This window comes from Microbulbifer sp. ABF4_143, from assembly GCF_056160225.1.
The window spans coordinates 1-57671 of sequence record NZ_JBSWWT010000006.1 but is presented as its reverse complement, the minus strand read 5'-3'; the positions used below and the strand labels follow the sequence as shown (position 1 = coordinate 57671).

Annotated in this window: 33 protein-coding genes and 1 tRNA gene (1 of these 34 running past the window's edge); 5 read left to right on the top strand and 29 right to left on the bottom strand. The window is 64.2% G+C overall.

What is annotated here, in order from left to right; genetic code table 11:
- From narI to ACXAF3_RS06245, 4 genes are all read right to left on the bottom strand, one after another.
- Positions 1-297 carry the beginning of a respiratory nitrate reductase subunit gamma gene (narI, locus tag ACXAF3_RS06260; RefSeq protein WP_475111436.1) on the bottom strand. 393 nt of this gene lie to the left of the window's left edge, so 297 of the gene's 690 nt are visible here — the first part of the coding sequence; the start codon lies at positions 295-297; its stop codon lies beyond the left edge, outside the window.
- A gap of 4 nt (positions 298-301) precedes the next feature.
- Positions 302-1036 (bottom strand): nitrate reductase molybdenum cofactor assembly chaperone, encoded by a 735-nt coding sequence (gene narJ / locus ACXAF3_RS06255; protein WP_475111435.1) that lies wholly within the window; start codon positions 1034-1036, stop codon positions 302-304.
- Between the two features lie 116 nt (positions 1037-1152).
- The gene (gene narH, locus ACXAF3_RS06250) at positions 1153-2703 is read right to left on the bottom strand and encodes a nitrate reductase subunit beta (protein ID WP_475111434.1); all 1551 of its coding nucleotides are present in this window, start codon (positions 2701-2703) and stop codon (positions 1153-1155) included.
- Entirely contained in the window at positions 2700-6482 is a 3783-nt protein-coding gene (locus ACXAF3_RS06245) for a nitrate reductase subunit alpha (RefSeq protein ID WP_475111433.1), read from the bottom strand. The genes narH and ACXAF3_RS06245 overlap by 4 nt, the downstream gene beginning before the upstream one ends.
- 318 nt (positions 6483-6800) lie before the next feature.
- Between ACXAF3_RS06245 and ACXAF3_RS06240 the strand changes: the two genes are divergently transcribed.
- The 3 genes from ACXAF3_RS06240 to ACXAF3_RS06230 are packed head-to-tail and all read left to right on the top strand — an operon-like array spanning position 6801 to position 9312.
- Positions 6801-8645 (top strand): histidine kinase, encoded by a 1845-nt coding sequence (locus tag ACXAF3_RS06240; protein WP_475111432.1) that lies wholly within the window; start codon positions 6801-6803, stop codon positions 8643-8645.
- Positions 8646-8650: 5 nt separating this feature from the next.
- Entirely contained in the window at positions 8651-9031 is a 381-nt protein-coding gene (locus ACXAF3_RS06235) for a SirB2 family protein (protein ID WP_475111431.1), read from the top strand.
- 5 nt (positions 9032-9036) lie between these two features.
- Complete coding sequence (locus ACXAF3_RS06230; protein ID WP_475111430.1) at positions 9037-9312, top strand: hypothetical protein; 276 nt, start codon at positions 9037-9039, stop codon at positions 9310-9312.
- Positions 9313-9345: 33 nt separating this feature from the next.
- On the opposite strand, the gene ACXAF3_RS06225 is transcribed toward ACXAF3_RS06230, so the two are convergent.
- The 7 genes from ACXAF3_RS06225 to ACXAF3_RS06195 form a co-directional block, all read right to left on the bottom strand.
- The gene (locus ACXAF3_RS06225) at positions 9346-10932 is read right to left on the bottom strand and encodes a parallel beta-helix domain-containing protein (RefSeq protein WP_475111429.1); all 1587 of its coding nucleotides are present in this window, start codon (positions 10930-10932) and stop codon (positions 9346-9348) included.
- 36 nt (positions 10933-10968) lie between these two features.
- Positions 10969-12174 (bottom strand): cytochrome-c peroxidase, encoded by a 1206-nt coding sequence (locus ACXAF3_RS06220; protein WP_475111428.1) that lies wholly within the window; start codon positions 12172-12174, stop codon positions 10969-10971.
- A 58-nt stretch (positions 12175-12232) separates the two neighbouring features.
- Complete coding sequence (locus tag ACXAF3_RS06215; protein ID WP_475111427.1) at positions 12233-12871, bottom strand: c-type cytochrome; 639 nt, start codon at positions 12869-12871, stop codon at positions 12233-12235.
- A 192-nt stretch (positions 12872-13063) separates the two neighbouring features.
- Complete coding sequence (gene trhP, locus ACXAF3_RS06210; RefSeq protein ID WP_475111426.1) at positions 13064-14368, bottom strand: prephenate-dependent tRNA uridine(34) hydroxylase TrhP; 1305 nt, start codon at positions 14366-14368, stop codon at positions 13064-13066.
- A 41-nt stretch (positions 14369-14409) separates the two neighbouring features.
- On the bottom strand, positions 14410-16380 hold the full coding sequence (locus tag ACXAF3_RS06205; protein ID WP_475111425.1) for a pyridoxal phosphate-dependent decarboxylase family protein: 1971 nt from the start codon (positions 16378-16380) through the stop codon (positions 14410-14412).
- Positions 16381-16384: 4 nt separating this feature from the next.
- Positions 16385-17545, bottom strand: a complete 1161-nt coding sequence (locus ACXAF3_RS06200) for an NnrS family protein (RefSeq protein WP_475111424.1) — start codon at positions 17543-17545, stop codon at positions 16385-16387.
- 188 nt (positions 17546-17733) lie between these two features.
- On the bottom strand, positions 17734-19347 hold the full coding sequence (locus ACXAF3_RS06195) for an MFS transporter (protein WP_475111423.1): 1614 nt from the start codon (positions 19345-19347) through the stop codon (positions 17734-17736).
- A gap of 188 nt (positions 19348-19535) precedes the next feature.
- Here ACXAF3_RS06195 and narL point away from each other — a divergent pair, with 188 nt between their 5' ends.
- Positions 19536-20189: a two-component system response regulator NarL gene (gene narL / locus ACXAF3_RS06190; protein ID WP_475111422.1), complete on the top strand. Its 654-nt coding sequence runs from the start codon at positions 19536-19538 to the stop codon at positions 20187-20189.
- Between the two features lie 33 nt (positions 20190-20222).
- Complete coding sequence (gene moeA / locus ACXAF3_RS06185; RefSeq protein ID WP_475111421.1) at positions 20223-21464, top strand: molybdopterin molybdotransferase MoeA; 1242 nt, start codon at positions 20223-20225, stop codon at positions 21462-21464.
- Between the two features lie 138 nt (positions 21465-21602).
- Here the strand turns inward: moeA and ACXAF3_RS06180 are convergent, their stop codons facing one another.
- The 18 genes from ACXAF3_RS06180 to rlmE form a co-directional block, all read right to left on the bottom strand.
- The gene (locus ACXAF3_RS06180) at positions 21603-26819 is read right to left on the bottom strand and encodes an OmpA family protein (protein WP_475111420.1); all 5217 of its coding nucleotides are present in this window, start codon (positions 26817-26819) and stop codon (positions 21603-21605) included.
- A gap of 74 nt (positions 26820-26893) precedes the next feature.
- The gene (locus tag ACXAF3_RS06175; protein ID WP_475111419.1) at positions 26894-39754 is read right to left on the bottom strand and encodes an isopeptide-forming domain-containing fimbrial protein; all 12861 of its coding nucleotides are present in this window, start codon (positions 39752-39754) and stop codon (positions 26894-26896) included.
- 605 nt (positions 39755-40359) lie between these two features.
- Positions 40360-41736, bottom strand: a complete 1377-nt coding sequence (locus ACXAF3_RS06170) for an AgmX/PglI C-terminal domain-containing protein (protein WP_475111418.1) — start codon at positions 41734-41736, stop codon at positions 40360-40362.
- Positions 41737-41745: 9 nt separating this feature from the next.
- The gene (locus ACXAF3_RS06165) at positions 41746-42282 is read right to left on the bottom strand and encodes an ExbD/TolR family protein (protein ID WP_475111417.1); all 537 of its coding nucleotides are present in this window, start codon (positions 42280-42282) and stop codon (positions 41746-41748) included.
- Complete coding sequence (locus tag ACXAF3_RS06160) at positions 42279-42869, bottom strand: ExbD/TolR family protein (RefSeq protein WP_475111416.1); 591 nt, start codon at positions 42867-42869, stop codon at positions 42279-42281. Before ACXAF3_RS06160 ends, ACXAF3_RS06165 begins: the two co-directional genes overlap by 4 nt.
- Positions 42869-43651, bottom strand: coding sequence for a MotA/TolQ/ExbB proton channel family protein (locus ACXAF3_RS06155; protein WP_475111415.1), 783 nt, complete (start codon positions 43649-43651; stop codon positions 42869-42871). Before ACXAF3_RS06155 ends, ACXAF3_RS06160 begins: the two co-directional genes overlap by 1 nt.
- A 146-nt stretch (positions 43652-43797) precedes the next feature.
- The gene (locus tag ACXAF3_RS06150) at positions 43798-44112 is read right to left on the bottom strand and encodes a hypothetical protein (RefSeq protein WP_475111414.1); all 315 of its coding nucleotides are present in this window, start codon (positions 44110-44112) and stop codon (positions 43798-43800) included.
- Complete coding sequence (locus tag ACXAF3_RS06145; RefSeq protein ID WP_475111413.1) at positions 44109-44702, bottom strand: tetratricopeptide repeat protein; 594 nt, start codon at positions 44700-44702, stop codon at positions 44109-44111. The genes ACXAF3_RS06150 and ACXAF3_RS06145 overlap by 4 nt, the downstream gene beginning before the upstream one ends.
- A 12-nt stretch (positions 44703-44714) precedes the next feature.
- Positions 44715-47786, bottom strand: a complete 3072-nt coding sequence (locus tag ACXAF3_RS06140; protein WP_475111412.1) for a tetratricopeptide repeat protein — start codon at positions 47784-47786, stop codon at positions 44715-44717.
- A gap of 95 nt (positions 47787-47881) precedes the next feature.
- Positions 47882-49933: a tetratricopeptide repeat protein gene (locus ACXAF3_RS06135; RefSeq protein ID WP_475111411.1), complete on the bottom strand. Its 2052-nt coding sequence runs from the start codon at positions 49931-49933 to the stop codon at positions 47882-47884.
- 2 nt (positions 49934-49935) lie between these two features.
- The gene (locus tag ACXAF3_RS06130) at positions 49936-50445 is read right to left on the bottom strand and encodes a hypothetical protein (RefSeq protein ID WP_475111410.1); all 510 of its coding nucleotides are present in this window, start codon (positions 50443-50445) and stop codon (positions 49936-49938) included.
- A 453-nt stretch (positions 50446-50898) separates the two neighbouring features.
- Positions 50899-50984: transfer RNA gene (locus ACXAF3_RS06125), tRNA-Leu, on the bottom strand.
- Between the two features lie 9 nt (positions 50985-50993).
- Complete coding sequence (gene secG, locus ACXAF3_RS06120) at positions 50994-51431, bottom strand: preprotein translocase subunit SecG (RefSeq protein ID WP_475111409.1); 438 nt, start codon at positions 51429-51431, stop codon at positions 50994-50996.
- Between the two features lie 70 nt (positions 51432-51501).
- Positions 51502-52233 (bottom strand): triose-phosphate isomerase, encoded by a 732-nt coding sequence (gene tpiA, locus ACXAF3_RS06115; RefSeq protein WP_475111408.1) that lies wholly within the window; start codon positions 52231-52233, stop codon positions 51502-51504.
- A 101-nt stretch (positions 52234-52334) separates the two neighbouring features.
- Positions 52335-53684, bottom strand: coding sequence for a phosphoglucosamine mutase (gene glmM / locus ACXAF3_RS06110; protein WP_475111407.1), 1350 nt, complete (start codon positions 53682-53684; stop codon positions 52335-52337).
- An 84-nt stretch (positions 53685-53768) separates the two neighbouring features.
- Complete coding sequence (folP, locus tag ACXAF3_RS06105; RefSeq protein WP_475111406.1) at positions 53769-54611, bottom strand: dihydropteroate synthase; 843 nt, start codon at positions 54609-54611, stop codon at positions 53769-53771.
- A 143-nt stretch (positions 54612-54754) separates the two neighbouring features.
- Positions 54755-56656 (bottom strand): ATP-dependent zinc metalloprotease FtsH, encoded by a 1902-nt coding sequence (gene ftsH, locus ACXAF3_RS06100; protein WP_475111569.1) that lies wholly within the window; start codon positions 56654-56656, stop codon positions 54755-54757.
- A 191-nt stretch (positions 56657-56847) separates the two neighbouring features.
- Positions 56848-57468 carry a 23S rRNA (uridine(2552)-2'-O)-methyltransferase RlmE gene (gene rlmE / locus ACXAF3_RS06095; RefSeq protein WP_475111405.1) on the bottom strand — a complete coding sequence of 207 codons (621 nt, stop codon included), beginning with the start codon at positions 57466-57468 and terminating at the stop codon, positions 56848-56850.
- Between the last annotated feature and the right edge of the window lie 203 nt (positions 57469-57671).

Here is a 57671-nt window from a genome sequence, read left to right as displayed (position 1 = left end):
GCCGAAGAAGCCGCCGACGCTCATCGCCATCATCTGCTTGGCCGGCGCGGAGATGCCGATCAGGTGCCAGACCCACTTGGGGGTCAGCAGCCCGACGAAGTGCCCCGCGAGAATGGCCAGCACGCCGATATGGAACAGGTAGCTGCCGATGCGCAGCTGTTTTTTCTCCAGCAGCTGGCTGGAGCCGGTACGCCAGGTGTACTGGTCGCGGTCGTAGCGGATCAGGCTGCCCACCAGAAAAACGGTCAGCGCCACAAACGGATAAATGCCGAACAAAAGCGTATTGATGTAGTTCATTGTCTTACTCCTGTGATGCGCACTGTTGTGGCGCGGCGGCGGCGCCCGGGTTGACCCAGGAAACCGGATCTGCGTCGCGGCGCTGGGATTCGCTCGGCCGCAGCGCGGACTGGCCGCAGCCGCTGTCCGGCGCCGAGCTGAAGGAGACCGCCTCGTCTTCCCAGATCTTGTCCAGCGCCTCCGGCGTATCGTCCGGCTCCTCGCCGGCGACCTGATTCTGCAGCGCCTGCATATCCACCTCGACCCGGGACAGCGACACCAGCACTTCCAGCAGCAGCGCATAGGGGCTGCCCTTTTCCTTCAGGCGCGCGGCCAGCAGCGCCAGCACGTGGGAGATATCCTGCAGCCAGTAGAGCGCGCCCTCGCCCTGGGTGGCGCAGAACTCGAGGTAAGTCGGCAGGTAGTCCGGCAGTTCGCGCTGGCTCAGTTCGAGACCGGCGCTGCGGTAGTGCGCCAGCAGCTCCACCATGGCCTGGCCGCGATCGCGGGACTCGCCGTGTACGTGTTCGAAAATATGCAGGGAGACGGCGCGGCCGCGCTCGAACAGCCCGTCGTATTCCGACTGCCAGTCCAGCGCCGCGCTACACTCGTAGTGCGCGATAAACGCCAGCAGCTTGTCGCGCTCGCCGGCCTCCATGTCCTGGGACTCCGCCACCCAGCGGGTTACCTCCGCCAGGTTCTCCACCAGCTCGTCGGACGGGTAGTCCAGCAGACGCGAAATCACGTTTAAAACTTTCATTGCTTTTCACCTGATGCGAGCGGGTGGCGCCGGCTGTGTTTCTCTCGCCGCGCGCGGGGCCAACCGGCCCCGGACGCCACCCGGAAATTGCTCTGTTATCGACGTCTCTTGCCGGGTTACTCGTCGACCATCTGCGCCGGGATTACCTGGCGCACCGTCTGCTTCTTGCCGCCAAAGATATTGGTGCTGTCGTTGCCGGTGGAGCAGCCGTTGCCGAAGCTGAAGCCGCAGGACGACTTGATGTCGTAGGCGTTTTCCGCGTAGGCCTTGTGGCTGCTCAGCACCACGAAGCGGTCCTCGTAGTTGGCCAGCGCCATATAGCGGTACATCTCCTCGACCTGCTGCACGGTCATGCCGGCCTCCTGCAGCAGCTCGCGGTCCTGGATGCCGTCGACGTGGATACCGCGCATATAGGCGCGCATCACGATCATGCGCTCCAGCGCGCGCGCCACCGGCGCCTCGTCGCCCGCGGTCAGCAGGTTGGCCAGGTACTTGAGCGGAATGCGCAGCGTGGACAGGTCCGGGATCTCGGCGTTGCGGCCCACGGTGACCGTCTCCACCTGGCCGGCCTGCACCGCGTTCTGGATCGGCGACAGCGGCGGCACATACCAGACCATCGGCAGGGTGCGGTATTCCGGGTGCAGCGGCAGGGCCACCTTCCAGTCGATCGCCATCTTGTAGACCGGGGACTGCTGCGCGGCGTCTATCCACGCCTGCGGAATGCCCTCGGCGCGCGCGGCTTCCTGTACCGCCGGATCGCTCGGGTCGAGGAAGATGTCACACTGCGCCTGGTACAGGTCTTTGTCGTTCTCCACCGAAGCCGCCTCTTCGATGCGGTCGGCGTCGTACAGCAGCACGCCCAGGTAGCGGATGCGGCCGACGCAGGTCTCGGAGCAGATGGTGGGCTGGCCGGCCTCGATGCGCGGGTAGCAGAAGATACACTTCTCGGATTTGCCGGTTTTCCAGTTGTAGTAGATCTTCTTGTAGGGGCAGCCGGATACACACATGCGCCAGCCGCGGCACTTGTCCTGGTCGATCAGCACAATGCCGTCTTCCTCGCGCTTGTAGATGGCGCCGCTCGGGCAGGACGCCACACAGGCCGGGTTGAGGCAGTGCTCGCACAGACGCGGCAGGTACATCATGAAGGTGTTTTCGAACTCGCCGTAGATGTCCGCCTGCACCTCTTCGAAGTTTTTGTCCTTCCTGCGCTTTTCAAATTCGGTGCCGAGGATCTCCTCCCAGTTGGGGCCCCAGTCGATCTTCTCCATGCGCTGGCCGGTGATCAGCGAGCGCGGGCGGGCCACCGGCTGGTGCTTCTGCTCCGGCGCCTTGTGCAGTGTCTGGTAGTCGAAGTCGAACGGCTCGTAGTAGTCGTCGATCTCCGGCATGTCCGGGTTGCCGAAAATATTGGCCAGCACCCGGTGCTTGCCGCCGATCCTGGGCTCCAACTTGCCGTTTTTCTTGCGCTTCCAGCCGCCGTTCCACTTGTCCTGGTTTTCCCACTCTTTCGGGTAGCCGACACCGGGCTTGGTCTCGACGTTATTGAACCAGGCGTACTCGACCCCCTCGCGGGAGGTCCAGACGTTTTTACAGGTTACCGAGCAGGTGTGACAGCCGATGCACTTGTCGAGGTTCAACACCATGCCGATCTGGGCTCTTACTTTCATTGCACGGCCTCCTCTTGCGCGGCGGACTCTTTTACGTCTTCGCCGTCCAGCCAATCCACCTTGTTCATCTTTCTCACGATCACGAATTCATCCCGGTTACAGCCCACGGTGCCGTAGTAGTTGAAGCCGTAGGACTGCTGCGCGTAGCCGCCGATCATATGGGTCGGTTTCATCACCGCGCGGGTCACGGAGTTGTGGATACCGCCGCGGGTGCCGGTGGTCTCGGCGCCGGGGGTGTTCACGATGCGCTCCTGGGCGTGATACATCATCGCCATGCCGTCCGGCACGCGCTGGGACACCACGGCGCGGGCGGCGATGGCACCGTTGACGTTGAAGATTTCGATCCAGTCGTTGTCCTCGATACCGGCCAGTTTTGCATCCGCCTCGCTCATCCACACGATGGGACCACCGCGGGACAGGGTCAGCATCAACAGGTTGTCGGAGTAGGTGCTGTGGATGCCCCACTTCTGGTGCGGGGTGATCCAGTTCAGCAGTATTTCTTTGTTGCCGTTGGGCTTCTGGTTCAGCACCGGGCTCACGGTCTTGAGGTTGATCGGCGGCTTGTACACGCACAGGGTCTCGCCGAAATCGCGCATCCATTCGTGGTCCTGGTAGAACTGCTGGCGACCGGTGATGGTGCGCCACGGAATCAGCTCGTGCACGTTGGTGTAGCCGGCGTTGTAGCTGACGTGCTCGTCCTCCAGGCCGGACCAGGTCGGCGAGGAGATGATCTTGCGCGGTTGGGCGACGATATCGTTGAAGCGGATCTTCTCGTCTTCCTTCGGCTTGGCGAGGTGGGTGTGGTCGCGGCCGGTGATCTGGCCGAGCGCCTCCCAGGCCTTCACCGCCACCTGGCCGTTGGTCTCCGGCGCCAGCGACAGGATCATCTCCGCCGCGTCCACCGCCGTTTCGATCCTGGCGCGGCCGTCGCGCTCCGAGCCCTCCTCGCTCCAGGTGCGGTTCAGCTTCTTCAGGAAATCCACCTCGGCTTCGGTGTTCCAGCTGATGCCCTTGCCGCCGTTGCCGAGTTTTTCCAGCAGCGGGCCTATGGAGGTAAAGCGGTTGTAGGTGTTCGGATAATCCCGCACGACCGGGATCATGCTCGGCGCGGTGACGCCCGGTATCAGGTCGCACTCGCCCTTCCACCAGGCCTTGACGCCGAACGGCTGCGCGATTTCGCTGGGCGTGTCGTGGTGGATCGGCAGCGTCACGAGGTCGGTCTCCACCCCCAGGTGGCCGTCGGTCAGTTCGGAAAACTTCTTCGCGATCCCCTTGAAAATATCCCAGTCGCTGCGCGCCTCCCAGGAGGGGTCCACGGCCTTGGTCAGCGGGTGAATAAACGGATGCATATCCGAAGTATTCATATCGTCCTTTTCATACCAGGTCGCGGTCGGCAGCACGATATCGGAGTAGAGGCAGGTGGTGGACATACGGAAGTCCAGGGTCACCAGCAGGTCCACCTTGCCCTCGCTCGGCTCGTCGCGCCAGACGATATCCTCCGGCTTCTTGCCGCCGGACTCGCCCAGGTCTTTGCCCATCAGGCCGTGTTTGGTGCCGAGCAGGTGGCGCAGCATGTATTCGTGGCCCTTGCCGGAGGAGCCCAGCAGGTTGGAGCGCCAGATAAACATATTGCGCGGGTAGTTCTGCGGGTTGTCCGGGTCCTGGTTGGCGAAAAGCAGCTCGCCGCTCTTCAGCTTCTGCACCGCGTATTCTTTCGGATCCATGCCGGCGGCGGCGGCGTCTTTGGTCAGCTGCAGAGGATTCATACCCAGCTGCGGCGCGGATGGCAGCCAGCCCATGCGCTCGGCGCGGCTGTTGTAGTCGATGATGGACGCGCGCCACTTGCTCTTGTCGGCCAGCGGCGATACCACCTCGTCCATCTCCAGTTTTTCGTAGCGCCACTGGTTGGAGTGGTTGTAGAAGAAGGAGGTACCGTTCATATGGCGCGGCGGGCGCTGCCAGTCGAGGGCGAAGGCCAGCGGCGTCCAGCCGGTTTGCGGGCGCAGCTTCTCCTGGCCCACATAGTGCGCCCAGCCACCGCCACTCTGGCCGATACAGCCGCACATCATCAGCATGTTGATCAGGCCGCGGTAATTCATGTCCATGTGGTACCAGTGGTTCAGCGCCGCACCGACGATGACCATTGAGCGACCGCGCGTCTTGTCGGCGGTATTGGCGAACTCGCGCGCAACGCGGATCACGTCCTCGCGGCGGCAGCCGGTGACCTTTTCCTGCCAAGCCGGGGTGTAGGGTTTGTCCTCGTCGTAGCTGTGTGCGCAGTTGGGGTCGTCGAGACCCTGTTCGACGCCGTAGTTGGCGAGCGTCAGGTCGTAGACGCTGGCCACCTTGATGGTCTCGCCGTCCTTGCCGGTGATGTGCTTGATCGGCACCTTGCGCTCGATCACATCGCTGTGGTCCGTGTGCTGGAAGTAGTCGTACTCGTGGGTCTGGCCGCCGAAATAGGGGAAGGCCACCTGCGCTATCTCGTCGGCGCCGTCCTTGAGGCTGAGCTGCAGCTCCAGTTCCTCGCCGGTCCTGCCGTCGCGCTGCTCGATATTCCACTTGCCCCTCCCGTCCTTGGCTGAGGGCTCCCCCCAGCGGTAGCCGATGGAACCCTGCGGGGACACCAGCTGGCCGTCGTGGTTGAGGGCGATGGTCTTCCACTCCGGGTTGTTGTCCTGACCCAGGTTGTCCGCCAGGTCGGAAGCGCGCAGGAAGCGGCCCTGTATCAGGCGGCCGTCGCGCTCCTCCAGCGTGACCAGCATCGGCATATCGGTAGTGGTGCGCACATATTCGGTGAAGTAGGCGCTCGGCTTGTCGACGTGGAACTCCTTCAGGATCACATGGCCGAAGGCCATCGCCAGCGCGGCGTCGGTGCCCTGGCGGGGCGCCAGCCAGGTGTCGCCGAACTTGGAGCACTCGGAGTAATCGGAGGTGATGACACAGGTCTTGGCGCCCTTGTAGCGCACCTCGCTGAGGAAGTGGGCATCCGGTGTGCGGGTCTGGGGCACGTTGGAACCCCACACGATCAGGTAGTTGGAGTTGTACCAGTCGGCGGACTCCGGCACGTCGGTCTGCTCGCCCCAGATCTGCGGCGAGGCCGGCGGCAGGTCGCAGTACCAGTCGTAGAAGCTCAGGCAGTTGCCGCCGATCAGCGACAGGTAGCGGGCGCCGGCGGCGTAGGACACCATGGACATGGCCGGAATCGGCGAGAAGCCGGAGATGCGGTCCGGGCCATAAGTCTTGGCGGTGTAGACGTTGGCCGCCGCGATCAGCTCGTTGACCTCGTCCCATTTGACCCGGACGAAGCCGCCCATACCGCGGCGCTCCTTGTAGGATTTCGCCTTGGCCGGATCCTCGACGATGCTGGCCCAGGCCGCCACCGGATCGGTGTGCTTGAGCCGGGCCTCGCGCCACAGCTTGACCAGACGCTTGCGGATCTTCGGGTACTTGAGGCGGTTGGCGGAGTACATGTACCAGGAGTAGCTGGCGCCGCGGGGGCAGCCGCGCGGCTCGTGGTTGGGCAGGTCCGGGCGGGTGCGCGGGTAGTCGGTCTGCTGCGTCTCCCAGGTGACCAGGCCGTCCTTCACATAGATTTTCCAGCTGCAGGAGCCGGTGCAGTTCACGCCGTGGGTGGAGCGGACTATCTTGTCGAACTGCCAGCGGCGGCGGTAGCCATCTTCCCAACTGCGGTCATCGTCGGTCATCTCCCCGTGCCCGTTGGCAAAGGGTTCTTTGTGTTTCTTGAAGTACTTCAAGCGGTCCAGGAAATGGCTCATGCGTTACTCCCAGGCATCAGAATATGGATCGGGCATTGCGTTGCAGGGAATATAAAAGGGGGGCAAATGGAGATCACCTGACCACAAAGTGGTAGAAGTAGCGCCCTCTACCCCCAAATGGGTAGGGATATGCAGGGATACGGCCGGTAAGGTGCCGGCCAGGGCCCGCAACCACGGGGCCCGCCGCCGGAAAAGCGGTCGCTGGTTGTTTTTTGTGCGACAATAGCGATCTTTGGTGGTACTACCAAATACAGCCGCCGCATGGGGGCATAATCGGCTTCTCAACCGCGCAGGCCCACAACGGAACCGAATCGAAAGATGTTGAACCGAATCCGCCAATCCATCGTCTACCGCATCGGCACCCTGATGCTGCTCACCGTGCTCGTGGCCCTCAGTTCGATGGTCGCCTCCTACGTGATCTCGGACGCGGCCGAGAACGATGCGGCGGCGGTCAACCTGGCCGGCTCGCTGCGCGCGATGAGCTATCGGCTGGCCGCCACGGCGCCGTCCGGCGACCGGCAGTCCACCGCCGATATCGCCGATACCGTGGCCGAGCGTCTGGAACGCCTGATCACCATTTCGGAGTTCGCCATCGCCGATGACGCCCCGGCGGCGGAGCGCTTCCGCGCGGTTCGGGACGACTGGCAAGAGGTGATCCGCCCGCTGGTGGAATCGGTGGCCGACGGCCGGACCGCCCTGACCTCGAAGCAGCTGGCCGCCCGCCTGGAGCCCTTTATCGCCGACGTGGACGCACTGGTGTCCGATTACCAGTCCATCGCCGAGGAAAAGATCAACCTGCTGCGCATGGTGCAACTCGGCTCCATGTTCGCCACCGTGCTGCTGGTCTACCTGTCCCTGTACATACTGCACCGCTCGGTGGAGCAGCCCCTGAAGCAGTTGACCAACCGCTCGGCCAGCATCGCGCTGGGTAATTTCCGCGAGCACCGCCTGGATATCGACAGCGAGGACGAGCTGGGCGTGCTGGCCCGCACCATCAATCATATGAGCGATGTGATCCAGGCGACCCAGAGCGATCTCGAACGCCGCGTCGAACAGAAGACCGCACAGCTGCAGAAAAGCCACGAGGCCCTGGACTTCCAGTACCGGCTGGCGCGGCGGATCAGCGAGGGCCCGCTGCCCGGCGCCGAACTGGAGCAGTGGCTGAACGAGTTCGCCGGCGTCGCCGGCCTCGAAAACATGGACCTGTGCCTGATGACGCCGGAGGGGGAAACCCCCTACGAGCACCTGGTGCTGGGCAGCGGCAACGCCCATTGCGGCAGCGAGGACTGCAACACCTGCGTCAGCAGCTGCGGGGTGACGGAGGAGGAAGACCAGCAGGTGTACCGCTTCCCCCTAGAGGTGGACAAGAGCAATTACGGCGTGCTGGTGTGCAGCCTGCCGAAAGGCCAGGCGCTCGACGACGAGCAGCAGCAGCGCCTGGCCACATTCGCGGACAGTATTACCGCGGCCATCGCGATCAACGAGCGCGTGGCCCAGGACCGGCGCGTGGCGCTGATGGACGAGCGCGCCATCATCGCGCGGGAACTGCACGACTCGCTCGCGCAGTCCCTGTCCTACCTGAAGATCCAGGTCACCAGACTCAATCGCGCGAACCGCAGCGGCAAGGCGGACAGCGGGGAGATCCAGGAAATCATCTCCGAACTGAAGCAGGGCCTGGACGCCTCCTACCGGCAGCTGCGCGAACTGCTCACCACCTTCCGCCTGCAAATCGGCAAGGGCGGCCTGCGCGGCATCCTCGAGCAGTCGATCCTCGCCTATCGCGAACAGCACCCGCAGATCGACGTCCGGCTGGACTATCGCCTCGACGAGGTGCCGCTGACGCCGCAGGAGGAAATCCACCTGCTGCAGCTGGTGCGCGAGGCGACGCAGAACGCCGTCTACCACTCGCAGGGCGACCTGGTGGAAATCACCCTGGCCCAGAACCACCACCTGCTCAATGTCAGCGTACGCGACAATGGTATCGGTATCGGCGACTCGCCGGAAAAGCGCAACCACTTCGGCATGTCGATCATGGAGGAGCGCGCCAGCAATCTGGGCGGCAGCCTGAATATCGGCCAGCGGGATTGCGGCGGTACCGAGGTGCGCTTCGAGTTTATTCCCCAGTACGCCCGGGAGCGTGAAGTCATCTGGCAGGAGGCCTGAGCGGAATGGACTACCTCATACTGAAAAGCGCGCACGTGACCCTCGTCGGCCTCTCGTTTATCGGCTTCGCGCTGCGCACCGGCGGCCTGCTGGCCGGCGCCGGCTGGGCGCGCGGGCGGCTCGCGCGCACACTGCCACACCTGCTCGACAGCGGGCTTTTCGTCTCCGCCCTGCTGCTGCTCGCCCTGCTGCACGGCGCGCCCCTGCAGCAGCCCTGGCTGATCGCAAAACTCTGCGCGCTGCTGGCCTATATTTTCTTCGGCGTGGTCACGCTGCGGCTCGCGCGCAACAATCCGCAGCGCCTGGCTGCCGCACTGGCGGCGGGCCTGTGTTTCGCCTATATGCTCAGCGCCGCGCTGAGCAAATCGCCCTGGCCTTTCGGGTAACCGCCGTGGAGCGCCCGCGCAAACCGGACACCGTCAGCGCGATGCGCGCGCTGATCGAGGAGGTCCGCACCACCCTGCCCTTCTCGCTGCCCGCGGCGGAACTCTGCGCCGGCCCCTGCCGCGGCTGTCCGAAAAAACTGCTGGAGTTTATCGACGGAGAGCTGTACGACTGGACCCAGCGCCTCGACGGAGGCGAGATCCCGACACTGGGCGACGTCAGCGAACTGGGCAAGCGCTGCCGGAAAGTTTACGCGGCGATCGCCAGAAACGGGCTGGTGTAGCCGCCCGGGTGCGGATTCCGGAACCCGCCGCCGTCAGCCTTCCGCGGCCTCCAGTTCCCTGGCCTTCGCCATGTCCTTGTCCATTTTCTCGGCGTTTTCACTGATCACCTTGTGGCGCCGCACCTCCAGCATGTACTTGGCGGCGGCCATGCGCACCTCTTCGGAAAGGTAATTCTGCGGCGGCATCGCCGGGTAGTCTTCGCGCTTCTTGGTCGGATTGGTGATGTAGTCGACGATCCCCTGCGGGTTGTCCATATACAGCGCCTGAATAATCTGGGTCGGCGGTCCGATCATGCGCACATTGTAGGCGTGGCAGCCCGCGCAGATGCCGTAGTAGGCGGCCTTGCCCATATCCGCCGCGGCTATTTCGCGCTTCGGCGCCGGCTCGTCCAGCAGGAAGGTGGAGATATCGGCGGTATCGGTAAAGCCGCAGGTGCCGAAGTCCCCCAGGCCGACGGCCGGGTACTGATCGCGATCGAGGATACAGCTGTTGCGGCTTTCACCCACATTCAGGATATCCACCGGGCCGCTGAACAGTGACAGCGCCTTCAGCGCCTTGATCTCGTCGATCGGGTCGGTGCCGTTGTCGAACATAAAGTTGTCGAGAATCGCCACCTCGTCGGAGCTGGGGTCTGACTCCGGATCGAGGGTCAGGTTCGGCGCATTGTGGTGGTCGGTAATCAGGATGCCGATATTCCGGTTGCCGCTGATGATATTGCCTTCGATCGTGGTCTTGTCGCCGGCCATATTGAGAATGCCGGTACCGGCCGGTACGCCGGCGACGATGGAGCCCTCGGCACCGAAGTTTTCGGTGTTGTTGTTCACGATAAAATTGTTGCGCACGATGGTGTTGACCGTGTCCTTGATCGGCAGGCCCGGGGTGATGAACACCAGCACGCCGCCGGTGTTGTCGTGCACATAGTTATTCTCGACGATGGAGTTGCGGGTGTTTTCGATTTCGATACCGGCAACGCTGTCGAACACCTCGTTGTGGGAAACGTGAATGTTGTCGCACATGCCGACATAGATGGCCGCATCCTCGATACCGCTGAGCACATTGTGGGTGATCAGGCCGTTTTTCCCCAGCTGTGGGAAAATACCGTACACGCCGGTGTCGATGACGTGGTTGTTGCGGATCAGGAAGTTGTTGCCGGCCTGCCCCATGACCGCATTGCCCTTGTAGTGCCGAATGCGGAAATTCTCCACGGTAATGTTGTTGCCGGAGTAAAGGATCGCATCGTTGAGCTTCTTGCCGCCCTCCATCACCGGCCACTCGCCGTCGACAATCACGCCGCTCAACTGGATATCGTCCTTATCGATATACACGGTTTCGGAGTAGGTGCCGGGATAGACCCGGATGACATCCCCCGGCGCGGCCGCGGAGACGGCCTTCTGGATGGACTCGCCATCCCTTACCTCCCAGAGCTTGCCGGAACCGCTGGCGCCCACGGAGCTGTCGAAACGGGCCGGGCCGGCGCCTGTGGAGGCGGCCTCGGCGCCGAAGCGCTCGGCACCGCTGACGATGACATGACTGTTGTCCCGCCCGAGCTGGTTGCCGAGGAAGGCGCCGGCGGCCACCAGGCCCGCAGCCGCGACGGCGGTAAGGAGTTTACTGGCCATATTGAGTCCCTTTTATTGTTTGTCGTTGTGTTTTTGTCAGTTGCCGGCCATGTCGCGCAGGGCCTCCGGCAGAACACCGATCGGCGGCAGGCCCGACGGCACCCGCGGGGGAATCTGCGGCGTAAATCTCTCATCGGTCAGGGTGCCCATGAAATCCACCAGCCGGTCTATTTCCTCGTCGCTCAGATCCGGCTCCCAGATATGCCAGTGCAGGATCATGCGCTGTTTCTCCTCCTCCGGCAGGGCGTGGCCGCGCCCGAGGGTGTAGAACTCGGTCGCATCGCGCAGGTCGTCGAAGGTCCCGGAGTGCATATAGGGCGCCGTTTTCACGATATTGCGCAGCGACGGCACCTTGAAGCCGCCGCGCCAGGTCGGGTTGTCGAAGACGGCCCCGGCGCCCGGATCGAATTCGCGCCCCTGGGGCTCGTTCACGCCGATCACGGCGATCTGCTGGTTGGTGAACAGCGGCGGCGTGTGGCACTCGGCACAGCGCGCGACGAAGGAGCGGAAGATATTCATGCCCTCCTTCTCGTCTTCGGTCAGCGCATCCTGATAGCCGTGCGCGTACTGGTCATAGCGGCTGTTCAGGGATATCAGCGACGATTCGAAGGCGGCGATGGCGGTGTAGATCTGCTCCAGCGTCGGCCGCTCGCCCTCCCCCGGGAAGGCCTCGGCGAACAGGCGCCGGTACTCGGCGCTGGCGCCGATATCGCCCAGCAGCTGGGCGGGGTCGCTGCCCATCTCCACCTCGGAGTAGAGCGGCCCCTGCATCTGCTGCTCGAGGCTGTCCGCGCGCGCATCCCAGAAGAATTTTTTCAGGAAGCCGACATTCCACAGGCTCGGCGCCGCCCGCGCCACTTCCGCGCCGCCGATACCGATGCTGCGCGCGCGCCCGTCGGCAAAGCCCAGTTGCGGGTGGTGGCAGCTGGCGCAGGAGAGGCTGTCGTCACCGGACAGCAGCGGATCAAAAAACAGGTAGCGGCCCAGGTCGATCTGCTGCGGGCTGAAGCCATCGCGGATTTCCGGCAGGGCGGTCTTGAGGCCGCCGACACCCGCGCCGCCGAGGGACTGATAACCGTCGTAGAGGCTGCGCAGCTCGCAGCGGTTGCCCGCGCTCAGCTCGAATCCGGGCGGGCAGTCCGCGGCCAGTTCGATGGGCGCGGGGGAGTCCGCCGCGGCCGCCGCGCCGGTCAGCGCGGCGGCCAGCAGTGCGGCCTTGCGGAGCAGGTGGCTTGGAAACATTGCGTTGTTATTCTTTTTTCGCTGTTGTTGTGTCTCGCCGAACGGCAAATCCGAATGTCTATTCGGACTTACTGTTCAGGAAGGCGGCGACATCCTTGAGCTGCTGCGCATTCAGGGTGGCGGCCATCATTTTCATCTGGAGGCCGTATTTGTCCTGCGGGTGGCTGCCGCGGATGCCTTTCTGGAAATTCTCGAACTGGCGGATCAGGTAGGCATCGCCGACTCCAACCAGGCGCGGCGCGTTCAGCGCGTCGTTGCCCTGGCCGGCGCTGCCGTGACAGGCGCCGCACTTACTCTGGTACTGCTTGTTGCCCTCGACCGGATCGCCGTCCACGGTGGCGGCCGGGGTGACCGGGGGCAGGCTCGCGATATAGGCGGAGACATTGTCCACCGCCGCGTCGTCCGCCAACACCTGCGCCATGGCGCGCATCTGCGCCCCGAACACATCCCCGTCGGCGGCGCCGCGCACACCGCTGCGGAAGTTGTGCAGCTGGCGCGCCAGGTAGGCCGCAGACTGCCCCGCCAGCGCCGGTGCCTGCATGGCCGGATTGCCCTCGGCGGCCGGCCCGTGGCAGGCCGCACAACTGGCGTACAGCTGTTTTCCCGCGCCGCTGTCCGCGGCCTGCAGACCCGCCACCGGCGCGGCGAGCAGCGGGACCAATATCAGGGTTTTCAGTTTTTGTAATGGCTGGAGCATCGATCGTCCCTTCGCTCGGTAGAGTGCCTGCGCGGACCCGCCCTGTCGCCGGATTCCCTCGCGCCACTCCAGTTAGTACATTTGTGCAAATTAAGAAGCCACAAGGTAACAGATAAAAGCGCCGCGAAACAGCGCTGCGGCTGCCCGCGCAGACACCGCTTTCGAAATCCGTCAGGATTCCCGCGGCGGCCGTCAGCCCCTGTGGCGCATCAGCAGGACATAGTCGCGCTCGGCCTCGGCCACGGCCACCGGCAGCGGCAGCCGCACCACATGGCCGGCGCCGGGCGCCGCCGTCAGCGGCTCGCCATTTCGGCCCCGCAGCGCCTCGAGCCGGAACGGGTGGTTGCCGGAGGGGGTGATCAGCTCCAGCCGGTCGCCCAGCTCGAAGCGGTTTTTCACCTCCACGGTCATCCAGCCGCCGTCCACCGCCAGCGCCTCGCCGACAAACTGCTGGGCCGGGTTGGCGGAGGAGCCGCGGTCGTAGTTCTGCAGTTCGCTGGGCACATGGCGGCGATAGAAGCCCTCGGTGTAGCCGCGGCTGGCCAGGTGGTCGAGGCTCGTCATCAAGCCGAAGTCGAACTCGCGCCCGGCGAGAGCGTCGTCGATGGCCCGCCGGTACACCTGGGCGGTGCGCGCCACATAGTAGTGGCTCTTGGTCCGCCCCTCGATCTTGAGCGAGTGAATGCCCATCTGCACCAGGCGCTGCACATGCTGTACCGCGCGCAGATCCTTGGAGTTCATGATGTAGGTGCCGTGCTCATCCTCGTACACGGGTATCAGCTCGCCGGGGCGGCTCGCCTCCTGCAGGAGTACCGGCTCCGGGCTGGCCGCGGCCGCATTCGTCTGTTGCGCCGGGACCAGGTCGCCGGTCTCGGACTCCACCGCCGCGTGGGCGCTGTATTTCCAGCGGCAGGCATTGGTGCAGGCCCCCTGGTTGGAGTCCCGGTGGTTGATGTAGCCCGACAACAGGCAGCGCCCCGAATAGGCCATACACAGGGCGCCGTGCACGAAGACTTCCAGCTCCATCTCCGGGCAGCGCATGCGGATTTCCTCGATCTCGTCGAGGGACAGCTCCCGCGACAGTATCACCCGGGTCAGCCCCTGCCGCTGCCAGAACTTGACCGTGGCCCAGTTGACCGCATTGGCCTGCACCGACAGGTGCACCGGCATATCGGGCCAGGTTTCCCGCACCATCATGATCAGCCCCGGGTCCGACATGATCAGCGCGTCCGGCCCCATTTCGATCACCGGCTGCATATCGCGCAGGTAGCTGCGCAGCTTGTCGTTGTGCGGCGCCACATTGCTGGCGACATAGATTTTCCTGCCGACTCGGTGCGCCTCGTCGATCGCCGCCGCCAGATTTTCCAGCCGGTTGAACTCGTTGTTGCGCACGCGCAGGCTGTAGCGCGGCTGGCCCACGTAGACAGCGTCGGCGCCGTAAGCGAAGGCAAAGCGCATACTCTTCAGGGTTCCGGCCGGGGAAAGCAGTTCAACCATTGTTTACCTCTGTCAATTACCGCATCGCGGGATCTGCCCGCTCAGACCCGCCACTGACCCTCCTGCAGCTCCTGCAACAGGATCTCGCGCAGGAAGGTGCAGTATTTTTCCAGATAGGTCTGGCCGCCGCTGCTGGCCATGACCCACGGATTCATAATCGTGTGGCGCAGCACGAACATGCTCTCTGACTGGTGCTCGGGATCGCTGACGTCGCAGCGGAAGGCGTCAGCGTCGAGACCCAGTTTGTCGGCCAGCCGCCCGGCCGCCGCGTCGTCGAGGTTGCGGCGGAACAGCGACGTAAACGAACCGACGAACTCCTTCGCCTGGATCGGCTTGTCCGGCTCCACCTTCAGGTGGCCGAACACCCGCCGCGTGAAGGCGTTCTGCCGCACCGGGCTGCGGTTGCCGCGCGGGTTGATCGCGATGCAGATCAGATTGGTGTCCGGCTCGAAGGGCAGGACCAGGCTGACCTGCTCGCGGAGCTCTTCGGCCAGTGCCAGCAGCTGGTCGTGCAGATATTCCGCGGCCTGTATCGTGTGGCCCATGACCCGGCCGAAGTGCTCCGCGTCCAGCGGCAGCACCCGGTGGGCGACATAGGCCGCCGCCGCGTTGGCGCCGGGCTTGGAGCCCTCGAGCACATACTGGCCGATATTGCGCAGGTTGAAATCGGACTCCCCGTCCCGCTCGTCGAATACATAGGCCGCCTTCTGCGTCAGCAATTCGGCCACGCCGCGGTTGCGGCACACGAAGCCGCCGGTCCCGTAGGGCAGATAGCCCATCTTGTGGGGATCCACGGTGATCGAATCCACCTCGGATAGCGCGCTAAAGCTGCGGTACACCGATTCCGAGGGGAAGTAGCGGAAGTGTTTACGCACCTCTTCCCGCGGCTTCACCCCGCCCTGCGGGTCGCGGAAGATCGCCGCCAGATAACCGCCCCAGGCCGCGTCGATATGGATGCAGAAGTCGACGCCCTCGCTGCGGCTGCGCTCGCGCGCCGCCACTATCTCGTCGACCGGATCGATGGTGCCGAATTCGGTGGTGCCGAGCACACCGATCACCGCCAGCACCGGGCGCCGCTCGGCGCGCAGCTCTGCCAGCTGCCGCTCCAGCGCCGCCACGTCCATGCGCATGCGCTGGTTCACGGGCACATTGAGCAAACGCTGACTGCCGAAGCCCAATATCTTGACCGCCTTGCTCCAGGAGTAGTGGGCGCTCGCCGGGGCGAGGATGACCGGCGGCTTCAGGTCCGTGCGCTGGAAAAACTCCACCGGGCCGAGCGTCTCTATCCGGTGGCGCTCGATCTCCTCCAGCAGCCGGCGCCTGCTGTCCGCCTGCGCCAGGGCGGCGCCGCGCAGCTGCAGCTGGCGGTCGATGGACAGATTGAACAGCTGCCAGTCACTCGCCGCCGCGATATCGACACCCAGCTCGTCGACCGGCAGCGCCAGCCCCAACTCGCGGCAGGCGCGCGCCAGCGCGATACCGAAAAACTTCACCGCGCGGAAATTCCACAGACTCTCGTAGTTGGCACTGCTGCCGCCGCTGGTCAGGTGGCCCCAGGCACAGGGTGAGCGCGCCTCATCGGTATTGAAGCCGAACATGCGCGCGAACTGGCGCCCCACCTCCAGCTCCATATCGATGGTCACCGTGGCCCCGTCCACCGACACATTGTTGGGGTTGTACAGCGTGGCCACCTGCTGTGCGATCAGCGCGGGCATCAGCGTCTCGGACACCATGTGGCCGACATAGCGCGGATTGAAAAAGGGCACGGATTTTTTCAGGCGCGCGGTGAGCTGGTGCAACTCGAACTGCATACGCGCTATCGCGTCGCGGTACTTGGGCTGGTTCTGCATCTGCGGCGTAATCGGCGGCGTGTCTTCCGGGTGGAAGTTGCGGCGCCAGAACACGTGGTCGCGCATAAATTCGACCACGAACTTTTCCAGCACATCGTTGTTCTCGCCGTAGGCGCCGAGAAAATAGGGGCTGAGGAATTCACCGGTTTTTTGCATTGCCATAGTCTCAACCCGCCTGACCGTCGGCGCGGGGCGCGGCCAGCATGGGCGCGTAGTAGTAGAGATAGAGGCCGTAGCCCAGAAGCCAGCCCAGCACGGCCGCCACATAGGCCGCGCCGGCGGGCGCCCAGAACACCCGCGCCAGCGCCGCCGCGATCAGCGCGACAAACGCCAGCGGCATAATGCCGGGGGCCTTCAGCGTTCGGCCGGTGTGGCCGAGGGTCACGCGGCTGATCATCGCCAGTATCACGCCGCCGATACCGCCGACACCGAATGCGTGCACCGCACCGCCCTCGAGCGCGGGCGCGATACCGCTCCAGGCCAGGAAAGCCATCAGGAAACCGAGTGCGACAAACCAGTAACTCAGATGCAGCGACCAGAGCAGCGGTTCGCGCCAGATCAACGACGGGCGCCAGCGGCTGCAGCGCAGCAGCTGCAGCAGGCCGAGCGCCAGCGCCAGCCAGGCCCAGACCGCTTTCGGCAAATCGAGGCCGACGGCGAACAGCAGTGCCAGCACGGCGGCGTGGCTGCCGAATTCCAATAGCGGGATCTTGTCCCGCTGCGGCAGCTGGTAGCGCCGCGCCGTGAAGAAGGGAATCACCCTGCCACCGAAGACCGTGACCAGGCCGGTCACCAGCAACAGCGCGAGCAGCCCCACGCGGCGCTGCCATTCCGGCAGCAGCCAGTGCACCGCGGCCAGCGCCGCGAAGGTGATCAGCGCGGGGATGACAAACAGGTTGTTCCACTGGCGCACGGCGAGAATGCGCCGGCCGGCGAGCGCGGCCGCGAACAGGAAAAAGCCGCACTCCAGCGCCACCGGCAGCCACAGCGGCACCGCGGAGAAGGCGTAGCCGAGCCGCGCCGCCAGCCACAGTGCGGAGAGCGCGATCAGCGGCCGCCCCGTAGGCGCGCGCAGGCCGGTCCACGTCTGCATCGCGGTGGTGATAAAGCCCACCACCACCGCGCCGGCAAAGCCGAACAGCATCTCGTGCGCGTGCCAGGTCATGCCGCCGCGCAGCGCGGGCAGGGCCAGGCCGCGCAGCTGCGCGAGCCAGATACACAGGGCGATGCAGCTCCACACGGCGGCGCCGAGGAACATCGGGCGAAAAGGCATTCGCCAGAGCGGGAAGAGCGACTGTTCGCGCTCTCGGTCTACAATCTGCAACAAAATTCGACTCCTATTTTTTGCGCCGGCGCCGGCCGAATAGATACGCCTGCCGGTCTGCCGGTCTGCCGGAGGAATTCCGGCAACCGGCATCGATCGCCAGGCGGATTTGCGCCCTCTACGATACAAAAAAGAGGGAGTACTGACTCCCCCTAAACCACAACGCACAATAAACGCACAATAGAAGTTTTTTATGGATTGTAGAATTCGCCGTTTTTGCGCAGGTAGTACCAGTAGTTGACCGCCAGGCACACCGCGTAAAAAATCGCAAAGCTGGCCAGCGCATACTCCGGTGTCGTGGCCTTGATCTGTTCGCCGAACACCTTGGGGATATAGAAGGCGCCGTAGGCGGCCACCGCCGAAGTCCAGCCCAGCACCGGCCCCGCCTGCTCCTTCGGGAACACCATCGCGATGGTGCGGAAGGTGGAACCGTTGCCGATACCGGTGGCGGCGAACAGCACCAGGAACAACAGGAAGAACGGCAGGAAGAACTCCTCCGGAGAGGCGGAGGCGTAGGCCGCCTTCATGTAGTAGGCCACCCCGAGAGCGCTCACGACCATGATCACGGCGCACACCTGGGTCACCAGCGCGCCGCCGATGCGGTCCGCAATCCAGCCACCCACCGGGCGGATCAGGGCGCCGATAAACGGCCCCATCCAGGCGTACATCAGCGCGCTGGGGCCATTCGGGTTGATTGTGTCGTGGGTCATGACGCCGTCCACGACCACGTGGCTGTAGCCGAAGATCACCTTGATCGCGAGCGGGAAGGCGGCGGCGAAACCGATAAAGCTGCCGAAGGTCATGGTGTAGATGACGCTCATCACCCAGGTGTGCTTGTTGCCGAAGATGCGGTACTGTCGGTTCAGGCTCTGCTTGATTTCACCCGGCAGCAGCTTGAGGCCGAACACGGTGGCGGCGATCACCAGCACCAGCACTATCTCCTTCGGCACCCCCCAGCCGGAGCCGTTGGCGGCCTCGGGCAGCAGCAGCCACAAACCGACGACGGCGGTCAGGAATCCGATACCCAGCATCAGGGTCATCTTGACCATCGCCGACAGCGGGCTGCCGACATCCGGGGAGACCTCCTGGGTGCGCAGGTTGTTCATGCCGAACCAGCCGACGAAGACCAGCGGCACCAGGATCAGCAGCCACAGGAAGCCCGCGTTCTGGATCCAGGCCTCGGAGCCCGCCGGCACCTTGCCGATCAGGGAGCCGGAGCTGCTGACCAGCGTCATCGGGTCGCCGCCGACGGCGCCGAAGGCACCGAAGGTCATAAACAGCGGCACCAGGATCTGCATGGTGGTCACACCGAAGTTGCCCAGCCCCGCGTTCAGCCCCAGGGCCAGCCCCTGCTTCTCTTTCGGGAAGAAGAAGCTGATATTGGACATGGAGCTGGCGAAGTTGCCGCCGCCGATACCGGACAGCAGCGCCAGCAGCTGAAACACCCACAGCGGCGTTTCCTTGCTCTGCAGCGCTATACCGGTGCCCAGGGCCGGAATCATCAGCAGCGCGGTCGTGAACACTATGGTGTTGCGGCCGCCGAACAGGCGGATAAAGAAGCTGCTGGGGATGCGCAGCGTCGCGCCGGTGAGTCCGGAGATGGCCATCAGCGTAAACAGATCCGCCTTCGCGAACGGGAAGCCGAGATTCAGCATCTGTACGGTGATGATGCCCCAGTAGAGCCACACGGCGAAGCCGCACAGCAGGCTGGGAATGGAGATCCACAAATTGCGGTTGGCGATTTTCTTGCCCCGGGACCGCCAGAATCGGCTGTCCTCCGGAGTCCATTCATAGATGTCTGACACGGTGGCCACTCCTGCTCGAAATGATTCGTGCTGCCACTATGGTCCGCCGCCGGTCAGCGCTCAATTACCATCAGTAAGTAACCACTTTTCCCCGATCGCGCAGGATTTACCCCTTTGGGGGTAGCCGCACCCAGGCGCCGCCTGTGGTAGAGTCATCATTCGAACGGATCAACAACGGCAGACTACCCATGCCCAAACCCGCAACCGTCATGATGGTTGACGACCACCCCCTGTTCCGCAAGGGGCTCAAGCAGCTGTTTGCCATGGAGCCGGGCCTGGAACTGGTGGCCGAGGCCAGCAGCGGCGAGCAGGCGCTGGAACTGGCCAAGGAACACGAGCCGGACGTGATACTGCTGGACCTGAATATGCGCGGCATGGACGGACTGGACACGCTGCGCGCGATGCGCGCCGCCGATATCACCTCGCGCATCGTGATGCTGACGGTATCCGACAACAACGCCGACGTGGTGTCCTGCATCCGCGCCGGTGCCGACGGCTACCTGCTCAAGGATATGGAACCCGAGGACATCCTCGACCAGGTCATGCAGGCCACCCACGGCAAGCTCGCGATCAGCCAGCGCCTCACCGAGATACTGGCCTCGGCGCTGCGCAAGCCCGACAACTCCGGTGCGGACACCCTCTCCACCCTGACGAGCCGCGAATACCAGATTCTGCAGCTGATCGCCGACGGGCTCAGCAACAAGCTGATCGCCCGCGAACTGGATATCAGCGACGCCACGGTCAAGGTGCATGTAAAACACCTGCTGAAAAAACTCGGTATGCGCTCCCGGGTCGAGGCCGCGGTGTGGATGGTCAACCAGAAGCGGCCGGAGTCCAACTGAATACGAGAGCGCCGCTGAACGAGGAGTACCCCCATGTCTGACTGCTGCAGCCAACCCGGCCTGATGCCGGTCGAAACGGCCCGCGCCAAGCTGCTGGATTCGGTGCAGGCGGTCGCCGGCAGCGAGGAGATACCGCTGGCCCAGGCCGCCGGCCGCCTACTGGCCGCAGCGGTTTCCTCCTCGGTGGACCTGCCCCCCTGCGACAACTCCGCCATGGACGGCTACGCGCTGCGCCACGCCGACCTGGAATCCGGCAAACCCCTCGAGCTGATCGGCAAATCCTTTGCCGGCGCCCCCTTCCAGGGCACCGTCAACCCCGGCACCTGCGTGCGCATCATGACCGGCGCGGTGGTACCCAACGGGGCCGACACGGTGGTGATGCAGGAGCAGGTCGAGACCAGCGCCGAGTCGGTGCATATCCGCGGCGAGGTCCGCATCGGCGACCATATCCGCCGCCGCGGCGAGGACGTGCGCGAAGGCCAGCTCCTGCTCGAAGCCGGCGCGCGCCTGTCGGTAGCCCATATCGCCCTGCTGGCGGCCGCCGGCATAGGCTCGGTAAAGGTGCGGCGCAAACCGGTGATCGCCCTCTTCTCCACCGGCGACGAGCTGCGCCAGCCGGGCGCGCCGCTGGGCAAAGGCGACATCTACGACAGCAACCGCACCGCGCTCAAGGCCGCACTGGCGGCGCTCGATGTGGAGGTGCTGGATCTCGGCATACTGGCCGACGACCGGGCCGTCATCGCCGCAGCGCTCACACGCGCCGCGCGCGACGCCGATGCCATCATCACCTCCGGCGGTGTCTCGGTCGGCGAGGCGGACTACACGCGCGAGGTGCTGGAGGAACTCGGGGATATCGGCTTCTGGAAGGTGGCGATGAAACCCGGCAAGCCCTTCGCCTTCGGCCGCCTGCAGGGCACGCCGTTTTTCGGCCTGCCGGGCAACCCGGTGTCCGCGCTGGTGACTTTCTACCAGCTGGTGGTGCCGGCCCTGACCGCGATGCAGGGCGGCATCTGGAGCGGCCCGGAGACACTGACGGCACGGCTGCTCAAACCGCTGAAGAAAAAACCCGGGCGCACGGATTTCCAGCGCGGCATCTACCGCACCGACGCGTCGGGCGCGCTGGTGGTGGAACCCGTGGGCACCCAGGGCAGCCATATCCTCTCCGGCCTCGCCGCCGCCAACTGTTTTATCGTACTCGCGCGCGACAGCGGCAGCGCCGCGGCGGGCGATACCGTCACCATAGAACCCCTGCGGGCGCCGCTCGGGCAGCGCTGACGGTACGCAAATCGGTAGGTGGGTAGGATGGGCACAAATCGGCAGGATTGCCGATTTGGACGCCGAAGGCGCCCGCGAAGCGGGCGAGCGCCATGAACGGCGCGAGTCAAAGGACAGCGACGTGCCCATCGAACCAACTCAGAGCTTGCCGATCACATTCAGGAAGACCCCCTGGCTGTCGTAATCCAGCTGCGTCAGGTCGTCCGAGAAGTCAGTGAAGTTGTAGCCCACCCCGACCTTCAGGTGCTTGCCCATATGCCGGTAGAGGCCGATCAGGGCGCCGCTCTTGCGGTCCTGGGCATCCGGCAGGTCGAGCATGCGGCCCTCGATCAGCAGGTCCCATCGGTTGACGAAGTGCCAGTCGGCGCGCAGCACGTACAGGCTGGCGCGGCTGTCGAAGAACTCCGGGTCCTGCCGGTCCAGACTCAGCTGGCCGAGGCGGTAGGCGTACTTGGCGCCCAGGGTCCAGCGGCGGCTGATATCGTAGCTGGTGTCGACGGAGAAGATATGGCTCTTCTGAATAAACTCCGCGGAGGTATTGGCCACCGTGACCTGATCCCGGGTCGGCACATTGTAGAAGTAGGTGTATTTCAGCAGCGTGTTCCAGCGGTCGTTGTCCACCGGGCGGTAGGCGTAGCCCATCACCGCCTCGGTGAACTTGCCGTCGTAGAACTCGCCCTGGGAGCTCTTGCTGTCCGAGTAGTTCAGCTTGCCCACTAAACGCCAGTCCGGATTGATCTGGAAGCTGAGGGTGTTTTTCAGCAGCCAGGTGTCGCGCTCCGACTCGGTGACGGTATCGGCGTCCACCGGTGTCTCCATCGCGTCGGTGCGGTACTCGACCGCGGACGCGAGGCGGATGTCGCCGTCGCTGAAGCCCATGTTCAGGCCCACCGCGCGGCGGTCCGTCTGCGCGCCGGTGCGCGGGTCCTCGAGCGTGCCCGCCTCGACGGAGGTGCCGTAGCTCCAGCGGTCGTTCGGGGCCAGGTCCATACCCAGCGCGTGGGTCAGGCCGGTGGAGACGTCGCCGTGGCTGTACTGCTCCTCGCCGTAGATGCTCAGGCTGTCGGAGTAGCGGCTGCGGAAGCCGGTGCTCATATTACCCTTGCGCGCGCGCACGCCGGTGTCGGTGCGCTCGTTGTCGAGGGTGTAGTTCAGGTAGAGGTTGGTGCGATCCGTCACCAGGTAGTCGGTGCCGAGGCGCGCTGCGGTGCCGGTATCGCCGCCGGACAGCTCGCTGTCCAGGGTCAGGCGCTCACTCACGCGGTAGGCGCCGCCGAGGCCGATGCGGTTGTTCTCCTCGCGGGTGCCGGTCACTTCCACCGTGCCCTGCACAAAACCGAAAGCACTCCAGTTCTCGCCGGAGTCATAGCTGGCCTCCACCGCCATATCGGTCCTGTCGCCCTGGGTCTGGGTGGCGGGTACCACCGGCGAGAAATCCTCGCGGGTATCGGCGCGGGCGCCGGCGTTCACCCGCCAGCGCTCGTTGATGCGGTAGCCGACCATCAGATCCACGGCGCTGGTCTGCAGGCCGAACTCCTCTTCCTTGCTGTCCGCCTTGAGGCCCACATCGAAGCGCTCGCCGATGGGCAGGTTCACGCTGGCGCCGTACTGGGTGGTGTCGCCGTTGACGAACTGCCCCGGCGCGGAGAAGCCGGCTTCGCGCTGCTGGTGGTAGAGGGTGCCGGAGCCGCGCGCGCCCGCGAAGAAGTCGGAAAGCTGCAGGCTGGCCTCCACCTTGGACGCGCCCGCCTTCGCCTCCGGGTCCAGCGCCTGTTGCCGATCGAAGGTAAAGCCGCCGTCGTAGGAGTTGACGCTGTCGAGGTTGCCGCCCTGGCTGTCCGCGACTTCAATTTTGAGCCAGCTGCCGGCACTCTTGCGCAGGGTCAGGTCCACGCCCTGCAGCTCGGTCTCGTTGCCCTCCTCGTCCTGCCGGGTGCCGCTGAGGCCGATCTTCACATGGTCGCCGAACCAGTAGTGGGCGCGGCCGCCGAAGGCCAGGGTGTCCATCTCCTCGAAGCCCGGCGTGTACTCGTAGCGCGCGACCAAAAACTGCGGATTGCCGTTGTAGGAGCCGTCCTGGATCAGCAGATTGTCGTTGGCCAGCGCCGACAGGGGCTTGTTCAGCAGCACGCGGCCCTGGATGTAATCGATATCGTAATCGATCACCGGGGTCAGGTTTTTCACCCCCAGCACCAGGCCGGAGTCCTTGTCCCGCACTTCCACGCGCAGCCGCTCGGAGCCGCTCAGAATATCCTGGTGGCGCAGGAAATACAGGGAACCGCCGGTACCGCGGAACTCATCGCGCCCGGCGATGGTGCCCGGCTCGGCGCCGAAGGCGTCCACCTGGAAGCGCTTCTCGCCGAATTCCGTCACGGCATCGCTCTCGTAGTGGCCGCTGGCGCCGTAGAGGGCGCGGTCGATATGGGCCAGCTCGTTGTCGGTGTAGGACGCCTTGAAATTGCCCCACAGGCCGTAGTCGTCGTACTTGGACAATTTCACATAGAACTTGCCGGAGGTGGGCGCGTCCTCGACCACGGTGGAATCGTCGCCGAAGGTCGGATAGTAGAGGTCGCTGTCCAGGCGGCGGAAGAGCGCGTCCGGGGATTTTTCCAGGAAGTTGGAGAAGAGTTCATCCACCGGGCCCTCTTCGGTATCCGCGCTGGCGGACAGGCGCCAGCCGTCGCCGAAGCCGCCGCTGGTGTAGAAGGCCAAGCGGCCGTCGTAGCTGACGGAATTGTCGTAGTGGCTCTCGTCGCCGGTGACCAGCCTGGCCGGGCCGTTGGTCTTGTCGTAGCCGATGGTCAGGTCGGCGATACCGACGGTAAACCAGTCGTCGCCGGCGAATTGCAGGTCGCGCAGGAACAGCTCGCCGTTGCCCTCGCCGTCCAGCACCGCGACCTCCACTGTGTGCATGCCGCGCTCGAAAATCTGCTCGGCGACAAACTGGCCCTTGTCGTTGACCGGCACCGGATTGCCGGCCAGCCACACCGTGTGGCCGGGCGGAATCTGCGCGCCGTTCACCAGTACCGTGTTGCCGTCCAGCGGGATATTACGGCGCGCCAGGCGGTTCTCGCCGTAGCCCACCAGCAGCTCCTGTTGCGGGTCGGCACCTGCCTCGGCATCGTCAACGCGATCCACCACCCAGAGTGTCTGCGGCCTGGTCTCGTCGTAGCGGCCCTGGTCGTCGTAGACCCGCAGCAGGTACTGGATCTTTTTCAGCGGCGCCTGAAAATGCTCGAATTCCGCCTGCCACTCGCCCTCGCCGTTCTCATCCAGCTCGACCACCGCCAGCGGCAGGTCGCGCGGTGACTGTTCCTCCTCGAACAGGCGCACCTCGGCGCGCTCAATAAACGACGGGTAGTTGCTGTAGCTCTTAAACTGCACGCGGCTGTCGGCGATCTCGGTTTCCGGATCGTCGGCGTAGCGGATGGTGCTGGGGAAAGCCGTGACATTCAGGCGCGGCTGCATCTTCTTGTTGTCGAAGCGGAACTGGATATTGGCACTTTCCAGGGCCACGTCGGTGCAGCGCTGCAGGTCGGCGGAGTTCCTGTAGGGGTCGTACTCCGGGGCGCCGTCCACGGTGATACGCATCAGGTTCAGCGCATAGGGATTGTGGGCCAGGGCCTCGCGCTCGATGCGCTCGATTTCCAGGCGGTCTTTGTCCGCCAGCACCGCCAGTTCGTCGTAGAGCACCTGCACTTCCACGCGGGCGCCATCCAGCTCGACAAAGCCGGTGGCCACCACGTCGTCGGACTGCACGAAGCCCCGCCCCTCGAACGCCACCTGCGCGTCGCTGAGATTCAGCTGCTGCTGTACCTGCTCCATGGCGCGGCGCGCACGGGCCGCGGAGAGTCCGACGTCGTCGCCGTAGACCATCGCCTCGCGGCGCTCCATGCGCTCGTTGTCGCTGTAGCCGATAAAGCTCAGGCGCACATTGGCCTTGCCCGCCACTTCCGCCATGGCGCTCTTCATGCGCATCAGCTGCGACGGGGATATCTGCGGATCGCCGTTTTCAAAGCGGATCGGCGCTATCGGGCCGGTCGGGGATTCGTGCGCGATGGTGATGGTTTCGGCCGCGGCCGCCTCGGGGCAGGCCTGCACGCCGTCGAGGGCCGTCTCCAGCGGGTCGTCGTACCAGAACTCCACCTCGACGCGGCGGTTCAGGGCGCGGCCCTTGGGGGTATCGTTGGCGGCGATCGGCTGGGTCGCCCCCACACCGCTGCTGGTTACCATAGAGTCCGGCAGGTTCAGCGCGTCGCGCACCGCCAGCGCGACTCTCCTGGCCTCGGCGCGGGACAGGGCCATATGGTCGCTGTACAGCTTGGCCGGCCCCTCCGGCAGCGGCAGCGCGTCCGTGTGGCCGACGAAGTGAATCACCAGATTGTTCTTGTCCGCCAGATTGGCGCGCACCTCGCGAATGCGGCGCACGAAGGCCTCGGGCAGGTCCACCTGGCCCGGCGCCAGCCGCAACGGCGTGACCAGGTTTTTCAGGCGCGCGCGCTGTTCGGTTCCGGCGGTGTAGTGCAGACGGCACACGGTTTCCTGGCGGCACACCTTGACCCGGTTCAGCGCCAGCGCCTGGGCGCGGGCCTGCTCCGCCATGGCCGCCTCGTCCAGCGGGTCGTAGCTGACCTGCACCTGTACGCGGCGGTTCAGCTCGCGCCCTGCGGTGGTGATATTGTCCGCGGCCGGCTCGGCGTCGCCGCGGCCCTCGAAGGCAACCATCTCCTCCGGCAGCTCCAGCGCCAGCTGGAAGAACTCCGCCACCCGCTGGGCACGGGCGCTGGTGAATTCCTGCTTGTCCAGGTATTCCGCCAACTGCTGCGGGTTCAGCGGGTCGCTGTCGGTGTGACCGATAAAGGTCAGTTTCAGGTTGGGTTTTTCGCCCAGCTCGGTGAGTTTTTCCTTCAGCGCCTCGACCGCCTCCGCGGCGATCTCATCGTCCACCTCGCGGAACAACAGCGGTTCGATAATATTCTCCTCGATCACCGGCTCCGGCGGCTCGACGAACAGCGTCGCGTCCTGCAGCCACTGGCGGCGCGGCTGGCCGAGCAGCATGGACTCGGTGTTGCTGCCGATGGGCTTTTCCTCGTAAGTGACCTCCGGCTCTTCCACCTCAGGGCTCAGGCCGGGGATTTTTTTCCACAGCTGCCACCAGGGGGCCTCTTCGGGCTGGGGCTGTTCGGCTTCCTGGGCGAAGGCCGGGAGTGCCAGGAACAGGGCCAGTGCCGCGGCCAGGCGGCGATCGCGGCCATGGGCCGCTCCTACGGGGGCGGATGTCTCGTAGGATGGGCAAAGGAGCGGAGCGACGTGCCCATCAACCGGGAACTGATGGGCACGCTGCGCTTTGCCCATCCTACGGAATTTCCTAGGCCCTATTTTCTTCATTCCGCATTCCGCATTCCGCATTCCGTATTTTGAAGAGGACATTACTCCAATCCTCCCTTGCTCGGCGGCGCGCCACGCCGCCAGAAGATTTCGGTTTCAATGGTCAATTCGTAGTCGCCGTAGTGTCTGGCCCAGTCGTCGGCGATCTGCGCCTTGATGGCCTGCAGGCGTCTGTCCACCAGGCGCGGCTCCTCGTTTTCCGCCAGATAGGCCAGGCGCAGTACCGACGGCGCCTCGCTCAGTTTTTCCAGCAGCAGTTCCGTGCGCGAGTGCCACTGCGGACGCAGCTCGGTGGTGCCGGGCTCGAACACCGCCTCGGCCATATCCAGGCGCACGACGCGGTGCAGGCTCGCGCCGAAGTTGACCTTGATCGCCTTACCGCGGGTGGCGCGCACCACGCGCGGGTTTTCGCTGGTCAGGCGGTAGCCGCTGGGCAGGCTGCGGTCGTCCAGTTTCATAATGAAGTTGGAGCCGCGGTCCCGATCCGGCACCACCGCACAGGTGATATGGAAACGGCCGTGGGCGTCGGTGGTGGCGTTGAGGCCGGTGGCGGTCACCACCCGCGCGCCGGGCACACCGCCCTCGCCCCTGTCCTGGTAGCCGTTCATGTTCTTGTCGTCGTAGACCTTGCCGATCACATCGGTACAGTCGAAGGTCGGGTCCGGCACCACGCGCACCGTGGCCGAGGCCTCGCCGGAGGCGGCCTGGCCGGACAGCTGGTTGAACAGGCGCGCGCGGTTCACGTATTTGCCCTCGCCGACACCGGAGCCGACGACGAGCAAGAGTTTCACCTCGCGGGTCTGCTCCGCCTCCACGCGCAGGTTTTCCCAGATCAGCTGCAGGCCATCCACCCGCGGCTCCAGCGCCTCGCCGTCGAGGCGCGCGGAACCGGGGACGTACTTGAAGCCGGCGGGGAAGAAGTCCACCAGGCGCAGGTCCGTCAGCGGCACCGGCAGGGTATTGCCGAAGGTGATGGTGTAGGGCACCAGCTGGCTGCGGGTCACGTTCAGCAGCGCGGCCGTCTTGGTGATCGACAGAGCGCCCTCCAGCTGCGGGTCCACCGGAATGTGGTTGTTGAACAGCTGGCTCTCGCCCGGAATCAAGTTGTCGTCCAGGGTCAGGCGCAGGTAGTAGTCGGTGCCCGCATCCCGCGCGTCCAGGTCCACCGGCGGCGGCAGTTCGGACAGCTGCACTTCGCAGTGCTGCGCCGTGCCCGGAATCCGGTCCGCGGCGCTGCCGAGGCAGGCGCCGACGTCGAAACCGGCGGTGTCCGCGTTGGTCTGCGGCGGAATGATCAGGGACTCGCCGGCGACATAGTCGTCGCCGGGCATCTGCACCCGGATCAGGTAGTCCGCGTTGGCCGGACAGGCGGCATCGCTGAAGTTGATATCGAACTTGTAGTAGCCGCCGGGCAGCGTCACCTGGTTCTGCTGTTTTTCGTCATCGAAACAGCGCTCCGGCAGCGCCTGGCCGCTGGCCGCGCGCAGCATCGTCAGCGTGGCGCCGGCGACCGGCTGGCGCAGCACCGAATCGTAGACGGTGCCGTTCGGCGCAATCGGCAGGTTCAGGTTCTGCGGATTCGCGCCGGAACCGACATAGATATCGCCGATGCGCTGCGGTCCGTTGGTGAAGTCCGAGCTGGCGTTGCCGAGGGACGCGGTGTTTTCACCGGCGTCCGGCGCCGTGTATCGCAGCTCGTAGCTGGGGCCGCCCGCGGCGCTGTCGTAGTTGGGCACCAGGCCGTCGAACTGGAAGTAGCCGCTGTCGTCGCTCTGCAGCGTCTCCAGCAATGCATTGTTGAAATACAGATCCACTGTCCAGTTCGGCAGCAGCCGCTCCTCGGCATCCCGCTGGCCGTTGAAATTCACATCGTGCCAGAGGTAGCCGCTCAGGTTGGCGATACCCGGCGTGCCGCCCACGTCGATCGCGACGCTGGCCCGGTTGCTGGACGGCGGATCGTTCCACTGCACCTCGGCGGTGTTCAGCACCCGGTAGCCGATTTCCAGGTTCTCGGAGAGTTTTGCCTGGAAGCGCAGAGTCGCGGTGTCACCCGGCTGCAGCTCGCCGTAGACCGCGGCGAAGTCCGCGCTGATGACCGAGCCGTTTACCACAATGCCGTCCGCCTGGCCGTTCAGCATGGCGGAGTCGGCGACGTAAGTGAGCACATTCTCACCGGCCACCAACAGGTCGTCGGTGATGGTTACATAGGTCGCCGGCACCGCGCTGATATTGGTGACCTTGACCAGATACTCGAGAGTCGCACCGGCCTCCGCCGCGCCGCCACCGACAACCGCCACCTCCTTGGTGATCGACAGCTGCTGCGCATCGCCGACCACCACCTCGGTGGGCTGGGCACCGTTGGACGGATTGCCGTCGGCATCGGTCAGGGTCAGCGGCAGTTCCGCCGTGTAGACACTGCCCTGGTTGCTGATCACGGTGCCGGTGGGCGTGCCCGCATCGACCATCACGTCGAAGGTCACCGTCGCCGTGCGCGCTGAGGTAATCACGCCCTCGTCGGCGCCGGGCAGCGGCGGCGTCAGGTCGTCGGAAGAGATCGGCAGGCCGGCCTCGAGGCGCGAGGTACCGCCGCCATTGTCCGCCACTGCCATACCGTTCAGGGTGGTGCTGCCGGCCACATAGGTGGTGTTGGCCGGCATCTGGTCGGTCAGCGCCACTTCGGTCGCATCCACGCCGCCCCTGTTGGTAACGGCAATCGTGTAGCGCAGTACATCGCCCGGATCGACGATCCCCGGGGACAGGTTGTCCACCGCGATTTCCACCGTCTTGTGCGCGATCAGCAGCGGCAGATCGCCGACGATATCGACGGTCGGATCGCTGGGCGCATCGGTGGCCGGGTCGTCGGACGGCACCTCCTCGAAGGCGCCGCTGCCGGCGCCTGCACCATTGACGAAACCCTGGTTGGAAATGATGGTGCCGTCGTTGACGTCGTTGATGGTCACATCGAAGGTGACGATCACCGGCGCCGCACCGGCCGCCGCCGCGCCGACGAAGCCCTCCGCCTCTCCCGGAGAGTTGATCGCCATGCCCGCGGCCAGCGGCGTGCTGCCGCCGACATCGCCGACCGCAGTACCGTTCAGCGTCGTGGAGCCGGCCACATAGGTGGTGTTCGCCGGTACCTGGTCGCGCAGCACTGCGTCGACAATATTTTCATTGCCGGTGTTTTCCACGCGGATCGTATAGCGCAGGGTATCGCCGGGCATCAGCAGATCCGGATCGCCGGTGATATCCGCCGAGGTCTTCTGCACCAGCAGCTGCGGCGCGGATTCAATAATCACCCGGGTCGGGTCCTCGTCGCCGGCCACATCCGGATCGTCGGCGCCGTTGATATTCGGATCGTCGCTGTCCTGCAGCAGTTGGCCGGGCAGCTGCACCTGGGCCTGGTTCAGCACCGCGGTGCCGCTGTCGATTGCGGCAGCCAGGGTCACTTCGTAGCTGACCTGCAGGCTGTCGCCCGCCGCCAGGCTCAGACCGCTCAGATCCAGCAGGCCGCTGCCGTGGGTGCCGCCGTTCGGATCGGAATTGTCGCTGCCGCCGGTCACGACGATATTGGCCAGGGAGCCCGGCGCGAACAGCGGCAGGCTGTTCAGACGGCCCAGGTCGTCGGTGATCTGGATATTGTCCACATCGACACTGCTCAGGTTGGTCAGCGTCAATGTGTAGCGCAGCAGATCACCAGGGGTGGCGAGGCTGGCCGGGTTCTGGCCGGCGGTGACATTTTCCACCGCCTTGTGGAAGGAAACTTTCGGCACCGCGGCACTGATCGTATAGGCATCCTCGTGGTCGAGGGTGCCCGGGGTACCGTCGGTGGGCGCCGCGCGCAGATACTGCCGCGCATCCGGGCCGCTGCTGTCCCAGCTGTGCCAGAGCTCCACACCGGCGATATTCGTCAAGGTATCGCCGTCGACGGTGTCCGCATCCAGGTAGGCGTCGTAGCTGAACAGCAGGCGGTGATCCGCGGGCACAGCCGCGGCGGCACCCAGAGTGGTCACCGTCAGGGTGCAGCTGTCCGCATCGAAGGCGGTGTTGAAGTGCTCGCCGGCATTCAGGGTCGCGACCGTATTGCCACTGCCGTCGACTATCTGTGCGGCAAAGTTCGCCGGCGGCGTCTCGCACATACCGCCCGGGCCGGGATCCTGGTCCGGCAGGATATCGGTAATGGAAATATCCCAGGCCGGACCGGTACCGATATTGTGCACATCCAGGGTAAAGCGGCCCGGCAGACCGGACTGCACGCTGGCGGGACCGGACTTGCTCAGGGTCAGCGCGGTCGGCTCCACCACGGTCATATCCGCAGTGGTATTGCCGGCACCGGCGCCCTGTCCCGCAGCCGCGTTGTCGTTTTCGTAGCTGTAGGCGTAGCTGGCGCTGTTGTTAAAGGCGAGGCCATCCACATTGGGCGGATTGCTGTCGCGCAAACGCAGCGTCACGTCGATCACAACCTGCTCGCCCGGCGGCACGTCTATGCCGCTGCTGGTGTCCTCGATCACCAGATCGGTGCCGGAACCGGTATTGACCGGCGTAAAGGCCGCGCTGCCGGAAACCTTGACCGCGTCGACGAACACCAGATCCGCTGCGGAAGCAGCCAGGTCCATGCGGATCTGCACATCGTGCAGCGCCGTAGTCTGCGCCGTTTCCGGAATGGTGATCCGGTAGCGGAAGGGTTCGCCGATGGACGCGCTGGGCTGGGTGTTTTCGATCAGCAGCGGCGCCGCGTTGGGGGTATTGAACTGCACACTCTCGGTGGCGGTGGGGCCGTAGTCCTCGCGCATATCCACTGTCGCGGAGGCATCGCCCAGCGCCGGCAGATCGTCGCCATCCAGGGAGTAGTAGACTTCGACGAAGGCGGCGTTCTGCAGGTTCAGGCCGGCGCCCAGGTCGGCGTCCGCCTGCACCCGGTAGGTCATCACCAGGCTCTGGCCCGGATCTATCGCATAGGCGCTGCCGGTGCCGAAGTTCCACACGGCCTCGCCGGTGGATGCATCGAAGGCCGGCGCCAGGTCGGCTACCGGCGCGCCGTTGACTGTGGTCGACTGCACGCTGACACCGCCCTGGCGCAGGCCGAACGGAATGGTGTCGCGGAACACCGGATCATAGGCCGGCGCCGAACCGCTGTTGGTAATGGTTACGGTGTAATCGACGGTGTCGTTGGGCGCGAGGGTGCTGCCGTCCGCCGGGTTGGCGCTGAGCGACAGCGACAGGTTCGGCTGCAGCAGGTCCAGGGTCTCGCCGTCGCTGCGGCTCTCGGAGCCTGTGGCCGCGTCGAAAGTGAAATCGACGTTGTTCGTCAGCGGCGTATTGTTGGCCGGCCAGGGGTGCACATCCCGATTCAACACCCGCGCGCGGTAGCGGATAACAAATTCGTCGTTGGCCGCGCTGTTGTCGCCGGCGTTGACCAGGTCGGCGACAGTCCAGGTCAGCGTGGTCGGGCCCGCGGCCGGGTCGCCGCCCTGCACCGGCTCGGCGATATCGTCGTGGCTGAAGGGCGCGCTTGCGGTAAACGGCGCGCTGGTGTCGCCATTGATCGCCAGGGTGCGGTCGAACACCATGCCTCGCGGCAGGCTATCCACAATAGCCGCGTTGGGCGCGCTGCCCTCCGGCAGGGCCAAGCGCAGTTCGTATTCGACGAAGTCGCCGATACGCAGCTGGGCATCGCCACTGCCGTAGGAGTCATCCACGCGGGTCTTGGCGATGCTGCTGTCGTTGGCGGCGGTCAGCTGAACAATTTCATCTTTAATAACGTAATCGTTCAGCGCCGGCGACTCGCTGCCGTTGCGCTCGTAGAGACTGCCGTTGTCGTCGTTCAGGCTGGTCCACTCGATGCGGCTGCTGCCGGAGAGGTCGGCGGCGGCCAGCGCACTGTCCAGCACCACCGCGTCGAACACCAGCTGGCTGCTGCTTCCGGCGGCGATATCCAGGTCGCTGTTGCCGCGGTTCCAGGTCAGGGTCTGCGCGCTATTGATACCGTCGCCGCTGATCAGCGGATCGGCGAGCGGGCTGCCGCCGAAGCTGGCGCTGCCGCTGACAAATTCCAGCCCCAGGGACAGCTGCTCCAGCACACTCAGGTCGAAGGCATCGGCGTTTTCCGGGTTGCCCGCGGCGCTCAGGTCCAGGGTGAAGCGCAGCAGATCGCCCGCGTCCGGGGCGCTGCCGGGATTGGTCTGGTTGGCCAGGGTTTTCACCAGGGAGAGCGCCGGCTCGACAATGGTCAGTGTCGGTGCGGTACCGGAGCCGCCGGGCTGTGCGGCGCCGCCGTCGAATTCCGCATAGGTGTAGCTGGCGATATTGTCGACACTGTGACCCGCCTGGGCAGTGGCATTGTTGGCCACCCGCGCGCGCACCTCGAAAATCGCCACCTGCCCGGCGGGAATCATATCCAGCGCCAGGGCGATAGCGTTGCCGCTGCTATTGTCGGTATAGGCGCGGCCATTGATCTCCTGTACCTGGATCAGCTCCAGGCTGGGATCGAGGCTATCGGTCACATTGACATCGTAAATGGCCGCGGTGGTCGCGCTGCCGGGTACCTGGATGCGATAGACCACTTCCTCGCCCACCGCGGCGCTAGCGGCGCTCTGCAGGGTTTTCTGCGGCGCGGTCACACTGGTGGCCGCGGTGCCCATCGGGTAGGCGGTCGGCAGCGGCACTGGGCCGTATTGCTGGCCGGACTCCGCCGGCAGCGACCAGTAGTCGTCGACGGTAAAGGTATTGACCCATGACTCGCCGCCGCCGATATCGGTGTGGAAACCTATCTCGTAGTAGATATCCAGGCAGGCGCCGGCGGCGATCGGCATGTTGAACTCGAAGCGCATGTCGCCGCCGCGCGCGGCCGGGGCAATGTAGGTGTAGTCGGTGCCCTCAGCCAGCGGGCTGCCGTCGACGGTCACCTGCATATTGGCGATGGAGCCTTCGTCCATCTGCGTGGCCAGGTCGTCGGTCAGCGACAGATCGTAGGCCGGCGCCAGGCCGGTGTTACAGGCGTGCAGCGTGAACTGCATGACGTCGTTGGCCGGGTCCACATTCATATGGGAGGTGGGCCAGGTGGCGTCTGTCTTGGTCAGGCCGTCGATCACCGGCTGCAGCACCGTGATGGTCGCGTCGTCCTGCAGTGTCGATGCGGCACCGCTGTAATCGAGGCGGGCGGTATTCGTCAGCGTCGCGCTGGGCGCGCCTATGCCGGCATTCTCGGTAACTTTCGCCGTGTACTCGATAATGAAATTATTCGTGTTGCCGAACTCGCTGGTGATATCCCCCAGATCCCAGGTCACGGTGCCGGTAGCGCCGGGCGTCGGTACGCTGTTGGCCGAGTAGGTAAAGCCGTTCAGGCTGTCGTTGTAGGGGGCGGCGGTATCGCCGTTGACACTGAGCACGGATTCGAAGACCAGACCCGCCGGCAGCTGATCCTGAACGGTGACCGCCGGCGTGGTGCCGGACTGCAGGTTCAGCGCCAGGCGGTAGGTGACGAGATCGCCGACGCGCATCTCGCCGACGGCGGTATCTGTGTCGGTATCGGCGATCACCGTCTTGGCGATACTGGTGTTATCGACGGTATCGATGCTGGCCTCGGCCGGGCCGGCACAGTAGTCGTCCGGAGCGGAAACAGTCGGGCAGCCGGCGCCGTGGCGCTCGTAGGCGGTGTCGTTGATGCTGCTGTCGTCCAGGGAGGTCCAGTCCAGCATCACGCTGTTGCTGATCGGCTGGCCGAAGACGCCGGTCACCTCGGCGCGATAGGTCAGTACCAGGGTGCCCCCCAGCGGCAGGTCCAGGCTGCTGTCGCCGTTGTCGCGCCCCCAGACCAGCGGGCCGCCCGGCGCGCCAGTCGGCGTGGCGACAAAGCCGGCCACCGGCGTGCCGTCGATTTCCGCGGTCGGGGTAAAGCTGCTGTCGAAGCGCAGCTCCGGCGGCAGTGTATCCACCAGGTTCAGGTCGAAGGCATCCGCGCTGGAACTGCCATCGTGGGTGACGGTGATCGCGTATTCCAGTACGTCTCCACCCACCGGCAGGTTGCCCGGGTTGCTGGCATTGCTGACCGCCTTGCCGATGGCCAGCTGCGGTTCCACCACGGTTACCGCGCCGGTGTTGTCATTCAGGTTTTCCGTCGCGCCGCTCTCGCCGTTGCTGTAGGACAGCGCCGCGCCGTTCTGCCGGCTGTCACCGGCATTGGTGGCCAGGTCGTTTTCGACGCGGGCGAAATAGGTGATGCGGATGGTCGGAACCAGCGCGCTCGCGGCTGTGTCGTCTTCGCTGGCGGTATCGACGCTGCCTATATCCCAGGTGGCATTGCCGGCGGTGCCGTCGGCCGGGAAGCCGTTGAACGCGGCCTCGGACGGCGCCTGACCGTTGATCTGTTCGATACCGATAAATTCATAAGTGATGTCGTAGTCGGCATTGTGGCTCAGCACATAGCCTTCCGGGCTGCCCAGCTGGTCGGTGACCGCGACCATCTGGCTGACACCCTCCGGCAGCTGAATTTCCAGCTGGAACCGCTTGTGCGCACCGATAGTGGGTACCACAGACGGGTCCAGATCCGTCTTGCTGAACTGCAGCGGCGGGACCTCGGTCTGCGCCGCAGCGTTGGTTTCGTAATCGTTGATCCCGTCGCCGGCGTTCGGCAGCACACCGATACGCATGCCGTCGGGGTCGCCGTCGGTGCCGATGCTGCCTGTGCTGTTGAGGGCCACATCCCGACCCGGCAGCGACTGCCAGCGGGCCTGAATGGTGTTGTCGAGAATCTCGTGGGGCTCTACGTCCTGATCCACCTGCACCTGGAAGGTAAAGGACTTGGTCTCGCCCGGGGCAATGGTGTAAGCGGCGTTGCCGCGGTTCCAGCTGAAGATGGGCGCGTTGGGGCCGATCGTGGTCGTGTCGATATTGTTGGGCGGGTCCGTGCCGGCAACGCCCGAGGCCTGCAGGAACGTCAGTTTCTTGCCGCTGAGGTCGTCCAGCACCTGCAGGTTGTAGGCATTGGCGGTACCGGTATTTTCCGCGGTCACGGTGACCGTGAGGATATCGTCCGCATCGCTGTTGGCGACGGCGAAGGACTTGGTCAGCTGGATATTCGGCTCCAGCACCTCCACCTCGTGGGCGTCGAAGGGCACCACGACCAAGTTGCCGCTCTCATCCACATAGCGCACTTCCGCAACGGTGCCGCTGCCGCCGTTGACCAGCACATCGCCGTTATCGGTATTGGCGCTGTTCTCGATGCGGGCGATAAACTCCACCGGGAAGGCGAACAGGCTGCCGCTGACCGTGGTCAGCTCCTGGTCGCCGAAATTCCACTCGATATAGTCATTGCTGCCGGTGCTGGTACAGGTGGGCGCGAAGCTGCCGCCGGGCACGAAGCCGGCCGCATCGTAGGGCGCCGCATCCAGGTCCACCACCTGCCCCTCGATACAGCGCATACCCGCCGGCAGTTCGTCGCGGATAATAAAGTTGCGCAGCTTGGCCGCGGGTATCTGCGCGGTCAGCTGGTAGCGGATCTCCTCGCCCACCACGGCGGTATCGCGGTTGCCGCCGCTGGCGGTGCCGCTGGATAGCGCCAGTGCCTGCTTCGGCTCCGCCTTGACTTCGATAATCTGCATCTGCGCCGTCGCGTCTGCAGTCTGGTAGTGGCGCGCGCGGCCGGCCGCGGGGGTGCCGTCGCCGACACCGTCGTTATCCGCATCGCTGTCGATCTGCGGGGCAGTCTGGTTGCCGAAATCCCCCTCGAGGCTGTCGTAGCGCGCGAAGAAGGTGTTGGTAAAGGTCTGCAGCGGCGCCACCGACTGGTGCGGCTTGACCCGGTAGTAGAGGGTCACCGACTCGCCCGGGTTCAAGCGCTTCAACGCATCCGAGTGCTCGTAGGAGAAGGTGACTATGGCCGGGGTGCCGCCGTCGGCACAGTGCGCCGCCTCGCTGTAATCGTCGGCTCCGGCACTGGTACCCACCCAGCCGTCATTGCCTTTTCCCGTTTCCGAAGTGCCGTCAGCGTCGTTGTCCAGGCCGTCGGCATCCAGCGGCTGCACACACATCTGTCCAGAGGCATCCAGGGTGTCAGTCACCACCAGGTCGTAGGCCGGCGCGCGGGCGACGCCGTTGTCCGCGGCGCGATTGGTCAGGGTCAGGCGGAAGATATAGGTCTGGTCGCGGTGGCCCTCGTTGGTAAAGTCGACGAAGTTGCTGCAGCCGGTACCGAAGCCGTAGAGATTTTCGTTACAGACCTTCTTGTCCACCTCGATATGCGGTTCGGTAACCGTAACGGATTCCGACCACTCGCTGATATCCGGGAAGCCCGGCACGGTAGTGGGCACGCCGTCGATATTGGTCAGAATGCCGCTGGTGTTGTAGTTGTCCACCACTATGGTTTCGGTATCGAACACCGCGGTGAACTGGGCGCGGGCATAGTCTGTACTTGCATTGGCGTGCTGATTGGGGTCCGTATTCACCGTATCCACAGGGTCGTTCAACAACCGCGTGGTCATATCCGCGAGGAACCAGCGATCCCGCTCAGTGATGCTGGTGGAAATATCCCACAGCAGGTCCGTTTCGCTCAGGGGAATATTCAGACCGCCGGCCTCGGTAATATCGCCGGGGGGAATCACCACGCAGTTGGACTGGGACACCGGGTGCGGCAGTGTCACATCGCTACAGGTCAGCGGCGCATCGTTGATATAGCCCTGTCCGTCCGGCAGATCGTCCTGCACGTCGATATCGCGCACCTCGATCAGCGTAAATCCGGGAGTGTCGAAACCGAACCAACCACCGGCCTGAATCTCGAAACGGCATTCCTCGCCGATCAACACGCTGTCATTGGGGAAGCCGGCCTCCGCAGTCAGCTCGTTACACTGATCCGAGCGTTCCTTGACCAGGTTGAACCCCATCACCCGCGCGCGCATGCCGTCCAGCGTGTAGTTGTTGGCCAGCTGCTGGTTGGGCGTCGTGTCCGCGAGGCTCGCCGGGGCCGGGAAAGTCAACCGGCTCCCGTCGTGCAGCGTGATTTCACCGACGACATCTGCGCGGAAGGTGAGGTCGTCGTCGGTGGCGCCGTGGTTCTTCTCCACCTGGAATACCACCCGCTCGGTGGTGCCAGGCTCTATGACCCCGCCGAGGTTGGCGCTGGTGCAGCGGTAGACAGTCGCCGACGCGGGCAGAAAATCCGGTTTGTTCCACACCGGGTGTGCCGGAACAGTTCCCGGGTTCGGGTTGCCCAATGCGGTACAGGCGCGGTCGTTGCCGAGCACTCTCATCGCCTCGCCGAAGGTCACATACACCGCGTAGTCATCTGCATCGTGGCCGCCGTTGTTGGTGATATCCACGGTCAGGTCCGAGGTGCCGCTGTCGCGCACTATATAGAGCGGATAAACGGTTGACACATCCAGATCTTCCGGGTCCGGAATAACGGACTGGTTCTCGACCTGAGTGGGCGGGTTGGTGCTGGGGCAGAAGTCCTCGTAGTCGATACTCAGTACATTGTCGGCCAGGGAGATATTGCTGTTCGGATCTTTTCCGTTCGCCGCAGACTCCTCTTCGATATCCAGGTCCGCAATCTTGTCGTAGAAGCTGGGCTCGGTGGTAACGATGCGGAAACGGATGATGACCTCATCACCCTGCCGCATCATATTTTTCTGATCGGGATAATTCGGATGCACGTCGCTGCTGCCATCCGCGCTCAGCAGGCGGAATTCCGGCCGGTTGTTGTTCAGCGGATCTGAATCCCACTGATTCCATGTGGAACCGACACGCCACTGCAGCGTGTCCACCTCACCGTAACGGGTACCTGAATAATTGGCAGCGTGGCCGTCCACGCCGCGATTGATGGCGACAATCTGCGGTGTATAGGTGGTATCCACCACATACTCATCCGGCAGGTCACTGACGAACTGGATATCCTTGACCGATCCCCCTGTCTGGTTATTGATAGTGATGGTCACAAAACCCGCCGCGCCCAGGGGCTGGCTCAGGTTGGTACCGGTGATTTGCTGGACTATCCGCAGGCCGCCGCTGGAGACAGTGCGCATCTCCTCGGAGTCGGCACCGGGAGGGCCGGCCGTCGCTGGGTCGTCGATGCCACCTACGCCGGTGTCGCCGTCAATCTCACAGCCCCATTCCAGGTCGGAAGCCCTGTTGGTGCCGTTGTTGCAGGAACTATTGACCTTGCCCACCAGATAGATATCGCGGCTGCTGCCCGCGCGTACATCGACCCTACCGGGACCGCTGGAAAACTGGTTGTCCAGCTCGAAGTCATCGATGTCGTTACCGGCCGGCACGCAACCAGTGCCGCCCGGATCTACGCCGTTGTTGTTGGCTACAGCCTCTGCCGCCGCATTGCTGGGACAGGCGTAGTTGATATCCATATTCGGGTTGGACATCAAATCGTCGAAGCGCACATCCTGCATATCCGCATCGCCACTGTTGCTGATGCGGATCCGCCAGATCACGTCGTCGTTGATATTGCCGTAGACATTGTTCGTGTAGTTGGTCTGGCCGGCGTCGACGTTGCGGCCGCGCTTGTCCAAATCCGGAATCGGCTCGCGGATATCCAACTCCATGCTGTCAGTATCGGTGGTTCGCGGGGAGGCACAGTAGTCGAACGAGGCCGTCGCGTTCAGCGTACGGTTGTTGGTGACCAGCTCCTCCTCGCGGTCGGCGCGGCTGCGCACACCGAAGGTAATGGTCATGGTGGTGTTTTCGTTGCGGGCCGCCAGAGCGGAGAGATTCGTCTGGTCCCAGCGAATGGTGTTGCCGCTGATGGTGGGCTCGCTCAGCACCACCCCCGAGCTCACGGTTGTGGAGCCCGGAATATACTCGAGATCAGAGGTGCCGAGATTTTCGGTGATGACGATATTCTCAATATGCTGGGTGCCCTGCCCACCACTGCGGATTCCCGGCACATCGATCTCTATGGTCACCTGTCCATCGCCACAGAGCGTGCACCAACTGTCACTGTAACGGTGATCGAGAATATTGAAAAATCTGGGATCGTCGGGATTGGTCGGACAATTGTGGTCTGCCAATGCCTCTGGCGTCGCAAACAGGAGCCCGCAACAGGCAAGCACAAAGCCAACAAGCGCATTCTTTAAAGATTTCCGCCCAGCTACTTCCGACATCATCGTCACTTATCAGCCGCCATTCTCGATTGAAACTCCTGACTCCAGCGCCCACGGCGCCGACACCGGGCAGACACTCCCCGGTGGGCGAACTTTATTCAGAAGTGCACCGGGCAGCCGTGAAGCAGGTCATAAATAGCGGCCTGGCAGGGAACTTTTTTCAGGTTTGCCAAGTGGTTCTCAGCGGAACTTGAGGTGGATTATTAAGTGATGGGCAGAGGGTATCGGGGCGGGAGTTGAGGCCGCTCTCGGTTGTTGGTGAACACCTTTGCCTCGCTGGAGGCGGCGGGATTGATCGCGGCCAACGGCCGCTGCTACAGCGGGTCTGCGACCCGTTTGCCGAGCGCCAGCTGGGCGCTCCCGGCCTTCCCCTCCCCCGCAAACGGGAGAGGGGGGCTATGCGGCCGTCAGGCCGCGGGGAGGAAGTCGATCGGGTAGAGGATGGTGATGGTCGGGACTCCGGCCTTGGGACCGAAATTGAACCTCTTCACCCTCGCGACGATCTTGGCGTTCAGGGCCGGGGAATCCATATCGCTGGACTCGACTTTCGCCAGCGACACAGAGCCGTCCGGTTCGATGGTGATCTTCAGGACCATCTTGCCCTGCAGGGCCGGGTTGTTGCGCAGCTCGCGGTTGTAGATGCGGTACAGCGAGGCCTTGTAGCGGTCGAAGACGATCTGGATCTCCTCGTCGGTACGGGACGGGCCCACGCCGTCGCTGAGCGGGCGATCCTCGCCGGCGAAGTCGCCCTCGGTGCCGATGGAGCTCTCCACCCGGGAGAAGGCCACGCCGGCGAGCGCCGAGCCGGTGCCGCCGGCATTGCGGCTGAGCTCGGCGGTGTTGATACCACCGCTGCCCGCCGTCGCGGCCGCGGTGATCAGCGAGCGCTGACTGCGGTTCTCCTTCTTGCCCGCGGTGCTGAGCTGTGTCCGCTGGCCCAGGCGGTTGTCGAGGTCGTCCTGGATAAGATCCTGGAAGTTGTCCTTGAAGGCCAGCACACCGGCGCGCTCGGCCTTCTTGCGCGCTTCCTTCTTTTCCGCCTTGGTGGGTTTGGGATCCGCCTGCGCGACCTGCTGCTTGGGCTCCGGTTTCTTCTCCTCGGTTTTGGGCTTCGGCTTCTCCGGTTCCGGCGGCGGCTTGGGCTTGGTCTTCTTCTCGATCACCAGCTTGGCCAGGCGCTCGGGGATTTCCACCACCTCGTCCTTGTCCGGCTCCGGCAGTGTCCATAGGGGCACCATATAGCCGAGCAGCAGGGCCACCAGCAGGGAGGCAAACAGGCAGCGGCGGAAGCGCCTCTCGTCCTCGCCCTGGGTGTGCCAGGGCATCACCATCGGCCGGTATTCCGGCGGCTCGAACTCGCGGGTTACCTCGAACTCGAATTGGGCCTCTTCCTCCTCGCGGCGGAGGTTTTCGGCGCGCTCATCCAGTTCAAAGATTTCATCCCGACAGTCCTCGATCTGCTCGAGCAGGCGCCTGCGGCGCCCCTGCAGTTGGTCGAGACTGGCGTTATAGACGCTTACAGTGTGCTGGATACGGCGGACGATCGCCCTGGAGGCGTCCTCGCGGTAGTCTTCGGCCCAGAACAGCTCTCCGGCACCGACTTCTTCCAGCTTGGCGAGCCGCTCGGAAATTTCGTCGAGCAACTGGTGCTTGACGCCGTCTTTGCGCAGCTCTTCCAGTTTGGCATCTATCCGCTGCCGCTCGCCTTCCAGCGCGTGCATGCGCCGGCGAACCGCTTCCAGTTCGCCGCTGATCGCCCGCTGTTGTTGAAGAAAATTACTCACAAACTTCCATTAACCTTGAGATGCTTTCTGAATAACCGCCAGAGAGACCTTGGTGTATCCCGCATCGGTACAGCTGGACATCACCTTCTTGAGCAGGCTGAACGGGATTGTCCTGTCTGCGAGGATATTGACCTCCGGCGGCTGCTGCTGTGATGCTTCGCCCCCGGCTTCGGAGGCATCTTCATCCACCTTATTGATCAGCAGCGCCTTGCCCATTTCGGCAATCATCGCCTGCTTGATGGCCTCGATCACCGTCTCCTCGCTGTTGATGACCTCCTCGGTGGCGATCACCGAGTTGGATTCAACGAGGATCTCCGTATCGGTCACCATCAGGGTCACCGTCTCCCGCGGTTTGGTCTCCACGACCGAATCCGGCAGAGTGATGACCTTCGGCGGCTCCAGCGCCTCGTTGCTGGAGGTATTGGTCAGCAGGAAGAACACCAGGATGGTGAATACATCCATCAGCGATGTCAGGTTCATACCCGAAGTTTTCTTGCGCCTGTGGCTCCTGGCCATGCGCTTCATGCGTCGGCTTTCGTGTTTCACGGCGCATCTCCTATGGAAATATCCGGGAAGAGCACCACATGCTCGACCGCCTCCGGATCATCCGGGTCACTGCCTTCCGGGCGCACGTCGGCGCCGCGCACGGCATCCATAACGCCGACCAGATGCTCATAGGCGATATCCGGCTCCATCAGCAGTATCGAATCGGTTTTGTCCGGGTAGCTGCCCTTCACTTGCAACAGGAACTGGCTCAGTTTCTTCAGGTCGTAGACCTCTTCAGTCGGCGGTACGACCCGCTCCTCGCCTTCCTCCACGGCATCGGCTGCCTCTGCCTGCGCCTCGGCTTCCGCCCCCTGCCCGGCGGCGTTCAGGTTCGGAAAGCGGGCTATCACCTTTTCGCCGTCGCTGATTTCCAGCGCCTCCTTGCGCACCACAACCTCAACGGTCACGGTGGGATCGTCCGGCGCGCCGCCGCCGGCACCGCTCGGCATGTTCAGCTCGAGGATGGTGACCCGCGAAAATACCGCTGACACCAGCAGGAACGGCACCAGCACCACCATCAGGTTCAGGAAGGCGGTGATATCCAGTTCCGGAGCGTCTTTTTCTCTCGCGTGGCGCCGCCGTCTCATTACACTTTTTCCACTTGCTGTTCTTCGGCAGTGCTCTCAGCGATGGCACGCTCGTCTTCCTCGCCATCGCTTTTCTCGGCGGTGGTCTCTTCGGCGTTATTCTCGGCAGCGGCCTTGTCCGCGGCCGGCACGTCTATCTCGTAGCGGCGGCGCGTGGCGGTGGAGATCAGGTTCAGCGCCTTGACGGAAACCATTTCCAGGCTGTCGATAATCTCCCCGGTCAGGGAGTTCAGCAGCGCGTGCACTACCAGCAGCGGAATACCGGTCATCAGACCGAAGGCGGTGGTATTCATCGCCACCGAGATACTGGCGGAGAGCAGGTCGGCCTTCTCCGCCGGGTTGGCGTTGGCGACCGCGGTAAAGGCCTCGATCAGCCCCATAATGGTGCCCAGCAGGCCGAGCAGTGTGGCGATGTTGGAGAAGAGGGCCACATAGGGGGTGCGCTTCTCGAGCTGCGGAATAATCTCCATCATGCTCTCTTCCATCGCGATCTCGATATCCTCGCGGCGGCGCACCGTGCCCTGGCGTGCGAGGCCCATCCCCAGCAATTTGCTCACGCTGGAATTGTCCTGCTTGACCAGGTTGCGCGCGCGATCGAAGTCGCCGGAGGCCAGAATCGGCTGCAGCTTGTCCCACATGGCGCGATTGGTATGGCGCTCGTAGATCAGGCGGATATAGCGCTCGGTCGCCACGGCGACACCCAAGGCGGCCACGACCAGAATGGGGTACATGAAGGTACCACCTGTCTGGAAGAACGCGATTACGCTGTTAAAAAAGTCCATCACAAACCCTCTTTATAAATACCGCAGTAATTTTGTTGAATCTTTGGGTGGTGGGCACGCTTCGCTTTGCCCATCCTATGAATCATTTGGGATCCCATGCTTCTCCCGGCATGTTTGCCTGCAAGCAGGCTCCTACAGGTGGAATATCAATCGCCTGTAAGACTCAGCTGGTAGAATTCCAGCTCGCGCATGAACACGTCCTTGTCCAGGGGCTTCAGTGTGTCGTCCATCAGGCTGGAGACCAGATCGCTCTCCACCCCCACTTCGGAACTCTTCCAGGGCACTATGTAGAGTGACTTTGGCGCTTCTTTGTTGCCGATAATCGAGATACCGGAGAGCTCCTTCACTTTTGTATCGACTTTTTTCTCACTGGCGCTTTCGGACTGCGCCTGCGCGCAGACAGCCTGTATTCCGACTGTCGCGGCGAGATAAATCGCGGCGGCTTTACCCGGTATCTTCACTGGCCGGCCCTCCTCTTCAAGTCCGCCATCCAAATGTTCACATCTTTATCGTCCGGCTCCAGGCTCAGGTACTGCTGGAATTGTGCCAGAGCGCATTGCAGATCTTGCAGATAGAGATCACACAATATGCCCAGGTTTTTAATCAGCGGCAGGTAATCGGGATTTTTAGCCAGCGCATTCACATAGATTTCCCGCGCCTCGGCGAAGCGCCCCTGCTTGCGGTAGAGCACCGCCAGCTCGTTGGTCGCCACCGGGTGCGTATCGTCCAGTGCCAGCGCCTGCAGGAGGGATTCCTCCGCATTCTTTTCATCGCCGCTCTTGTAATAGGCGATGCCGAGGTTGACGTAAGGGGCCGGCAGGCGCTTCTCTCTCTCGATCACCGACTGCAGCAACTCGATTGCAGCGGGGAAGTTTTCCTCGCGCAGATACTCCAGCGAGCGCTCGAAATCGCGGTTCACACTGCCGGATACCCGCACCGAGGTGTAGTCCGTCGTCCGCCCACCGCCGCTGGGCGTGCCGGCACAGGAGGCCAGCAGCAGCGCCATCGACAGCGCCGCCAGTTTTTGCGCGAGTTTTCCCATTGCAGACATTTTCATAACCCCTTAGCCCTCACCGCCGGACAGGGTATCGGCCGCGCTGGCCTGCTCCGGAGCCGGCGGCAGAGGCACTATACTCTGGATGTATTCACCGGCCTCCTCGGCCCTGGCGTAGCGCGCGGGCACCAGTGCGCCGAGCTTGCCGATGCTCTTGTCGATCCAGGTGTTGTAGATACCCATGCCCAGCAGTTCGACGTTTTTCTCGTGCACCGAGATGGCCTTTTCCTCAAAGGGATAGATCTGCTCCTCCAGGGCCAGCTCGTACTCTTCCAGTTCCAGCGGGCTCAGATTACCGGGGCGCTCGGAGTCCTTCAGTGCCTGGCTGAAGTGGTAGTAGATCTCCGCCAGGTAGAAGGTGGCCGCGGCGGTTACGTCCGCTACCTGGTAGTCGATCAAGTCGGTGTAGGCGCCGATGGCCGCCTTCATGCGCCGGCGCTTCTCGTTCAGGTTGCGCTCGATCGGCGCCACCAGACGCACCTGGGTAAAGGCCTCGAACTTCGGTTCCGCCAGCTGCAGCGCGGCGTTACCGGCCAGGTAGCGGGTGCGGTCGTTGCGCGCATTGCCACCGCGCAGCTCGATACGCACCATTTCCCGCAACTCATCCATATAGCGCTTCTGCTCGCCGGCGGCCTTGTACAGATCGGCAATTTTCTGGCGCGTCTCCAGCGCCGGCTCCATCGGGCTCGGGAAGAGCTGTACGTAGCGGCGCAGAACCTTCAGGGCCCGGTCGCTTTCCTTGGCCGCACTGTAGAGATCGGCCGCCTGGGTCAGCGCCTCGCGGCGCACGTCGTCATCATCCGATTCCCGCTCTATGCGCTCGAACTCCTCCGCCGCCAGTAGCAGCTCACCGCTTTCCTGGTAGACGACAGCGAGCTTCTTGGTGACGTCTTTGGCCAATTGGTGCTGCGGGAAGTTGCGGCGGAAGCCGTTCAGCACCGACGCGGCCCGTGTCCAGTCCTGCAGCACGATCAGCGCGGCCGCCGCATCGTATTCGGCGGTGGCGAGCAGGGTTGCGCCGGGCGCCGCCTCGCGGATACGCAGGAAGTGGCTCGCCGCCGTCGCGTGATCTTCCTGTTTGCGCGCCAGGTCGCCCTGCTGATAGATGGAGGCGGCCAGGTTGTCCACCAGGCCGGCCCTGTCTTCGGCGTCCGCGGCGGTCAGTGCCAGGGCCTCGCCGTAGGCGGACTCCGCATCGACATAGGCCTCGGTGTCGAAGGAGGCGTGCGCGACCAGCATCCAGGCGGAGCGGCGAATCTCTTGTTCCGCCGCCGGGAACTTCTCCAGCAACAATCGGCCGTTGTGGATCGTCTGCGGGAAGTCCTTCAGGCCGTAGAGCTCCTCCACTGCGCCCACCATGATTCTCGGCGCCTTGTCGTGCTGCGGGAAGGTGTCGGCGAATTTGAGCGAGGAACGGATGATCTCCCGCAGCAGGGGGGCGCGTTCGGCCGCAGGGGCCTCTTTCAGGTTGTTCGCCAGGTGCTCGCGGTAGGCGTAGACGGCGGCGTAGCCGGCCTCGCTGGAATCCTTGTGCGCCGGGTAGTCGTAGGCGGTGCGCTCGTATTCCCGCGCGGCGTTGAGGAAGTCGCGGTTCTCGAGCATCAGGCCCGCGAGCTGGTTGTTGATCTCCGGCGCGCGGGGTTTGTCGCTGAAGGAGTGCAGATAGCTGCGATACCAGTGGATCGCCTCGCGGTAGTGCTCCGCCTTTTTGTCTTTGAGCTTCTTGTTCTGATAGGCGGCGTGGTAGTGGCTGGCCAGGTCGATCAGGTTGCTCTGCAGGAACTCGACCACTTCGCCGTATTCGTTGATATCGAAAACGTTCCAGTACTCGGCGTCGAGCGCATAGGTGGTGGCGAATTCCTTCTTCGCGTCCAGTACCAGTTTGGGGAAGCCGCCCTTCTTGTATATCTCGATCACGCGGATCGAGAAGTCCGCAGATACCTTGTGCAGCGGATTGCGCTCCACGAACACATTGTAGGACTTGGCCGCATCCTGGTAGCGGCGCTTGTCCAGGTAGTATTCGCCGAGGCTGCTGTAAACCAGGGACTCGTAGTCGCGCGCGCCCTTGCGGGAGAAGTAGTCGACGATGGAGTCGGCTCCGCCCAGGTAGGAGAAGCTCAGACTGATAACGCGGAAGGTGTCCTCGACATGCTTGCGCTCGACCTCGTTGCTCTGCTGCTCGAAGTCGTAGCCCTTGGACAGTTTGTAGTCGAGCATGGCGATATAGTCATCCAGCGCCATCTCGTACATATCCTGCTTGAACAGGGACCAGCCGCGCTTGTACAGCGCCAGCTCATAGAAACTGGAGGCGACGCCCAGCTCGATGACCTTGCCGTAGGCTTCCTCCGCGTCCAGGTATTTCTTGCGCGTAAAATAGTATTCGCCGAGGCGGAAATAGGCCTCGTCGATATGGCGCGAGTTCGGGTAGCTGGCAACCAGCTGCCGCAATACGTCCACCGCGGCCTCGATCTGCCCCGTCTCCTCGTAGGCACGGGAAAGCTGGTACATCACCTGGTCGTTGCGGTCGTATAGCGGGTATTTGGCCAGCAACTTGCGGTACAGGTCGATGGCCTCGCGGGCATTGGCGGAGAGCAGCGCCTCGCTGTCACCGCCGGGCAACTCCGGCGCGGCGCTACTGGATGCGATATCGATACCGGCGGTCGCGCGCGCCTCGAAATCGCTGTCCGACTCCCGCGGGCCGCTTGCGGAATTATCCGCGAGGGCCGCCGGCGCCGACTCGAGCGGCGCACTGGCGCGCGCCGGGGCGTCCAAGCGCTTCGCCGACGCGGCACTTTCCGCGTCTATCGCGACCGCGGCACCGCTGCCGGCGGCACTGGCGGCCACATCGATCACCGTATCTTCCGCTCGGTGGGCCTGCTTGATCTTCAGGTCGGCGATCCGGCGCATCGCCTCCGGCGTCAGGCTGGATTCCGGGGTTTCCTGCAGGTATTTCTGGTAGCTGGCGAGCGCCTTCTCCAGACTGCCGTCGATATACTCCTCTTTGATTTCGATATCGACACTGTGCAGGCTGCCGATGGTTTTGCCGCTGTTGACCGCACAGGCGCTCAGCAGCAGGGCCATGGAGGCCGCGGTCGCAAGTTGCAGCACCCCGCAGGGGCGGGCCTGAGCCCGCTGCTCCCGATACGCGGATCTTACAGAGAGAGGCTGCGGCAATTTCACGAGTCTCCCCCCTCTTGCACGGGCGCTTCCAGTTCCGGCGGGTTGTCCTGCGGCAGCGCCTCAGGCTGGTTGGCCCGGTACTGCTCTATCTTGCGCTGGTCGGCGCGCCGCTCCTGCAGCTCGTTGGCGCGGTCGTAGCTGTCCGCGAGGGCGAAGCGGGCTTTGATCTGATAGCTCTCCAGCTGCGCGCGGCGGCGGTCCAGCTCCTGGACCGCGAGGGCCTCCAGCATATTGCCCTGCCGCGCCATCAGGGTTTCCAGCCTGCCCTGGGCGGCCTGAATCTGCGCGCGCAGGCGGCGGATGCCGTCGTTGTAACCGGTATAGCTGTGGGTGGCGGCCTGGCGGCTGCGCACATAGGATTGATAGACAGTCTGCAACTGCGCTATCTCTTCGTTCAGCTCCTGCAGGTGCTTGTAGGCCTCCGTCAGGCGCTGATCGTATTCGGTCGCCAAACGCCAGTTGAGCACGCCTTCCAGGCGCGCGATGCGCGCTTCGGCTTCCTCGCTGTAGTGGCGGGGTCCGCCGGCGAACAGGCCGCGCATCCGCTGCAGCCGCAGGCGCGCCTCCTGCTCCTCGGCTGTGGCCAGGTATTCGGGGCGGCGGGTGACCAGCATCTGCTCGATGCGGCTGGCGAACTTGTCCCGCTGCTCGACGCGCAGTTTGATGCGCGCATCCAATTCGCGGAATTTCCGGTCCAGTCCCGGCAGCAGCGGCTCGTAGTAGTTGCGGCGTAACTCGATGATGTCCTCGTAGGCCGCCAGGCTCTTCAGCCACTCCTCGTTGCGCTCGAACAGGTCGTTCAAATCGCGGTAGTTGCGCAGGAATTCCTGGTAGTCATTAGAAGCCATCAGGTCGAGCAGGTAGTGGGTCTCCGGGGCGTCCGGCAGCTCGCGCAGTGCCACTACCCAGTTTTTGACCTGGGTTGCCTCCTTGCGGCGCAGCGCCTCGAGAAATTTCCCCTCGCGGATGCTCTCGATGGAAGCGCTGAGGATATCGATCTCATTGCCGAAGGATTCCAGCGCGCGGCCGTAGTTGATTGCCGCGGTGCTGTGCACATCCAGCTTGCCGTAGGCGTAGGGCACGGCCAGTAACGCCTCCTGCACCGAGGCGTCGGTGCTCTTGCGTTCCTGCAGCAGCTTCCAGGGCACCAGCGCGCGGTCGTAGCGGCCGGCTTTCGCCTCCACCCAGCCGGCGCCGAGCAGGGCGCGATTGGAGAAGGGCCCCTCGAGATTCACGCGGTCGAAATAGGGCCTGGCCAGATCCAGTTGCCCCGCCTCCATCAGACGGGAGCCCAACAGCAGGTTGGTCTTGTCGTACAGCGCCTGTTTGGCGGGGTCGGAACTGCGCTTCTTGCCCAGGGCGGTCAACTCCAGAATGCCGCGCTCCTCCTCGCCCGCCTTGAGCTGCGCTATGCCGAGGTTGTACTGCACAAAGCCGTCCAGGGACGCCTCGCCCTTGAGGCCCCGCAGCAGTGCCACCGCCTCCTCGAAACGGCCCAGCTCCATGTAGACGCGGGCGCGCAGGAACTGCTCATCCGCGCGCACTCTTTCCGGCACGGGCCCGTCGATCATCTCCAGGGCGTGCAGCGCGTTGCGGGGCTGCTGTTTGTGGTAGTGGATTTTTGCCAGGCGGTAGGCGGCTTCGTTGCGCACCGGCTGCGGCACATTGCCCTTCAGCACCGCCTCGATCGCGCGGCCGGCCTCGCGGTGCATACGGTAGGAGAGTTCCAGGTCGCCCACGGAGAATTCCGCCTGCCCCAGGTGCGCGGTAAAGGGATCCAGCTCCGGCTCGTCCAGGCGGCGATACTGGTTCAGCTCCGTATCCAGGCCGACGATCGCATCGAAATAATTCTCCTGGTAGGCCTGGAACATGGCCTCACCGAAGAACAGATCCTCGAGTTTTTCCCTGTTTTCAACCGCGGCGGCGCTGGAAAAGAAGGCGCCGGCCAGCACTCCCAAACCGAGGGAGCGGGCCCAGCAAATGGCTGCGGCCGAGCGCAACCCTGCCGGCAGGGCGCGGCGTCGGGCGGATACCAGACGGAAAGCCATGGTTACCAGTCCTTGAAGTTAATCGCAGACTCGGACCCGGCAATCTTGATTTCGACAAATTTGGGACCCACGGCCTTTTCCACCTTGTAGCTGGCGCTGGCCCGGTATTCCCTGCCCGACGGGGATTTGCCGATAAAACTCACTTCGAGCGGGTGGCTGCCGGTCTGCACGTTACCGGTATAGATTCTCTGCACACCGCCCTTCTGCAGCGCCTCTATCTCGCGGAAGGTGTAGAGGTGGTGTGCAACTATCTCGTTGTTGAGCTTGAGCTGCACCGCCTCTAGATCAAAAGCCTGCGCATCCGCGAGCGACACAAAAAATGAGACCTGGGTATTGGAGGGGAAGAGTAATTTTTCCTCCAGCTGACGGAGCTCGGCGGTCAAATCGATCACGTCTTTCTTGACGTCCTGGATCTGCTCGTCGAGACCGCGGATATCGTCGCGGCTCACATCCTGCCCGTGAACGGCGCCCGCCAGCAGCAACAAAATTGTTATCTGTAGAATTCTGACCATGTTATCTACCTCTGACCCTACCTCTAACAATAAGCGCCGGCGACGCTGCGGCCACGGACGGGCCGTCGGGAAACACCTGTAAACAGGGGACTTTCAGCCAGCGGAATTGTATTGCAATCGGGGTGCGGCCAAATGTGAGACAGGTCATATCTCACGCATCCGGCCTCGAGGATTGTTTACAGCCCCGCGGAGGAATGCAGTCGCGAAAAAATCCCGCGCAGGCACGCCGTTCAAAGTGGCACACACTGCGACACGAAAAGGTGAACGCCTAGACAATTCGCCGGCAGGAATTTTCCAAATTGAGACGCACTCGAAATTATTCGACCGGAAGGAGTCTGCCGAACCGACAACAGACAGGAAGACGCCGCCGGCGCGTCCGGCAGGAACGGATCGCGGCGGGACAAGACTGGAAAGCACAAAAAAAGGCACCCGCTTGCGCGGGTGCCTTGAAGATGGTGCCCAGGGCGGGACTTGAACCCGCACGAGCTAGGCTCACTACCCCCTCAAGATAGCGTGTCTACCAATTCCACCACCTGGGCTAAAAACTGTTACTGCTGATCCTCTTCCTCGGCGGGCGCCTCTTCAGAAGGCGTCTTGCTCACCGGAGCCTCCGGGACATCACCCGCCTCCGGCGCCGCGTCCAGCTGCGGGATATCACCGGGTACGTCGCTGTCGATTTCCGGCAGCTCGCCCGGGACCGGCTGCTCGACCGCCGCCGGAATCTGCGGCAGATCCGCGTCGATATCCGCTTCGGCACCCTGCTTGGCCAGAAGGGCCAGGCCGAGACTGGTGACGAAGAATACGGTAGCCATGATGGCTGTCAAGCGGGAAAAAAAGTTACCGCTGCCCTGACTGCCGAATACGGTCTGCGACGCGCCGGCACCAAAGGAGGCACCCGCTTCAGCACCCTTGCCCTGCTGCAGCAGGATCAGGCCGATAATGCTGAGCGCGGTCAGGATATGAACGATTAAAACCAACTTTTCCATTGTCTGGAAACTCTCTGCCGGGGTTCCGCGAACCCGTTATTCAGTGTTCTCTGCTTTCGCCATCGCGCCGTTAAGCGGCAGCGCGGCAAATCTTGGCAAACTCTTCCGCGTCCAGCGAGGCGCCGCCCACCAGCGCGCCATCTATGTCCGCCTGTGCAAACAGCGCCTCGGCGTTGCCCGCCTTCACACTGCCGCCGTACAGGATCCGCACTCCGGCGCCGGCTTCGCCCAGACGCGCGCGGATAAACCGGTGCACCTCCTGCGCCTGCTCCGGGGAAGCGGTCACGCCTGTGCCTATAGCCCAGACAGGCTCGTAAGCGACCACCGCCCGGCTCCAGACATCGCGCCCCTCGGCGGCCTGTGCAACCGCATCCAGTTGCGCGGCGATCACGTCCAGCGTGTTTCCGCCTTCCCGCTCCTGCAGCGTCTCGCCGACACAGAGGATCGGAATCAGGCCTGCGGATTGGGCGGCGAGGAACTTGCGCGCCACCACGGCACTGCTCTCACCGTAGAGACTGCGGCGCTCAGAGTGACCCACTATCGCGTAGCGGACACCCCAGTCGAGCAGCATGCCCGCGGACACCTCGCCGGTGAAGGCCCCGGAGGACGCTTCGCTGACATTCTGCGCCCCGAGCGCAAAGCCGGATTCCGCCTTTGCCGCAACCAGCGGCAGGTAGGGGAAGGGCGGACAGATCACTGTCTCGCAAGCCGCGCCGTCCAGATCGAGCGCCGCGAAAAACTGTTCGGCAAACTCGCGGCTGCCGTTCATTTTCCAGTTAGCTGCTACCAGCGGTGTGCGCATGTGTGCTCCTTCAAGGGGCGCAAATCTTAGCGATATTGCCGCCAACATACAACAGAAAATCCACCTTCCGCCGCAGCCGGTGGGCTGCGGCGGGCCCTGCGCTAGGCGCCCACCCTCTCCACGACGGCGGCAATCTGGGCGGCCAGCTTTTCCACCTGGGCGCGGTCGCGCCCCTCCACCATAACCCGGATCAGGGGTTCGGTACCGGACGGGCGCAGCAGCACCCGGCCGCTGTCCGCCAACTGGCGCTCGGCCTCGCTGACCGCGGTCTTGACGTCCGCGTGATCCAGCACGCCGTCGCGGTGGGTCAGGCGCACATTGATCATATGCTGAGGCAGCATATTCATCCGCGCCTTCAGTTGGTGCAGCGGCTCGCCGAAGTCGGATACCGCACGCAGCACCTGCAGGGCGGACACTATACCGTCGCCGGTGGTGGTCGCATCGGCGCAGATGATATGGCCGGAGGACTCGCCGCCGAGAGTCCAGCCGTTGGCGTGCATCTTCTCCAGCACATAGCGATCGCCCACCTTGGCGCGCTCGAACGGGATCTCCCGCTCGCGCAGGGCCAGCTCGAAGCCGTAGTTGCTCATCAGGGTGCCGACCACGCCGGTACAGCCGCCGAGGAACTGCTGGCGGTGCAGCGCGATCACAAACAGCAACTGGTCGCCGTCGACCAGTTCGCCGTTCTTGTCCACGAACAGCACCCGGTCGCCGTCTCCGTCGAAGGCGATCCCCAGATCGGCGCCCTGCTCCAGTACCGTTTTCTGCAGCTGCTGAGGCTTGGTGGAGCCGCAATCGAGATTGATATTCAGGCCGTCCGGCGCGATACCGATGCTGACCACTTCGGCGCCCAGCTCGCGGAAGACCTTCGGGGCTATGTGATAGGTGGCGCCGTTGGCGCAGTCGAGCACAATCTTCATGCCCTCGAGGGAGAAGCCCCAGGGCGTCGAGGCCTTGCAGAACTCGATATAGCGCGAAGCCGCGTCGTCGATGCGCCTGGCCTTGCCCAGGTCCGGCGATGTGGTCATCGGCAGCGCCAGGGCCGCCTCTATCTCCTGCTCCACCTGATCCGGCAGCTTGCTGCCGTCGGCGCTGAAGAACTTGATGCCGTTGTCGTGATAGGGGTTGTGGGACGCGCTGATAACGATACCCGCCTGGGCGTGGAAGGTGCGCGTCAGATAGGCGATGGCCGGGGTGGGCATCGGGCCCAGCAGGCCCACGTCGACGCCGGCGTTGATCAGCCCGGCCTCCAGGGCCGCCTCGAACATATAGCCGGACACGCGGGTGTCCTTGCCGATCAGGATGCTGCGGCGCCCGGAGCGCTTGCTGCCGGCCATAGCCCCCAACACCTTGCCGGCGGCGTAACCGAGGCGCAGCATGAAATCCGGAGTGATGGCTCCCTCACCCACGCGGCCGCGGATGCCGTCGGTTCCGAAATATTGTCTCGCCATTTTTTACTTCTCTTCTGATGTTTTTTTACGCGGGGGCGAACCTAGTGTCCGCCCCTGCAGATCAACCGCGAGGCCCGACAATTATTACGGGCCGTCCACCAACTGCTGCATCTTGAGCACGTCCACCGTCGCGGCGACGTCGTGTACGCGCAGTATCTTCGCGCCGCGCTGGGCGGCGAGCAGGGCCAGGGCCAGGCTGCCCGGCAGGCGCTCTTGGACCTCGCGGTTCAGCAGCCGGCCGATCATCGACTTGCGCGACACCCCCACCAGCAGCGGGATATCCGACGGCGCCAGCGCACGGAGGTTCCGCATCAGCGCCAGGTGGTGCTCGTCGTTCTTGCCGAAGCCAAAACCGGGATCCAGGATGATCCGCTCGCGCGCGATGCCGGCATCCTCGCAGGCGCGCATCCGCTCCTGCAGGTAAGCGTCCACTTCCGCCACCACGTCGTCGTAGTGCGGGGCCCGCTGCATGGTGCCCGGCTGGCCCTGCATATGCATCAGGCACACGGGCAGGCCGGTGGCCGCCGCCGCTTCCAGGGCGCCGGGGCGCGTGAGCGCGCGCACGTCGTTGATCATACCGGCGCCGGCGGCGGCGGATGCGGCAATCACCGACGGCGTACTGGTATCGACGGAAATGATCGCGCCCAGTTTCGCGCCGATAGCCTCCACCACCGGCACCACCCGCTCCAGCTCCTCCCGCTCGGAGACCGGCGCCGCGCCGGGGCGGGTGGACTCGCCGCCGACATCGATGATGGCCGCGCCCTCATTCAGCATCTGCTCCGCCCGTCGCAGCGCCAGGTCCAGGTCCAGGGCGCCGCCGGCGTAGTAGCTGCCGCCGTCGGAAAAGGAGTCGGGAGTCGTGTTCAGGATGCCCATAACAACCGGGCGGGACAGGTCGAGTGTGTGTTTGCCGCAGGTGAGATGCATAGCGAAAAGTGGTTATTTGCGTGCGGGTGGTTAGTGTAGGGCCGGAGGCGCTGTGAATACATGGAGCGGCCCATGGCCGCGATCTGAGTCTGATCGCGGCCATGGGCCGCTCCTACAGGGTGGCGGGGCCTGGGGCCCCCGGTTCAGTGACCGCTCACCGGGCCGCCGATGGGCTTCTCGGCCTCGTCGGTGCCGGCCTCGCCGCTGGACTTGCCGGGGCCTCCGCCGTAATCGCTGTCGTGCCAGTCCCGCGGCGGGCGCACCTTGCGCCGCGCCATCAGGTCGTCCACCTGCTCCGCATCCAGGGTCTCGTATTCCATCAGCGCGTCTTTCATCGCCTCGAGAATATCGCGGTTCTCCTCCAGCAGTTTGCGCGCGCGCTCGTAGCAGCTGTCGATAATGCGGCGCACCTCCGCATCGATTTCGGCGGAGGTCTTGCCGGATACCGGATTGCCGTGACCCGGCTGGCCGCTCTCGTCCTCGCCGTAGTGCAGCGGGCCGAGTTTCTCGGACAGGCCCCACTTGGTGACCATATTGCGCGCCAGTTCGGTGGCGCGCTCGATATCGTTGGACGCGCCGGTGGTGACGCCGTCTGCGCCCAGGGTCATCTCCTCGGCAATGCGGCCGCCGAACAGGGAGCACAGCTGCGATTCGATCGCGCGCTTGGACAGGCTGTACTTGTCCTCCTCCGGCAGGAACTGGGTGACCCCCAGAGCGCGGCCGCGGGGAATGATGGTGACCTTGTGTACCGGGTCGTGCTCCGGCATCAGGCGGCCGATGATCGCGTGGCCGGCCTCGTGGTAGGCGGTGTTCACCTTTTCCTTCTCGTTCATGACCATGGACTTGCGCTCGGCGCCCATCATGATCTTGTCGCGGGCGCGCTCGAACTCCTCCATGGTCACGGTGCGCTTGTTGGCGCGCGCGGCGAACAGCGCCGCCTCGTTGACCAGGTTGGCCAGATCGGCACCGGAGAATCCGGGGGTGCCGCGGGCGATGGTCTGCGCGTTCACCTTGTCGTCCAGCGGCACCTTGCGCATATGCACCTTCAGGATCTGCTCGCGGCCGCGGATATCCGGCAGGCCGACGAATACCTGGCGGTCGAAGCGGCCCGGGCGCAGCAACGCGTGGTCGAGCACGTCCGGGCGGTTGGTGGCGGCGATGACGATCACGCCCTCGTTGCCCTCGAAACCGTCCATTTCCACCAGCAGCTGGTTCAGCGTCTGCTCGCGCTCGTCGTGACCGCCGCCGACGCCGGCGCCGCGGTGGCGGCCGACCGCGTCTATCTCGTCGATAAAGATGATGCACGGGGCCTGCTTCTTGGCCTGCTCGAACATATCGCGCACGCGGGATGCGCCCACGCCGACGAACATCTCGACGAAGTCGGAGCCGGAAATGGAGAAGAAAGGCACCTTGGCCTCGCCGGCGATGGCCTTGGCCAGCAGCGTCTTACCGGTGCCGGGCGGGCCGCACATCAGCACACCGCGGGGGATATTGCCGCCCAGGCGCTGGAATTTGGACGGATCGCGCAGGAACTCCACCAGCTCCTGCACCTCTTCCTTGGCCTCGTCCACGCCGGCCACGTCGGCGAAGGTGGTCTTGATCTGGTCCTCGCCCAGCAGGCGCGCCTTGCTCTTGCCGAACGCCATGGGGCCGGAGCGGCCGCCGGCGCCGCCCTGCATCTGGCGCATAAAGAACATGAACACGGCGATGATAATCAGGATCGGGAAGCTGGCCACCAGCAGTTGCTGCCAGATGCTGGGGGACTCGGGCTCGCGGCCGACGAACTGCACATTGCTGCGCACCAGCTCGTTGGTCAGCTCGTCGTCGATTATCTGCGGCTGAATGGTCTTGAAACGGCTGCCGTCGGCCTTTTCGCCAGTGATCACCAGACCGTCGACAATCACGCTTTTGACCTGGCCCGACTGCACATCCTGCACGAAGTCGGAATAGCTGAGGGCCTCATCCCGTGACTGCGGTTTGAAGTTCTGGAAAACCATCAGCAGCACCGCCGCGATGATCAACCACAGCACCAGGTTTTTTGCCATATCGTTCAAAGGGATAGCCCTCTCGCGTTCGCTCTCACTTTCAATACCGGCCCACACTGGGCGTTCACACCAGTATAGGCGCGGTGTCTTTGCGCCCCGGGTAGCGGGCGCTGCGCCTCACCGCCCGGGGCGGCACAGAGACGCTTATACCATACAAGGAGCATCGGCCTGAAACGGCCAGGTCATCAACCTCAGCCCTTGAAGCCCCGGGCCACCACATAGACCTCTCGGGAACGGGGTCTGGATGCGCCGGGTTTGCGGGTCACCACACTGTTGTAGCTGCCGCGCAGATCGCGGATCAGCTCGTCGAACCCCTCGCCCTGGAACACCTTGGCGACGAAGGCGCCGCCGGGCTTCAGCACCTGGCGCGCCATATCCACCGCCAGCTCCACCAGGTACATCGAGGCCGGCTGATCCACGTCGCGGATACCACTCATATTGGGGGCCATATCGGAAATCACAAGGTCCGCCTTGTCCTCGCCGAGGCGCTCCAGCAGCTGGTTCAGCACCGATTCCTCGGTAAAGTCCCCCTGCACAAACTCGACCCCGGCCAGCGGATCCATCGGCAGTATATCGGAGGCCAGCACGCGCCCCCTGTGACCGACCAGTTCCATCGCCACCTGGGACCAGCCGCCGGGCGCCGCGCCCAGATCCACCACCGTCATACCCGGCTTGAACAGGCGGTCTTTGCTCTGCAGCTCCTGCAGCTTGTAGCTGGCACGGGAGCGGTAGCCCTCCTTCTGGGACTGTTTGACGTAGTGGTCGTTGAAATGTTCGCGCAGCCAGCGGTGGCTGCTCTTGGATCGGCCCATCGGGTAGAATACTTCCTCAATTTCCCTGTAGGAGCGGGGGGGGGGGGGGGGGGGGGGGGGGGGGGGGAGGGGGGGTGGGGTGGGGGGGGTTGGGTGGGGGGTTCACGAGGGGGGAACACTCCTCCCGCCCTCGTCGTGTAGTCCCCCCCCCTTCACCCCCCCTCCCCCCCCCCCCCCCCCCCCCCTCCCCCCCCCCCCGCTCC

Bases quoted from the DNA above. Each gene is read 5' to 3' on its own strand.
- secG (WP_475111409.1), bottom strand. From the start codon at position 51,431: ATGGAAAAGTTGGTTTTAATCGTTCATATCCTGACCGCGCTCAGCATT.
- tpiA (WP_475111408.1), bottom strand. From the start codon at position 52,233: ATGCGCACACCGCTGGTAGCAGCTAACTGGAAAATGAACGGCAGCCGC.
- ACXAF3_RS06245 (WP_475111433.1), bottom strand. From the start codon at position 6,482: ATGAGCCATTTCCTGGACCGCTTGAAGTACTTCAAGAAACACAAAGAA.
- ACXAF3_RS06160 (WP_475111416.1), bottom strand. From the start codon at position 42,869: ATGAGACGGCGGCGCCACGCGAGAGAAAAAGACGCTCCGGAACTGGAT.
- ftsH (WP_475111569.1), bottom strand. From the start codon at position 56,656: ATGGCAAAAAACCTGGTGCTGTGGTTGATCATCGCGGCGGTGCTGCTG.
- ACXAF3_RS06135 (WP_475111411.1), bottom strand. From the start codon at position 49,933: ATGGCTTTCCGTCTGGTATCCGCCCGACGCCGCGCCCTGCCGGCAGGG.
- ACXAF3_RS06145 (WP_475111413.1), bottom strand. From the start codon at position 44,702: ATGTCTGCAATGGGAAAACTCGCGCAAAAACTGGCGGCGCTGTCGATG.
- ACXAF3_RS06205 (WP_475111425.1), bottom strand. From the start codon at position 16,380: ATGGCAATGCAAAAAACCGGTGAATTCCTCAGCCCCTATTTTCTCGGC.
- narH (WP_475111434.1), bottom strand. From the start codon at position 2,703: ATGAAAGTAAGAGCCCAGATCGGCATGGTGTTGAACCTCGACAAGTGC.
- ACXAF3_RS06155 (WP_475111415.1), bottom strand. From the start codon at position 43,651: ATGGACTTTTTTAACAGCGTAATCGCGTTCTTCCAGACAGGTGGTACC.
- ACXAF3_RS06140 (WP_475111412.1), bottom strand. From the start codon at position 47,786: ATGGCCCTGCTGCTGAGCGCCTGTGCGGTCAACAGCGGCAAAACCATC.
- narJ (WP_475111435.1), bottom strand. From the start codon at position 1,036: ATGAAAGTTTTAAACGTGATTTCGCGTCTGCTGGACTACCCGTCCGAC.
- ACXAF3_RS06225 (WP_475111429.1), bottom strand. From the start codon at position 10,932: ATGGCCAGTAAACTCCTTACCGCCGTCGCGGCTGCGGGCCTGGTGGCC.
- ACXAF3_RS06180 (WP_475111420.1), bottom strand. From the start codon at position 26,819: ATGGGCAAAGCGCAGCGTGCCCATCAGTTCCCGGTTGATGGGCACGTC.
- rlmE (WP_475111405.1), bottom strand. From the start codon at position 57,468: ATGGGCCGATCCAAGAGCAGCCACCGCTGGCTGCGCGAACATTTCAAC.
- moeA (WP_475111421.1), top strand. From the start codon at position 20,223: ATGTCTGACTGCTGCAGCCAACCCGGCCTGATGCCGGTCGAAACGGCC.
- ACXAF3_RS06235 (WP_475111431.1), top strand. From the start codon at position 8,651: ATGGACTACCTCATACTGAAAAGCGCGCACGTGACCCTCGTCGGCCTC.
- trhP (WP_475111426.1), bottom strand. From the start codon at position 14,368: ATGGTTGAACTGCTTTCCCCGGCCGGAACCCTGAAGAGTATGCGCTTT.
- ACXAF3_RS06240 (WP_475111432.1), top strand. From the start codon at position 6,801: ATGTTGAACCGAATCCGCCAATCCATCGTCTACCGCATCGGCACCCTG.
- ACXAF3_RS06130 (WP_475111410.1), bottom strand. From the start codon at position 50,445: ATGGTCAGAATTCTACAGATAACAATTTTGTTGCTGCTGGCGGGCGCC.
- ACXAF3_RS06220 (WP_475111428.1), bottom strand. From the start codon at position 12,174: ATGTTTCCAAGCCACCTGCTCCGCAAGGCCGCACTGCTGGCCGCCGCG.
- narL (WP_475111422.1), top strand. From the start codon at position 19,536: ATGCCCAAACCCGCAACCGTCATGATGGTTGACGACCACCCCCTGTTC.
- folP (WP_475111406.1), bottom strand. From the start codon at position 54,611: ATGCATCTCACCTGCGGCAAACACACACTCGACCTGTCCCGCCCGGTT.
- ACXAF3_RS06215 (WP_475111427.1), bottom strand. From the start codon at position 12,871: ATGCTCCAGCCATTACAAAAACTGAAAACCCTGATATTGGTCCCGCTG.
- glmM (WP_475111407.1), bottom strand. From the start codon at position 53,684: ATGGCGAGACAATATTTCGGAACCGACGGCATCCGCGGCCGCGTGGGT.